This window comes from Amycolatopsis sp. NBRC 101858 (assembly GCF_030269325.1).
GTDB classification, from domain to species: domain Bacteria; phylum Actinomycetota; class Actinomycetes; order Mycobacteriales; family Pseudonocardiaceae; genus Amycolatopsis; species Amycolatopsis ponsaeliensis.
In genome coordinates this window covers 2,207,154-2,262,633 of sequence record NZ_BSTD01000001.1, presented here as the reverse complement: position 1 = coordinate 2,262,633, position 55,480 = coordinate 2,207,154, and the positions used below count along the sequence as shown (strand labels likewise).

Sequence of the window (55,480 nt, the reverse complement as noted above, 5' to 3'; positions counted from 1 at the left end):
TTCCGGGTGGCGGTCGGGCGCACGTTGAGCGTGCCCATCGCCGGTCCGAGCCGCCACGTGTCCCCCTGCTTGGTGTGGTTGACGATGGCGCCGCTGACCCAGCCGCCGGGCACCGCGCGCACGTGGAACGTCATCTGGCCATCGCCGCGCGGCGCGGTCGCCGGCGAGAGGTAGCGCCACATCCGCGGCCGCTGCGGCACCTCCACGCTCACGTAGCTGCCGGCCCGGAACGGCAGCAGTCCCTCGGTCTGCACCCGGACCATCGCGACGTCGCGGGACAGCTTGCGGTGGTCGAGCACCCGCGCCGTCCACGACGCCGGCCCGGTCTCGGCCTGCGCGGCCTCGCGCATGGTCTTCGCGATGAGCCCGTACGCCGTCGTCCACGCGGCCTCCACCTCGTGCGTCCACTTCTGCTTGAGGAACCGTTTCAGCGCGGCCAGCAGGGCGATGCCGACGGCGTCGTAGTGGCGGGAGACGACGGCGAACTTGCGGTGGTCGCGGCCCAGCTGCCCGAGGAACGTGGTCAGCTCGTCGGGCCGGTCGACCATCTGCACCACGTAGACGAGCGCGCGCAGCAACCGGCTCCGCTGGTTCGCCATCGTGATCGGGAACATGTCGCGGCATTCCGGCGCGACCACGAACAACACGCCGTAGAAGTACTGCGCCACTTCGTCGGCTTTCGGTTCGATCTCCGCAAAACTTTCACGAATCAGCCGGGCTAGTTCGCGACCTTCCACGGTCGAAACGGGAACGGTCTTGGGCGGTGCGGAGATCTTCACGGATTCAGCAGTCATCGGGAACGGTAATCTCCAGTCCTGCAAAGGCTTTTTGAGTGCCGTGCGTGCGGCGTCGCCGTGCGGTGCCGCCCCCGAGGGTTTCCGACTGTAGGCGAATTCCCGTGCAGATGCGCGTGATTCCGCGCGGTCCGCTCGAACGGAGCAATTTCGCCACACCGGGTAAACCCCGGCTGGCGCTGGGTAAAAACGATCACCCGGATGGTTTACGCGGAGTGCGTAACAATTCCCGTCGTTCGTTCGATTTGTGCATCGGACCGGTGCGCCCGCAATTGACGGGGTGCTAGTCGATCGTGAACGGGTCGTACTGGATCTGGTCCAGCGCGCTGCCCGCGACCAGCATGCGCGACACCGTCGCGCGGATCATCGCCGGCGAGCCGGACACGAGGACGTCGTGGTCCGGCCAGGCGCCGTACCGCGTGATCGCCTCGGCCAGCGTCCCCTGCTCGAACCCGGGGACGTCGCCGCCGCGCTCCACCACCGGCGTCACGTTCAGCCAGGGGTTGGTCGACGCGAGCGCGCGCAGTTCCTCGAGGTCGTAGAGGTCTTCCCGGGCCGGCCCGCCGTAGAACAGCCAGGTCTTCGGGTTCTCGCCCCACAACGCGAGGTGGTCGAGGATCGACCGCAGCGGCGCGATGCCTGTCCCGCCCGCGATCATCAGCACGCCCCGTGACGTCTCGCGGTCGACCGCCAGCCTGCCGAGCGGCGGGCCGAGCCGCCAGACGTCGCCGGGCTGGGTGTGGCTGACTATCGCCCTGGACACCCAGCCGCCGTCGATCGCGCGGACGTGGAACTCGATGCCGCCGTCCTCGCGCGGTGCGTTCGCCGGCGAGAGGTAGCGCCACAGCCGCGGCCGCTGCGGGACTTCGACGCTCACGTACTGGCCGGGGTGGTAGGGCACGGGCTGGTGGGGCATCAGCCGCACCAGCGCGAGGTCCCAGGTCAGCCGCCGGTGCTCGACCACGGTGGCCTGCCACGACGGCGGGTTCGTGTCGGACGCGGCGGCGTCCTGCATGGCCCGCGCGGCGATGGTGAACGCCTCCGCCCAGGCCCGCTCGACCTCGGGTGTCCACTCCCGGCCGAGGTGGTTCTTGAGCGACGCCAGCAGCGCGGTGCCGACGGCTTCGTAGTGCCGGGGCACCACGCCGAACTTGCGGTGGTCGCGGCCCAGCTGGCGCAGGAACGGCGCGAGGTCGTCGGGCCGGTCCACCATCTGCACGATGTGCACCAGCGCGCGCACCAGCCGGCCGCGCTGGATCTCCATGTTGATCGGGAAGAAGTCGCGCGTGGTCGGTGCGAGGGTGAACAGCATCCCGTAGAAGAACTGGGAGATGTCCGCGATGTACGGCTCCGACTTCGCCCAGCTGTCGCGGATGAGCTGGACCATCGCGACGACGGCGGCGGGCGCCTCACGCGGCGAAGAAGACCTGGGGAGCGGGCTGACCGAGTCGGCTGTCATGGGGTGGAGTTCGCTCGCTGGGGACGGATGGACGACGGCACCCGATCATTCCCCGCCGGCCCGCGCGCGGTGACGGCAGTTTCGCTCACAGCCGCCTCCTCGCTCCTTCGTCACCACGTCCACCTCGTCACTCTTCGGGGCCTCGCGCGGGCCCGTCCGCAGGGTAGCTGTCGACCGCCCTTTTGCCTGCATTGTTGCTCCGACCGGGTGTACTGCGTCCGGTCACGGCGTGGGCGACCTCACCAGGGTGATCCTTGCTCGCGCAAGCGATGGGCAATAAACTTGTATTGCACAAGTAATAGCTGTGGCAGGAGGGTCCGATGGGCTTCGACGACACCGGCGACGACGTCCGGGTCGAGCTCATGCGCGAGCTGAAGACCGCGTCGCAGCTCCAGCACGCCTGGATCATGCAGGCCTGGCAGGACCAGCCGGGGTTGCACCCGGCGGCCGCGATGCTGCTGTCCGACCTCGCGAAGAACGGCGAAGCCAGGCCGTCCGAGCTGGCCAAACGCCGGTTCGTCGACCTGTCGGTGGTCAGCAGGCAGATCACGCAGCTGTCCGCGGCCGGGCTGGTCGACCGCCGTCCCGCGCCGGAAGACGGCCGCGCGTCCCTGGTGAGCGTGTCCGAGAAGGGCCGGGAAGAGCTCGCCCGCTGGCGCGCCAACTACCTGGAGTTCATGGAGCAGGCGCTCGGCGGCTGGGACGACGAGCGCGTCACCGACCTCATCGGCCGGCTCGCCGAGATGAACGCCGACCTCCGCCGCGCGCTCGGCAGCGCCGCCTGCTTGGCCGACACGACCAAGTGACGCACTGACGCCGCGAGAACACCGCCAGTGGCATCGGGCCCGCAGGAATGTCTCCGTTCGGTCCTGACTTGGCGGTGTGCCAGGGAGTTAACGTCGAAGGGTGACGCGTAGCCGGGTGGCGCTGCTGTGCGCGCTGGGAACCGACAACTTCGGCTCGGGTCTTTTCCTCCCCTTGGCACTGGTCTACGTGACGCAGGTGGTCGGCGTGCCGCTCGCGGTGGCCGGGACGGCCGTCACGCTCGGTACCGTCGGCGGGCTCGTCGTGCCGCCGCTGGCCGGCCGGCTCGTGGACCGCGTCGGGCCGCGGGTCGTGGTCATCGGCGCCCAGCTGCTGCAGGCCGCCGGCGCGGTCGCGTACCTGCTCGCCGACGGCGTGGGCCCGGTGGTGGCCGCCGCGGTCCTGCTCGCCGCCGGCCAGCAGCTGTTCTACAGCTCCCTGTTCGTGCTCATCGCCGACGTCGCGGGGGACGTCCCGAAGGATCGGCCGTTCGCCGAGGTGGGGATGGTGCGGGCCGGCTGCTTCGGCCTCGGCGGGCTCGTCGCGGGGGCGTTGCTGACCTGGCTCGGCGCGGGCGGCTACCGGATCGCGCTCCTCCTCGACGTCGCGACGTTCTTCGTGGCCGCGTCGATCCTCGCCGTGTTCGTCCGGCTCGCGCGGCCGCACCGGCGGCACTGCGAACGGTCGGTCAAGGTGCTGCGCGACCGGCCGTACCTCGCCCTGATCCTCTTCAGCGGCCTGTTCGGCCTCTCGCTCGAGTTCTTCCTGATCGGCACGCCGGTGTTCGTGCTCGACCGGATGCACGGCCCGGCCTGGCTGCCCGGCGCGATCCTGGCCCTGCTGACCGTGCTGACCAGCGTCGGCGGCACGCTCGCGCTCCGGCTCACCGCCCACCTGAGCCGGATCACGGCGATGCGCGCGGGCTCGGCGCTGTTCGCCGCGTGGTGCCTGGTCAGCCTCGGCGTGCTGCTCGTGCCCGACGGCTGGCGGGTGGCCTACCTGCTGGCGTCGACGCTGATCTTCGCCGCCGGTGACCTGGTCTTCGGCCCGCGTTCGGGTGCTCTCGCCGAGGCCGCGGCACCTCCGATGGCCCGCGGCCGTTATCTCGCTGCGTACCAGTACGCGTTCACCATGGCGCAGGTCCTCGCGCCCGCCGTGGTGGCGTTGTTCTCGGTGGCCGACTGGTTACCCTGGGTGCTGGTCGGGGCGTGTGCGGGCCTCGCCGTGGCCGGGCTCGGGATGCTCGGATCGCGGTTGCCCGCCGACGCCGTCGCACCCGGTCAGAGTTGAGCGGAACAGACTCAAGTTTTCGTGCGTTAAGGATAGTGTCAGGTCACGGTCAGGCCTGTCACCAGGACTTTTGAAGTATCGAGCATGAGGTGAGGGATGGACGCTTTCAACCCGACCACGAAGACCCAGCAGGCGATCTCGTCCGCGGCGCAGGCGGCCACCATGGCCGGCAACCCGCACGTGTCGGCCGCCCACCTGCTGGGTGCCCTGCTGGCGCAGGGTGAGGGGCTGACCGCACCGCTGCTGACCGCGGTCGGGGCCGACCCGGGGGTGGTGCACAAGGAGCTCGAGCCGCTCATCGCGGCACTGCCGTCCGCGACCGGCGCGACGGTGTCGAGCCCGCAGTTCGACACCTTCGCGGTCAAGTCGCTGACGCACGCGCAGAAGCTCGCGACCGAGCTGGGCGACGAGTACGTCTCGACCGAGCACCTGCTCGTCGGGCTCGCGACCGAAGGCGGCCAGGTGGCCGACCTGCTCAAGCGCCACGGCGCGACGCCGGACGCGCTGCGCGAGGCGTTCGTCAAGGTCCGCGGCTCCGCCCGGATCACCAGCGAGGACCCGGAGAGCACGTTCAAGGCGCTCGAGAAGTACGGCGTCGACCTCACCGCGCGTGCCCGCGCCGGCGAGCTCGACCCGGTCATCGGGCGCGACACCGAGATCCGCCGCGTCGTGCAGGTGCTGTCGCGGCGCACGAAGAACAACCCGGTCCTGATCGGCGAGCCGGGCGTCGGCAAGACGGCCATCGTCGAAGGGCTGGCCCAGCGCATCGTCGCCGGGGACGTGCCGGAGTCGCTGCGCGGCAAGCGCGTCGTCGCCCTCGACCTCGGGTCGATGGTGGCCGGCGCGAAGTTCCGCGGCGAGTTCGAGGAGCGGCTGAAGGCCGTGCTCAAGGAGATCACCGACTCCGCGGGTGAGGTCGTCACGTTCATCGACGAGCTGCACACGATCGTCGGCGCCGGCGCGACCGGTGAAGGCGCGATGGACGCCGGCAACATGATCAAGCCGATGCTCGCCCGCGGTGAGTTGCGGATGGTCGGCGCGACCACGCTCGACGAGTACCGCCAGCACATCGAGAAGGACGCCGCCCTGGAGCGGCGCTTCCAGCAGGTGCTGGTCGGCGAGCCGTCGCCGGAGGACACCATCGCGATCCTGCGCGGGCTGAAGGAGCGCTACGAGGTGCACCACGGTGTCCGGATCACGGACGCCGCCTTGGTCGCCGCCGCGACGCTGTCCGACCGCTACATCACCGCGCGCTTCCTGCCGGACAAGGCCATCGACCTGGTCGACGAGGCCGCGTCCAAGCTGCGCATGGAGATCGACTCGCGGCCGGTGGAGATCGACGAGGTCGAACGCGCTGTCCGGCGCCTCGAGATCGAGGAGATGGCGCTCGCCAAGGAGAGCGACGCGGCTTCGAAGGACCGGCTCAACGCGTTGCGCGCCGAGCTGGCCGAGAAGCGCGAGACGCTGACGGCGCTGACCGCGCGGTGGCAGAACGAGAAGGGCTCCATCGAGAAGGTCCGCGAGCTCAAGGAGCAGCTGGAGCAGCTGCGCGGTGAGTCCGAGCGTGCCGAGCGCGACGGCGACCTCGGCAAGGCCGCCGAGCTGCGCTACGGCCGGATCCCGGCGCTGGAGAAGGAGTTCGAAGCGGCCACCGCGGCGAGCGAGGCCAGCCAGCAGAACGTGATGCTCAAGGAAGAGGTCGGCAGTGACGACATTGCCGACGTCGTCGCTTCCTGGACCGGCATCCCGGCGGGCCGGCTGCTCGAGGGCGAGACCGGCAAGCTGCTCCGGATGGAAGAGGAGCTGGGCCGGCGCGTCATCGGGCAGACCGAAGCCGTGCAGGTCGTGGCGGACGCGGTGCGCCGCGCCCGGGCCGGCGTCGCCGACCCCGACCGCCCGACCGGCTCGTTCCTGTTCCTCGGCCCGACCGGCGTCGGCAAGACCGAGCTGGCGAAGGCGCTGGCCGAGTTCCTGTTCGACGACGAGCGCGCGATCCAGCGGATCGACATGAGCGAGTACGCCGAGAAGCACTCGGTGGCGCGCCTGGTCGGTGCCCCGCCGGGGTACGTCGGGTACGACCAGGGCGGGCAGCTGACCGAGGCCGTCCGGCGCCGGCCGTACTCGGTGGTGCTGCTCGACGAGGTCGAGAAGGCCCACCCGGACGTCTTCGACGTGCTGCTGCAGGTCCTCGACGACGGGCGGCTGACCGACGGCCAGGGCCGGACGGTGGACTTCCGCAACACCATCCTGATCCTGACCTCGAACCTCGGGTCGCAGGCCATCGCCGACCCTTCGCTGGACGAACGCCAGCGGCGGGACGCGGTGCTGAACGTGGTGCAGCGGCAGTTCAAGCCGGAGTTCCTCAACCGGCTCGACGACATCGTCGTGTTCCACTCGCTCGGCACCGAGCAGCTGACGTCCATTGTGGACATCCAGGTGGCGCGGCTGGCGGCGCGGCTGGCCCAGCGCCGGCTGAACCTGGAGGTCACCGACGGCGCCCGCGAGTGGCTCGCCCTCAACGGCTTCGACCCGATCTACGGCGCCCGCCCGCTGCGGCGGCTGGTCCAGTCGGCGATCGGCGACAAGCTGGCGAAGGAGCTGCTGTCGGGTGAAGTCCGCGACGGCGACACGGTCCGGGTGGACATCCCGGACATCGAGGCCGGGGACGCGCTGACGGTCACCCGCGTCTGAAGTTCACCGAGCGGAGGGGCACCTTCCTGGACACGACGTCCACGGGGTGCCCCTCCTGGCGTTCACCGGCCGTCCAAAGTGGCCGGAGATAGCGATTTGTCGACCCGGGAACGGGGAATTGGTCCGAACGGGCCCGGCGACACGGGTACCGGCCATCATCTCTTCGGCGTAGCAGGCGATACCCTGCACGTCGTGGGTATTCCGGCGTGGATCTGGTTCGTCATCGCCGCCGTCGCGCTGGTGGCGGGGCTGGGGCTGCTCGCGGCCGACCGGGCGAAGGAGGGCTCGCGCAACCGCGAGCGAATGCGCTGGGCGCAGTTGCGCGGCTGGCAGTTCGTCGAGGAGGACGAACGGCTGCCGCAGCAGTGGTCCAACGGCGCGATCGGCTACTTCGGCGCGGACGCCGCCGTGAACGTCGTCGCGGGTTCGACCTTCACCTCCGACGGCCGCCGTCCCGTGTTCATCTTCGACATCGAGTCCGAGGGGCAGATCCCGGCGGTCGTGGTCGCCGTGCGCTGCAACAAGAAGCACCGGATCCCGATCGAGATGTGGCTGTCCAGCGTGCCGTTCCAGCGCGCGGACATGCCCGAGATGCTCGGCCCGATCGGCTCGCGCTACGCCTTCGCCGACGACGCCGACGGGGCCCGCGCGGTGATCACCCAGGAGCTCGTCGACGCCGCGGACCAGCTCGGCGGCGACGTCGGCGTGGCCTGGCTCGAGGCCGAGTGGGTGCTCGCCAGCGTCGTCCCGACCGCCGGCCCGTCGCGGCTCGAGCGGCTGCTGCGCGACCTCGGCGAGATCGCGGACATCGTCGACCCGTTCGACGAGGACTACGACGCGGGCCGCCACCAGGCGAGCGCGCCCATCCCGTCCGCCGGCAGCACCCCGCCGACCCCGGCCGCCGGGACGCCGGTCCAGCACCAGCCCGTGGACCCGCCGGCGCAGGACTAGAGGTCGAGCACCGGCTGGTCGAGCACGCTGACCGCCAGGGTGCCGCGCAGCGACGTCGTGCCGCCCTGGACGTGGACGACGTGGTCGACCTCGAGGTCGCCGCTGAACGAGCCCGACGAGTCGCTCAGGGACGTTCTGACCAGGCCGGACGCCGGTCCCAGCTGACCGCCCAGCTCGTGCGTCTGCCGCAGGTCGAGGTCGCCGGAAAGGCTGCCGACCGCGTGGAGCTCGGACGCCGTCCCGACCGCGCCCAGCTGCCCGAGGTCGACGGCCTGGCCGGACGAGTGGCGGGCGGCGACCCCGCCGGTGAGGTCTCCCGCGAACAGCCCCGCGTCGAGCTGCTCGGCGTTCTCGCTCAGGACGTCGACGCCCTTGGCGAGCCAGACGCCCTGGTGGGACCGTTCGAGGACACCCGCGCGGTCGCCGCGCGTGGCGACGGCCTCGGTGAGGTCGGACGCGAGCCGGGCGTCGCCGAGCTGCTTGACGACGACGTCGCGGCGGCTCGCGGAGAGCGTGTCGCCGTCGCTGTCGAGCGTGGTGGTGTGCCGGTGGTCGAGGGGCAGGGTGAGTTCGGCCGGGGCCGCGAGCGCCGCCGCGGGGGCCGCGAACAGGAGGGCCACGGGCGCCGCGCCGGCGGCGATCTTGGGCAGGTAGCCGCTCTTGCGCCTGCTGTGCTTACCCATGATCGGGACGATAACCCGAGGGCGAAACAGCTGCACGCGGAGGCCCTGACCTGTGGGTATCGTTCACCCACATGACCACCACCAACTTCTCTGTCGGGGGTCCGGGTGGCGGAGCCCCCGGCCCGGGGCGAAGCCCCGGAAGTCACACTGCCGTGATCACCGGGGCCACCGCGGGCATCGGCGCGCAGTTCGCGCGCACGCTCGCCGCCGAGAAGTACGACCTCGTCCTCGTCGCCCGCGACACCACGCGGCTGGAGGCCTACGCCGCCGAGCTGCGGGAAAAGCACGGCGTCGGCGTCGAGGTGCTCCCCGCTGACCTGTCCGAAGTGGACGGACGGACGGCGGTCGAGGAGCGGCTCGCCGCCGGCCCGGTCGACCTGCTCGTGAACAACGCCGGGTTCGGGCTGAACGGTGACTTCTGGACGATCCCGCCGGACGCGCTGCAGCGCCAGCTCGACGTCAACGTCACCGCCGTGCTGCGGCTGACGCGGGCCGTGCTGCCCGGCATGATCGAACGCGGCCGCGGCGAGATCATCCAGGTCAGCAGCGTCGCGGGGTTCTTCAGCGGCCGCGGTTCGACGTACACGGCCAGCAAGAACTGGGTCACGTCGTTCACCGAAGGCATCGCCGCGTCGCTGCCCAAGGGCGTCCGGATGATGGCCCTCTGCCCGGGTTTCACGGCGACCGAGTTCCACCAGCGGGCCGGGATCGGCAAACCGGGCCCGAAAATCGCCTGGCTGGGTGTCGAACAGGTGGTCGGCGAGGCGCTGGCGGACCTGCGCCGCGGCAAGGTGATCTCGGTGCCGAGCCTGCAGTACAAGGCCGTCGTCGCGATCGGCGGGCTGCTGCCGCGCGCGGTGCTGCGCCGGATCAGCGGCGGTTTCGGCGGCAAGGGCCGCACCTGAGTAGGGCTGTCCCTACCTCGAAGACGCGCGTGCGCACCAGGGTGGCCGGCGGGCTTCCTCCCTAGCGTTTTCCCCATGACAACTGGGTGGCACGAGGCAGCCGACGCGGTCCGGCTGGAGGCCGTGCGCAAGGAGTACGGCGAAGGCGTGGTCGCGCTGGACGGGGTCTCGATCTCGTTCCCGCGGGGCGGGTTCACGGCGGTGATGGGCCCGTCCGGGTCGGGCAAGAGCACGTTCCTGCACTGCGCGGCCGGGCTCGACCGGCCGACGTCGGGCCGCGTCGTGCTCGACGGCCAGGACCTCGACGGCAAGAGCGAGACGTACCTGACGAAGCTGCGGCGCGACCGCGTCGGCTTCGTCTTCCAGGCGTTCAACCTGCTCTCGGCGCTGACGGTCGAGCAGAACGTCGTGCTGCCGCTGCAGCTGGCCGGCAAGCGCCCCGACAAGCGGCTGGTGGCGCGGATCCTCAAGCACGTCGGGCTCGACGGGCGCCGCAAGCACCTGCCCGGGCAGCTCTCCGGCGGGCAGCAGCAGCGCGTCGCGATCGCGCGGGCCCTGGTCACCGACCCGGCCGTGCTCTTCGCCGACGAACCGACCGGCGCGCTCGACACCCGCACCGCCGCCGACGTGCTCGGCCTGCTGCGTGAGTCCGTCCGGGCGTCGGGCCAGACGGTGATCATGGTGACGCACGACCCGGTCGCCGCGTCCTATGCCGACGAGGTCGTGTTCCTGGCCGACGGCCGCATCGCCGGCCGGCTCGCCCGGCCGACCGCGGCCGCCGTCGCCGAGCGGATGACCCACCTGGGTGCCTGGGACCGGATGGCGGTGCAGGCCTGATGTTCTCCCTCGCCCTCCGGACCCTCCGCCTGCGCAAGGGGGCCTTCCTGGCGACGTTCGTCGCCGTGTTCTTCGGCGCGCTGATCGTCTCGGCGTGCGGTGGCCTGATGGAGACGGGCATCCGGTCCGAGACGCCGGTGCAGCGGCTGGCCGCCGCGCCGATCGTCGTCGGCGGGCAGCAAACGTTTGCGGTGCCCAAGGAGGACCCGGCGACCCTCGACCCCGACGACAAGCACAAGTTCAAGAACGCGACGCTGCCCGAGCGTGTCCGCGTCGACGCCTCGCTGGCCGACCGCCTGCGCGCGGTCCCCGGCGTCACGAACGTCGTCGGCGAGGTCAGCTTCCCGGCGCAGGCCGGCGCCGCGAGCGCTCTCGGGCACGCGTGGGACTCCGCCGCCCTGACGCCGTACACGCTGAAGGGCGAAGCGCCGAAGCCGGGCGAAGTCGTCGTCGACGCCGGGCTCGGGCTCGCGATCGGGGACAAGCTGCCGGTCGCCGCCCACGGCAGCGTTGGCGAATACCGGATCTCCGGCATCGCCGAGGCGCCGCAGGCCATGCGGGACTCCGCGCTGTTCTTCTCCGCTTCGGACGCTTCGAAGCTCTCCGGGCACCCGGGCCAGTACGACGCGATCGGGGTCTTCGGCGGTGACGTCGCCGCGGTGACGGCGGCCGTCGGGGACGCCGGGATCGTGACGACCGGGTCAGACCGCGGTCTCCTCGAGTTCCCCGAGGTGAGCAAGAGCGGCGAGAACCTCATCGTCCTGGCCGCCGTCTCCGGCGGGCTGTCGGCGATGGTCATGGTGTTCGTCGTCGCGGGCACGCTCACCCTGTCGACCCAGCAGCGCCAGCGCGAACTCGCGCTGCTGCGCGCGATCGGCACGACGCCGCGCCAGCTGCGGCGGATGGTCCTCGGCGAGGCGCTGGTCGTCGGCGTGCTCGCGGTGGCCGTCGCGGTCGTGCTCGGCCCGGTGCTCGGGAAGTGGCTGTTCGGCGAGCTCGCGGCCAACCACGTCGTGCCGGACGTGCTGGAGTTCGAGCAAGGCTGGCTCCCGGCGACGGTCGCCGCGGGCGCGTCGCTGCTCGCCGTCATCGCCGCTTCTTTCGTCGCCGGACGGCGGGCCTCGAAGGTCCGCCCGACCGAGGCGCTGGCGGAAGCCGCCGTCGAGCGCCGCTGGCTGACGCCGATCCGGGTGATCACCGCGATCCTGTGCTTCGCCGGTGGGACGGCGCTGGCGATCGTCACGGTCGCCGTGATGACCGGCCCGGTCGCGGCCAGCACGGCCGGCCCCGCGGTGATGCTGTGGGCGTTCGGGCTCGCGGCGATCAGCCCGGGCGTCACGAAGGTGACGGCGATGCTGCTGCGCTGGCCGGTCCAGGCCGTCAGCGGCGTCACCGGCCGGGTCGCGCTGCTCAACACCCGCGTCGGTGCGGTCCGGACGGCGGGCGCGGTCACCCCGATCATGCTCGCGGTCGGCATCGCGACCGCCAACATCTACCTGCAAACCACCCAGGAAGCCGTCTCCAACCAGGCTTACACCGAGGACCTGCGGGCGGACGCCGTCGTCGCCGGGCCGGGCGGGCTGGACCCGTCGGTGCTCGGCCGGGTCGCCGCGGTGCCGGGGGTCGCCGGCGCGTCGGAGTACGTCACGAGCACGGTGTTCGTCGTCAAGCCGTACGACTCGAACTCCGACGACGACGGCTGGCCCGCGCTCGGCGTCAGCGAGCTGACCGGGAACGCCATCGAGGTGCCGGAGAAGCTCGGCCGCCACGTCGGCGACACGCTGTCGCTGCGGCTCGGCGACGGCACGCCGGTGGACGTGCGGGTGAGCGCGGTCGTGAACCAGCGACCCGGGTTCGAACGGCTCGTGCTGCCCGCGTCGCTGCTGGCTCCGCACACGACGCTCGGGCTCGCCCCGCAGCTGCTGGTGCGGGCGGCCGAAGGCGTCGACACGGCGACGCTGACTTCGCGCCTTCGCGAGGCGACGGCCGGGATGCCGGTGGTGGTCGGTGATCGCGACGCCCTCATCGCGGCGCACGCGAAGGGCAACGAGATCGGCGCGTGGGTCAACTACCTGCTCGTCGGGATGATCATCGCGTACACGGTGATTTCGGTCGTCAACACGCTGGTGATGGCCACGTCCAAGCGGCGCCGCGAGTTCGGGCTGCAGCGGCTGAGCGGGTTCACCCGCGGCCAGGTGCTGCGGATGGCCGGCGTCGAAGGCGGGCTGATCGCGACCATCGCGGTGCTGCTCGGGACGCTGGTCGCGGCGGGCTCGATCGTGCCGTTCTGCCTGGTGGTGAGCGGATCTTTGCTGCCGTCCGGGCCGATCACGATCTACCTGACGGTGCTCGCGATCGCCGCGGTGCTCTCGCTCGTCGCGATCCTCGTCCCGGCCTGGGCGGCGACGCGCGGGCGTGCGGTCGACGCCACATCCATCGGAGAGTGAGCACGGCCGTGTGTAAGACTCTCGGCCGTGGCGAACCCCGGGTTGGATCAAGCGGCGAAACTCGAACTGGCCAGGCTGGTCACCGATCTTTCCGTGGTGCACGGAAAAGTGACCCTGGCGTCCGGCAAGGAAGCCGACTACTACATCGATCTCCGGCGCGCGACGCTGCACCACGCGGCCGCACCGCTGATCGGCAAGCTGCTGCGCCAGCTCACCGCGGACTGGGACTACGTCGCCGCGGGCGGGCTGACGCTCGGCGCCGACCCGGTCGCGCTGGCGATGCTGCACTCCGCGGCGACCGACGGGGTCGTGCTCGACGCGTTCGTCGTCCGGAAGTCCGTCAAGGAACACGGCATGCAGCGGCGCATCGAGGGCATGGAGGTCCGGGGGCAGCGCGTGCTGGCGGTCGAGGACACCTCGACGACGGGCGGCAGCGTGCTCGAAGCGGTCGCGGCCCTGCGTGAAGCGGGCGCGAACGTGATCGGCGTGGTGACGGTGGTCGACCGCGACACCGGCGCGCGCGAGGCCATCGAGAAGGAAGGCCTGGAGTACCGCTACGTCCTCGGCAAGGACGACCTCGGCCTGGACTGATCGGCCGGACCCGGGGACCCCCTCGGTCCCCGGGCCGCCCGGCTCACTTCTTGAAGAGGTCCTTCGCGGCGTCCTTCACGTTCTCGACGGCGCCTTTCAGCCCGGCCTTCGCCTGGTCGGCCTGGCCCTCCGCCTGCAGCTGCTCGTCGCCGGTGGCCGACCCGGCCGCCTCCTTGGCCTTGCCACCCAGCTCTTCGGCCTTGTTGCCGATCTTGTCGCCCAGCGACATCGCGCACCTCCCGTTCCGCCGGGGCCCCGGCGGGGCACCCTCGTGCACCAAGGACCACCGGGGCGCGTGATCGTCACGGACTCGCCCCGGTGACCCACGTCACCGACAATCACCCCGTGACGTTTTCCGCGCTTCCGTGTCTTCCCGTCGAGGAGGTGCCGTGACGACCAGCGCGGAGCCCGGTACGCCGCTCGACGACGCGACCCTCGTCGGGCGCGCGAAGGACGGCGATGTCCAGGCGTACGAGCAGCTCGTGCTGCGCTACCAGGGGCCGATGTTCCGGCTCGCCGTGAAGATGCTCGCGCACCGCGGTGACGCCGAGGACGTCGTGCAGGAGGTCTTCCTCAACGCCTGGCGCAAGCTCGAGCAGCTCGGCGAGGACGCGGCGTTCGTCGGGTGGCTCTACCGGGCCACCACGAACCGCTGCCTCAACGTGATCCGTGCGCGCAAGCCGCAGGCGGACGTCGACCTGGACACCGCCGAGTCGCCGCGGGTGGACCTCCAGCCGGAGCGGGCCGCCCAGGTCAGCGGCCAGCTCGCGGCGTTGAACGCGGCGCTGGCGCAGCTGACGCCGGAGCAGAGAGCGTGCTGGCTGCTGCGCGAAGTGCACGGCCGGTCCTACGAGGAGATCGGCGAAGTCGTCGGCGCGAACGCGACCGCGGTCCGCGGCCGGATCGCGCGCGCCCGGGCTCAGCTGGCGGAGGTGATGAAGCCATGGCGATGACGGACTACGAGCTGCCCTGCGAACGCGATGTCGAGCAGGTGTGGGAGCGGCTGGACGCGGTCGGCGCCGGGCTGGCCGACGAACACGAGCTGACCTGCCCGCACTGCCGGGCCGCGCGCGAAAGCCTGCTGGCCCTGCGCGAGGCCACCGCGGAGCTGGCGGCCGAGGACGACGTGCCGCCGGCCCTGTTCGGCCGGATCATGTCGGCGGTGCGGGCCGAGGTGCGGCGCGGCTCGATGGTGGCGCTGCCGACCCCGGAACCGGGGTTCGTGGAGATCAGCGAGCAGGCCGTGGCCGCGGTGCTGCGGTACGCGGCGGACACGGTCGACGGCGTCCGGGCGCGCCGCTGCCGGGTGCGGACGGGTGTCGGCGGTGTTGTTGACGTCGAACTCACCCTCGCGGTGAGTGTGCGGAACGTCGCCGGCGGTGCGGCGTTGGCGCTGGTGCGGGAGCGGGTGACCGCGGCGGCCGCGGCCCGGGTGGGGCTGACGCTGGCGAAGCTCGACCTGCTGGTGGACGACATCTATGCGGAAGACACGGCCGGGGAGCCAGGGGAATGAGCGTGGACTACGTCATCGCCGATCCGGTGATCGCTTCGGTGGCGGCGCGGGCGGCGATCGGGACGCCGGGCGTGGTGCGGCTCGAACCGGGCCTGCGCGGCCTGGTGACGGCGTGGACGCGAGCCGCGCGCCAGCGGTGGAAGGGCCTCGATCCAGCGCCGGCGGACGGCGTCCGGGTTCGCACGGCGGACGGCCGGGTGACCGTCGAGATCGACCTGGTCACGGCGGCGGCCGACCAGGCCGCGGCGGTCGGCCGGGCCGTGCAGCGCGCGGTCCGGCGGTTCGTGACCGAGCAGACCGGCCTGGTCGTCGACGAGGTTTCGGTGTCCATCATGGACATCGAGGCCCGGTGACCGCGGCCGAAGCCGTCGAGCGGATCGTCGGCGCCCTCGCGGCGGTGGACGGCCTCCGCCCGGCCACCCCGGTTTCCCCCGAGACGACGTGGCTGCCGGTGGACTGGGCCGGCCTGGCGGTCGACCTGGCGGCCGACGTCGTCCGGATCCGCCTGATCGCGACGCGCTTGCCGATCCCGCCGTTGCTGGACCAGGCCGCGGCGCTGGTGCGGCCGATCCTGGCCGGGACCGAGTGGGAGAACGCGCGGCTGCAGCTGGTCGTCACGGACCTCGACGGCGCGGCGTTCGCGAGACCCACGTCACAGTGATCTCTTCCCGCCCTGGGGGTCCTTACCTACGAAAAGCCTTGGGGCTTGAGGACATTCAGGGAGGATCACCATGACCGCGACCGCCGAGAAGACCGAAACCGCCGCCCTCGTCACGAAGCAGGGCACGACCACGATCGCCGACACGGTGGTGCAGAAGATCGCCGGGCTCGCCGCGCGCGAGGTCAGCGGCGTGCACGACCTCGGCGGCGGCGCCGCGCGGGCGTTCGGTGCCCTGCGCGACCGCATCCCGGGCGCGTCGGCCAGCGCCGGCCAGGGCGTCTCGGTCGAGGTCGGCGAGAAGCAGGCGGCCGTCGACCTGCAGCTCCTCGTCGAGTACGGCGTCGCCATCGCCGACCTCGCGCGGTCGGTGCGCCGCAACGTCATCACGTCGATCGAGCAGATGACCGGGCTGCAGGTCGTCGAGGTGAACATCAACGTCAGCGACGTCCACCTGCCCGGCGACGAGGAGCCGGCGCCGAGCGACCGGGTGCGCTGACCCGGCCCGGCGTACCGTCGAGGGCGTGGACGAGCCGTCGAAGCCCGGCGAGCCGCCGGAGCGGCCCGGGCACCAGCCGCCGTGGAAGAAGCCGCCTGAGCAGTACCCGCACGAGGAGCCGACGAAGTACCCGGCAAAACGCCCACCGGAATTCCCACCGGGTGTGACGCCTCCGTCACCGCCGGGGTGAACGGGTTGCTCCGGTGGGTTGAACATCACACAGCTGGGCATTCTCAGGGGCGGCCGAACTCGATCAGCGGAGTAACGTCGCTGGTAGGGGGTTCGGTGAAGGGGGCGTGTGGTGGCGAAGTTCTTGGCGGAAGTAACTGTCGCGGTGCACATCCTGGCCCTGCTGCTCATCGGTTTGGGCGGTTTTCTCGCCTGGCGCTGGCCGAAGCTGATCTTCGTCCACATGCTCGCCGTCGCCTGGGGCATCCTGGTGAACGTCGCGCCGGTGCCGTGCCCGTTCACCGCGCTGGAGAACTTCTTCCGCCACCAGCAGGGCCTCGGTGACCTGCCCGGCGGGTTCAACGCCTACTACCTGTACGGCACGGTGTTCCCCCAGTCGTGGCTGCCGGCGATCGGCATCGTCGCGATCGCGGTGGTCGTGTACTCGTACGTCGGCGTCTACCACCGCTGGCGCCACCGCGACCACAGCGAGGACGCCCGGACGCACCGGGTGCGCCTGGGCTAGGCGACAATCGGGGGGTGAGCACTTCCCCCGACGCCGGACCCACCGAGTGGGTGAGCCGCGAAGAGGTCGGCGTCGGCCCGTGGCCGGGTGACTGGCCGTCGGACGAGCGGTACGACCCGGACCTGCTGCGCGACGGCGACCGCCGCAACGTCGTCGACGCCTACCGCTACTGGCGCCGCGAAGCGATCGTGTCCGATGTGGACCGCCGGCGGCACCCGTTCCACGTCGCGATCGAGAACTTCCAGCACGACCACAACATCGGCACGGTGGTCCGCACGGCGAACGCGTTCGCGGCAGCGGAGGTCCACATCGTCGGCCGCCGCCGCTGGAACCGCCGCGGCGCGATGGTGACGGATCGCTACCAGCACCTCCGCCACCACGACGACGTCTCGGGGTTGGTCTCGTTCGCTTCCGAGCAGGGGCTGGCGGTCGTCGCGGTCGACAACACACCGGGGTCCGAGCCGGTCGAGACGGCTTCGCTGCCGCGTGAGTGCGTGCTGGTGTTCGGCCAGGAAGGCCCCGGGCTGTCCGAGGGCACGCAGCAAGCGGCGTCCCTGGTGGTGTCGATCGCCCAGTTCGGCACGACCCGCTCGATCAACGCGGGCGTGGCGGCGGGGATCGTCATGCACGCGTGGGTCCGCCAGCACGCCGACTTGTCGACAGCCTGGTAGCTACGCGGGCGCGACCTCCACCGGGATCCCGTTCAGCACCGAAGTCCCCGACGGCACGTCCAGCAGGGTCTCGTCCGCGACGAGGTTCGAGTTGACCCCCGGGTTCGCACTCGCCACGCGCGTCCGCGAGCCGTCGGCGTCGTGGCCCCAGCCGTGCGGGATGCTCACCACGCCCTGGCGGACCTCGTCGGTCACCTCCACCGGGACCTCGAGCTTGCCGGCGCGCGAGGTCACCGACGCCAGCGAGCCGTCGGTGAGGCCGAGGCGCGTCGCGTCGGCCGGGTGGACCAGGACCGTGCAGCGGTTTCCGCCGCGGATCAGGGGTGCGAGGTTGTGCATCCACGAGTTGTTCGAGCTCAGGTGGCGCCGGCCGATCAGCACCAGGCCCTCGTCGAGCGGGCGGTCCAGCTCGGCGCGCAGCCGCGGGACGTCGGCGACGATCGTCTCCGGCGTCAGCTCGATCCGGCCGGACGCGGTGCACAGCACCTCGGGGATCCGCGGCTTCAGCGGCCCGAAGTCCAGCCCGTGCGGCGCGGCTTCGAGGTCGGCCAGCGTGACGTCGTAGGGGCCGGCACGCAGCAGCAGGTCGACCAGCCGCGCGGGGCCGGTGCGGTCGCGGGTGACCTCGAGTTTGGCGCGGCGCGCGACGTCGGCGGCGACGAAGTCGTCGAGCGCCTCGACGTCCGCCTCGGGGCCCTGACCGGTGACGATGCCGGTGAGCCGCAGCATCGTCTCCCACTCCTGCGGCAGCTTCGACGGCAGTGTCGCCGGGGTCCAGTTGGCGACGTTGCGCACCGAGAGCTGGTAGAAGGCCAGGTCGAAGTGCGGCCGTTCGAGCGGTGACGGGCCGGGCAGGATGACGTCGGCCTGGCGCGACGTCTCGTTCAGGTAGACGTCGACGGAGATCATGAAGTCGAGCTTCTTCAGGGCTTCGGCGAGGCGTCCCGCGTTCGGCGTGCTCAGGCAGGGGTTGCCGCTGACCGTGATCAGCGCGCGGACCTGGCCGTCGCCCGGGGTTTCGATCTCGTCGGCGAGCGTCGCGACCGGCAGCTCGCCGACGACCTCCGGGTAGCCGCGCACGCGGCTGTGCCAGCGCCCGACGGCGAACGGCCGCCGGTTCCCGGTCGGCTGGCACGCGGCCAGCGGGAACATCGCGCCGCCCGGCTCGTCGAGGTTGCCGGTGAGCACGTTGAGGACGTCGACCAGCCAGCTCGCGACCGTGCCGAACGTCTGCGTCGTCGTGCCGATCCGGCCGTAGACCACGGCGTTTTCGGTGGCCAGCTCGAGGGCCATCCGGCGGATGTCGGCGGCGTCGATCCCGGTGCGCGCGGCGACGGCCTCGGGCGTGAACGGCCGGGCCAGCTCGCGGACGTCGTCGAGGCCGTTGAGGTGCTCCGCCAAGCGGCCAGGGGCGACGCGGTTCTCCGCGAACAGGACGTTGACCAGGGCGAACAGCAGCAGTGCGTCGGTGCCGGGCCGGATGGCGTGGTGTTCGTCGGCGAACTGCGCGGTGCGCGTGCGGCGCGGGTCGACGACGACGATCTTGCCGCCGCGCTCGCGGATCCCGCGCAGCCGCCCGCGGATGTCCGGCGCGGTCATCAGGCTGCCGTTCGAGACGAGCGGGTTGGCGCCGAGGATCAGCAGGTGCCGCGTGCGGTCGAGGTCGGGCACGGGGATGGCGAGCGGGTCGCCGAACATCGTGCCGGACGAGTAGTGCTTCGGCATCTGGTCGACCGACGTCGCGCTGTAGAAGTTCTTGGTGCCCAAGGCTTTGTAGAGCACGCGCCCGTAGAGCGTGAGCGCGATGTTGTGCACGCCGGGGTTGCCCGCGTAGACCGCGACGGCGTCCCGGCCGTGCTCCTCGAGGATCGGCGGCAGGCGGCGGTCGATCTCGTCGTAGGCCTCCTGCCAGCTGACCTCGACGAACTCGCCGCCGCGCTTGAGCAGCGGCGCGGTCAGCCGGTCGGGATCGTGGTGCAGCGCGCCGAGCGACGCGCCCTTCGGGCAGATGTACCCCTTCGAGAAGACGTCGTTCTCGTCGCCCTTCACGCGCGTGACCTGCTGGTTTTCGTTGAGCGTGACCTCCAGCCCGCAGGTCGCCTCGCACAGCGGACAGGTGACGTGTGCCGTGGTCATGGGTACCTCGCAGGCCGTCGGGGTCCTTCAACATACCGAGCGGTATGTCGATGGGCAAGGCAGGATTGCGCCATGGACGTCTCGGCTGCCGAACGCGCGGTGACCTCTCGGCACCTGCGCCGGGTGTGGGGCCTGCCCGGCACAGTCCTCGGCCGCAGCGGCTGGCCGCCGTCACCCGGCCAGCGGCTGCACTGGCATTGGAACTACTGGTGGCAGGCCCACCTGCTGGACACGCTCGTCGACGCACAGCTGCGTGCTCCCAGCGCTTCGCGCTTGGCGGTGATCCGTTCTTTCGTGCGTTCGGTGCGGCTACGCAACTTCGGGCGCTGGACGAACGAGTACTACGACGACATCGCGTGGCTCGGCCTTGCGCTGCAACGGGTTTCGTCGCTGGGCATCGAGGTCGGCCCGGCGGTCGCGGCGATCGACACGCAGCTGCTCTCGGGCTGGACGGCCGCGGCGGGCGGCGGAATCTGGTGGCGTCGCGGAGACGACTTCAAGAACGCCCCGGCCAACGGCCCGGCGGCGATCTTCCACGCCCGGTCGGGAAACCTGGTCAGGGCGCGCGCGATGACGGACTGGATGACGTCCACTTTGGTCGATCCCGGCACCGGCCTGGTCTGGGACGGGATCCGGGCGGACACGGGCGAGCTGGTCAAGCACATTTACACGTACTGCCAAGGTGTTTACCTCGGCGCGTGCCTCGAACTGTCTGAAATGGACAATGCGGCACGGACGGTCCGGGCGGCGGCCGAGCACTGCGCCCCGGGCGGGGTGATCCGCGGCCAGAGCGGCGGCGACGGCGGGCTGTTCGGCGCGATCCTTGCGCGCTACCTGGCGTTGGCGGCCCATGCCCTGCCCGAACCGGAGGCTTCCCTGGCGCGTTCTTTGGTGCTGAGGTCGGCAGAAGCGTGCTGGTCCGGCGCGGCGGAAGGACCGGTGTTCAGCGCGTTCTGGGACCGCCCGGCGCCGTGGCCTCTTCCGGACGACGCACCGGAGCGCGACCTGTCGGTCCAGGTGGGTGGCTGGATGCTCCTGGAGGCCGCGGCGACGCTGTCACCAGACGTCGCCGGCCCGCCAGTCGGCGGTTAGCTCCCCGTCCAGGTCGAGGGGCGCCCGCCCGGGGAACACGTAGACGCCGCCGTCGTCGTCCTCGGTTCGCCGGACCCCGGACGGTGTCAACGCGGAAGTCGGCCCGCGCCACCGCTGCCAGCCGCGGCCCGCGTACAGCGGCGCCCCGGCTCTGGTCGCGCTCAGCGCGCCCACCTCGTACCCCGGCAGCAGCTCCTCCATCGCCGCCATCAGCGCACTCGCGACTCCGCGCCGCCGGTGGTCCGGGTGCACCGCGACGCCCTCGACGTACCCCGTGTTCAGCACGCGGTCGCCGTGCAGCAGCCGGCGTTGCACGAGCGAGGCGTGGCCGATCAGCTCGCCGCCGTCGAAGGTCAGGGCGTGCATGCCGCCGAGCGTGTTTTCCCAGCCCGGCGGATCGAAGTCCGTGAACGCGCCTTCGAGCAGAGCCCGGACGGCGAGCAGGTCGGCGGCCGGCAGCTGGGCGGTGTGCGCGAGTCTGACCACCCCGCCATTCTCCGCTACGGGCGGGTCAGTTCTGGAAGCCTTCCTTGCGCGGGTCGAGGTCGATCTGGTCGCGCTTGCGGTCTTCTCCGGCCTCGTGCCAATCGGCGATCGCGGCCTTGAGGCGGGCTTTCTGCTCCGCGTCGCTCTCCGCGTACTTTTCCGCGGCTTTCTTGATGCGATCGGCCGCCATGAGGTACCGCGCGGTCGTCTTCTGGAAGAACGACTCGACGTCGCTCCGCAAGGCGATCAACGCGGTGTCCGCCGCGGTGGGCACGACGCCGCGGCCCACCAGCTGCCCGTCGGAGTAGGAGGCTGTCGCGACGTCGCTCAGCAAGCCGGAATAGACCTCGGCAACGTCGTAGCAGTGCTGGGCTATCTCCATGACCACCACGACGTCCACGGCGAACCGGCCGGACGCGGACGGGTCGCTGCTGTCGCCGTCGGGACTGCTTTTCGTGAAGTCGTAGAGCTCCAGCACCGTGCGGTCGACGCCGGCGATCCGCTGCTCGATGGCCGTGACGGCTTTCCGGTAGTCCGCTTCGGCTTCGTCCAGATCGGTGTGGAGGGCGCGGACGGCGGGATCCAGGTGCGCGAAGAAGCCGCTCAGCTGCGGGAACCGAAGCCCTTCGTTCGTTTTCGCCTCGCCGACGTTCGCCACGACGTCGACCACGAAGCCGATCAGGCTCAGCGCATCGCCGATGCTGCCCGGAGCCTCCTTGCCCAGCGCCTTGGCGACCGTTGTCGCGATGCCCCACGCCTGGCCGGCGGCGTTCACCGCCACCTTGGCCTTCGGAACTTCTTTCGCCGGCACCGGCGCGGTTTCGAAGAGTTCGCCGGTGGCCCGGCCGATCAGCTCGAGGATGTTGTTCCGGGTGGCGTGGATCGTCGTGGCCCGCAAGGAATAGCAGTTCGCCAGCCACCGCACGAGCACGCTCTGGTTCTTCAGCGTGGGGCCGACCGTCGAAAGGAAACCGCCTTTGAGGCTGGTGGCCGCGAGTCCCGTCCACCCGGCCATCCACGCCCGGTTGTTGTTGCCGTCGTCCCGGACCGAGAGCTTCTCGACCATGCCGGGCAGGGTGTAGGCGTCGACCGATCCCTCCGGCCGCATCGTCCCGTCGGCTTTCAGGAGGCTTTCCCGGGCATCCTCCAGGGACGACAGTTCCGGCCCGCCCGCCAGATCCGGGATCCCGGCCGCCAGCTGGTCCCGCTTCGCCCACGCCCAGTCCCCGACCTGGGAGAAGACGTCGGCCGCCCGGCATTCGACGTACTTGGCGTCCGGGACGCTCCAGCCGTCGCAGGGCGCGGACGGCCGGTTGGCCTGCGTGCTGTCGCTGACGGCCCAGGCGACGATCGGGCAGGTCGTCAGGTGGCCGCGCGACTCGGGCGGGACCTGCCACCGGGCGGGCTCGGGCGCGCCGTCGATCTGGCTCGTCCCGCCGCGCAGGGTCTGGCCGGCGTCGTGGGTCCAGCGGCGTTCGAGCGTCTGCCAGAAATCATTGAGTGCCGCCGAAAGGGAAGCCGAATAAACGCTTCCGCTCATGTATTGACCGCTCATTCGCCACTTCCCCCGATTCGTGCGCCGTCAAACGGGCCGAGGGTAGCAACAAAGTGACGCATTGAGACTAATTGTCACTCCCGGACGTCCGGAAGTGGCCAGTGTCCGCTCAGCAGCCGCAGGAGGCGCCGTGCAGGAAACGCGGCGTCAGCGAAACCGATTCCGGCGGCCGGTCCGGGTCGGCCATGCGGGACAGCAGCAGCTGGACCGCCCGCTGCCCGATGTCCGCCACCGGCTGGGCCAACGTTGTCATCGCCGGGCTCACCCGCCGGGCCCACTCCATGTCGCCGTAGCCGACCACCGCCAGCTCCGAGCCGATGCGGATGCCGCGGCGGTGGGCCTCGTACTGGACCCCCACCAGCATCGACTCGTCCGCCACCACCAGGGCCGTCGGGGAGGGCCAGCCGTCCAGGAGCTTGGCCGTCGCGCGGGCCGCTCCGCCCGAGGTCGACAACCCGGACTCCACCAGCTCGCGGTTGAACCGCAGCCCCGCCTGCTCCAGTCCCAGCCGGTAGCCGCGGACGCGCTCACGGCTGATGTCCAGGCCCTCGTCGCCCGAAATCAGGCCGATCTTGCGGTGCCGGCCCGACGTCAGGTGGCGGACCAGCGACGCCACCGCGTGCACGTTCTCCGTGCCGACCTGGTCGACGTCGTTGCGGGCGGCGACGCGGTCGGCCAGCACCGTCGGCACGCCCATCCGGACCAGGCCGTTGACCACCGCTTCGTCGCCGATCGAGGGGACCAGCAGCACGCCGTCCACGAGGTCCGCCCGCAGCGCGCGCACCAGCGAGGCTTCCTCGCTCACCGTGTCGCCCGTGTCGGCCAGCGTGACGTCGCACCCCGCCTGCGCCGCGGCCGCCCTGATCGAGCGCAGCAGCTCACCCGAGTAGGGGTTCGCGTGCGTACCCATCGCGACGCCGATCCGGTAGGTGACCGGGGGGTCCCACAACCGGAGCTCTGGCGAAAGTGCGGTCATTAGCCCTCGCAGACGCTCAGCGGAAAGGTATCCGCTGAGCGGCCACGCCGAGGCGTCAGGACCTCAGAATCACTGATGTGAGTGAACCGGCGGGCAGCCGCAGGACTCACGGTGACGCAGGGTGGGTGCCAGCCGGACCGTCTCGGCCTTGCGCGCGGGGTCGTTGATCCGGGCCAGCAGCAGCCGCACCGCCTGCCGCCCGATCTCCTCGATCGGCTGCGCCATCGTCGTCAGCGGCGGGTCGACCAGGTCGGCCCACTCGACGTCGTCGTAGACCACCACCGGCAGGTCCTGCCCGATCTTCAGGCCGCGACGCCGTGCTTCGTGCAGCACCCCGACCATCATGCTGTCGTTCCCGACGACCAGCGCGGTCGGCGGTTCGGGCAGCGCCAGCAGCGTGCTCAACGCCAGCGAGCCGCCCTCGTGCGACGAGTTCCCGCAGGCCACGAGGTCGGCCGACCACGTCAGCCCGGACCGGCCGAGTCCCAGCCGGTAGCCCAGCACGCGCTCCTCGCTCGTCGACAGCCCGGGCGTGCCGCTGATCATCCCGATCCGCCGGTGCCCGAGCGTCGCGAGGTGCGCGGTCAGCGCCGACGTCGCCTGGATGTTCTCCGTGCCGACCTGGTCGACGTCGGCGCGGGTGGTCAGCCGGTCGATCAGCACCGTCGGCACGTCCAGCGACACCAGCTCGCCGATCACCGGGCCGTCGCCCGGGGCCGGGGTGATGAGCAGGCCGTCGACGCGCCGCGAGCGCAGCGCCCGCACGGTGTCCCGCTCCGTGCCCGCGGTGTCGTGCGTGTCGGCCAGCAGCACGGTGTACCCGTGCGCCGACGCCTCCCGCTCGATCGCCTGCATCAGCGTCGCGAAGTACGGGTTGGCCACCAGCGAGATGGCCATCCCGATCGACCGCGTCCCGCCGGTGACCAGCGAGCGGGCGATCGCGTCGCCGGTGTAGCCGGTCGTCTCGATCGCCCGGAGGACGGCCGCCTTGGTGTCCTCGGCGACCGCCCGCGTCCCGTTGACGACGTGCGAGACGGTCGTGATCGAGACGCCGGCGAGCTCGGCGATGTCCCGCTGGGTCGGCCGCGATGATCTCGGCTGGGGCATGCCAATCCTTTCCGGCAAGCGTTTGCGCAAACGCTTGCGTCCACGGTGCAGTCTGTCTACCTTCCCGACCATCGGCAAGCACTCGATCACACCGTGTCTTCCATAAGGGGTGAGAACCCATGAGACAGCGAAGTCTCATCGCACTCACGCTGGCCGCCGTCCTCGCCGCGACGACCGGATGCACCGTCGAACGCCATTGGGGCGGCAACACCAACACCGGCGGGAGTGGCAAAGCGAAGGTCGGCCTGGTCACCAAGACCGACACCAACCCCTACTTCGTCGAACTGCGCAACTCCGCCCGGGCGGCCGCGCAGGCCAACGGCGCCGACTTCAACGCCCTCGCCGGCCAGTTCGACGGGGACAACGACGGCCAGGTCCGTGCCATCGAAAACCTCATGCAGCAGGGCGTGAACACGATCCTCATCACGCCCAGCTCCTCGACCGGCGTGCTCAAGGCGATCAAGGACGCCCGCGACGCCGGGGTCCTGGTCATCGCCCTCGACACCGCCACCGAACCGCCCGACGCCGTCGACGCCACCTTCGCCACCGACAACTTCGCCGCCGGCGAGCAACAGGGCGCGTACGTCAAGGCCGCACTCAACGGCACCCCGCCCAAGCTGCTGATGGTCGACGGCACGGCCGGCAGCTCGGTCGACACCCAGCGCCACGGCGGGTTCCTCAAGGGCATCGGGCTGACCGACGGTTCGCCGGAGATCAAGGGCCACACCGCGGCCAACGGCGACCAGAGCCTCGCCCAGCAGGGCATGGAGAACCTGCTGCAGCGCAGCACCGACATCAACGCCGTCTACTCGATGAACGAGCCGATGGGCCGCGGCGCGTACGCGGCTTTGAAGGCCCGTGGGCTCACCGGCCAGATCGTGATGGGCTCGATCGACGGCGGCTGCGAAGGCGTCCAGAACGTCAAGGACGGCCAGTACGCCGCGACCGTCATGCAGTTCCCCAAGAAGATGGCCGAACAGGGTGTGCTCGCCGCCGTCGAGTACGCGAAGACCGGCAAGAAGCCGACCGGCTTCGTCAACACCGGGTCCGCCGTGATCACCGACAAGCCGCTGCCCGGCGTCGAAAGCCACGACACCGCGTGGGGCCTGCAGAACTGCTGGGGAGGCACACGGTGACATCTACAAACGCGACGACGGCAACCGCAGTGTCCACAAAGGAACGTGAGTCCCTCGGCGAGTTCCTCCTCCGCGCCCCCGCGGTCGGCCCGGCGCTCGCGCTGGTCGTCGCGATCGTGGTGTTCTCGCTGGCCACGGACACGTTCTTCGACCTCGACAACCTGTCCACGGTGGTCCAGCAGTCGCTGGTCGTCGGGACGCTCGCGCTGGGCCAGACGCTCGTCATCCTCATCGCGGGCATCGACCTGTCCAACGCGTCGTCGATGGTCGTCGCGACGCTGATCATGGCGAAGCTCGCCGCGGCCGGCACGAACGGTTTCGTCGCCCTGCTGGCCGGCGTCGTGCTGACGGTCATCGTCGGCATCTTCATCGGCTCGCTCGCGACGCGGATCAAGCTCCCGGCGTTCATCATCACGCTCGGCACGTTCACCATGCTGACCGCGGTGTCGAAGCTGATCGCCGGCGGCCAGGCCGTGCCGGTGACCGACGGGCTGCTCCAGTGGCTCGGCACCAAGCGCTACCTCTTCGGCGGCATCCCCATCACCTACGGCATGACGCTGGCGTTGCTGATGTACCTCGGGATCTGGTACGCGCTCACGAAAACCGCGTGGGGCAAGCACGTCTACGCGGTCGGCAACGCGCCGGAGTCCGCGCGGCTGTCCGGCATCAAGGTCAACCGCACGGTGCTGTCGGTGTACATCGTGGCCGGGCTGGCCTTCGGGCTCGCCGCGTGGCAGGCGCTCGGCCGGACGCCGAACGCCGACCCGAACCAGTTCCAGCTCGGCAACCTCGACTCGATCACCGCCGTCGTCCTCGGCGGGACGAGCCTCTTCGGCGGCCGCGGCTCGGTGCTCGGGACGCTGATGGGCGCGCTGGTCGTGGCGGTGCTGCGGTCCGGGCTGACGCAGATGAACGTGGACGGTAACTACCAGGACCTCGCCACCGGGGCCCTGCTGATCGCCGCCGTCGTGGTGGACCGGATCGCGAGGAGGCAGCAGCAGTCATGACCGATCCCATCCTCCAGGCCCGCGGGCTGGTGAAACGCTACGGCCGGGTCACCGCGATCGACGGTGCCGACTTCGACCTGCTCCCCGGCGAGGTGCTCGCCGTGGTCGGCGACAACGGTGCCGGGAAGTCGTCACTCATCAAAACCCTGTCCGGAGCCGTGATCCCGGACGAAGGGGAGATCAAAGTGGACGGTCAGACCGTCCACTTCAAATCCCCTTTGGACGCCCGGCACTACGGGATCGAGACGGTGTACCAGGATCTCGCCGTCGCGCCCGCGCTCGACATCGCGTCGAACATGTTCCTGGGCCGCGAAAAGCGGCTCAAGGGCCCGTTCGGGCTGTTCCGGAAGCTCGACACCGCGACCATGCGGTCCGAGGCGCAGCGGATCCTCGACGAGCTGGGCATCAACATCAAGTCGATCTCCCAGCCCGTCGAGACGCTTTCCGGTGGTCAGCGCCAAGGCGTCGCCGTGGCCCGCGCGGCCGCGTTCGGCACCAAGGCCGTGATCATGGACGAGCCCACCGCCGCGCTCGGCGTCGCCGAGTCCGGCAAGGTGCTCGACCTCATCGGCCGGATCCGCGACCGCGGCCTGCCGGTGGTGCTGATCAGCCACAACATGCCGCACGTGTTCGACATCGCCGACCGCATCCACGTGCACCGCCTCGGCAAGCGCGTCGCGGTCGTCTCGCCGAAGACGCACTCGATGAACCAGGTCGTCGGCCTGCTCACGGGTGCGTTGCGGCTCAACGAAAACGGTGAGATCGAAGAAGCCGCCGCTGCGACACACGTGGCCGGCTTGAAGTGAGGGTGCTGCTGGCGGGCTTGTGCACCGTGGACGTGATCCAGCGGGTCGACGAGCTTCCGGCACCGGGCGAGAAGGTGCAGTCGCTGCGGGTGGACGTCGCGGCCGGGGGGCCCGCGACGAACGCCGCGGTGACGGCCGCCGCGCTCGGGGCCGAGGCGACCTTGCTGACCGTCCTCGGTGCACACCCGCTGGCGGCGCTCGTCCGCGCCGACCTCGAAGCGCACGGGGTCCGGCTGATCGACCTGGCTCCCGATCTGCCCGATCCGCCGCCGGTCAGCGCGGTCGCCGTCCGCGACCGCGACGGCGAGCGCACAGTCGTCTCCCGCAACGCCGCCGAGCGCCGCTTTCCGGGGAAAGCCGCGCTTCCGGAGGCCGACGTCGTGCTGCTCGACGGGCACTACCCGGAACTCGCGCTGGACGTCGCGCGGCGCGCGAAGGCGCCGGTCGTGCTCGACGCCGGAAGCTGGAAGCCCGTGCTCGACGAGCTCCTCCCGCTGGTCGACATCGCCGCCTGCTCCGCCCACTTCCGGGCGCCGGAACCGGGGCTGCACCAGCGCGGCGTCCCCACGGTCATCACTACCGCCGGGCCAGGTCCGGTGCGGTGGTCCACTGCGGACGGCGGCTCGGGTGAGGTGCCTGTCGCTGGCGTCGAAGCGCGGGACACACTAGGTGCGGGCGACGTCTGGCACGGCGCGCTCGCCGTGGCCGTGACGCGCGAACGGACGGTGACGGACCGGATCCGCTTCGCCAACGAGGTGGCCGCCGAACGGGTGCGGCAGGTGGGACCGCGGTCGTGGACGACCGCGATCGCAGGAAGGAACAGGACATGACGGGGTTCGACGACCTGCTGGCCCGGGCCGAGGGCCTGACCGTGCGCGGGCAGCGCAACGTGCTGGGCATCATCGGCGCGCCCGCGTCCGGCAAGACCACGCTGGCGTGGGCGCTGGCCAACGCGCTCGGTTCGCGTGCCGCGGTGGTCGGCATGGACGGCTTCCACCTCGCGCAGGTCGAGCTGCGCCGGCTGGAGCGCACCGAGCGCAAGGGCGCCCCGGACACGTTCGACGCGGCCGGTTACTTCCACATGATCAAGCGGCTCGCCGAAGGCCGCGAGACGGTGTACGCGCCGGAGTTCCGCCGGGAGATCGAAGAGCCGATCGCCGGGGCCGTCGCGGTGCCGCCGGAGGTCCAGCTGGTGATCACGGAGGGCAACTACCTGCTGTTGCCGGACGACCCGTGGAGCGGCATCCGGCCGCTGCTGACCGAGGCCTGGTTCCTGGCGCCGGACGAGCCCGAGCGGATCGAACGGCTGGTGTCGCGCCACCGCCGTTACGGCCGGTCGCTCGTCGAGGCCCGCCAGCGCGCGCTCGGCTCGGACCAGCGCAACGCCGACCTCATCTCGCAGACGCGAGACCGCGCGGACCTGGTGCTGGAAAACCTCCCGCTGGCCAACTTCGCGATTTGAGTCTCATCGTCACGGGCGGCAGCCGGGGTATCGGCGCGGCCATCTGCACCCTGGCGGCTCGGCGCGGCCACGACGTCGTCGTCAACTACTCGGGCGATCCCGCGCCGGCCGAGGAGGTCGCTTCGCGGGTTCGTTCGCACGGCCGGCAGGCGCTGGCAGTCCGCGCGGACGTCTCGGACGAGGACGACGTCCGCTCGCTTTTCGACGCCGCGGAGGCGCTCGGGCCGGTGAAAGCGCTGGTCAACAATGCCGCGATCGTCGGCAACACGCCCGGGCGGCTCGACTCCTACGCCGTCGAGGTCGTCCGGCGCACGCTTGACGTCAACGTCACCGGCGTGTTCCTGTGCTGCCGCGAGGCGGTCCGCCGGATGTCGACGAGGTACGGCGGTGCCGGCGGCGCGATCGTCAACATCTCCTCGACGGCCGCGCGCACGGGCTCGGCCGGGGAGTGGGTGCACTACGCGGCGTCGAAGGCCGCCGTCGACACGCTGACGTTCGGGCTCGCCCAGGAGGTCGCGGGTGAGGGCGTGCGGGTCAACGCGGTCGCGCCCGGGATGATCCACACCGGCCTGCACGAGGCGGCCGGCCTGCCGGACCGGATGGCGAAGTACGCACCGCAGATCCCGATGGGCCGCGCCGGCCAGCCGGCCGAAATCGCCGAGGCCGTGCTGTTCCTGCTGTCGCCCGCGTCGTCGTTCACCACGGGGGCGGTGCTCGACGTCGGTGGCGGCCGGTGACCGTTCGGGTACTTTCCGATACACTTGAATGACCTTCAGTCACCGGCGTCCGCCTGCTGGGACGCCCGGAGACGGCGAGATCACGATCGGACGGGAACTTGGTCACCCTGGTTTCGGTGGGCGAACGCTGTGCAACTCTGGGGAGCCGCCACGCGAAAGGACGGCTTCGAAAGCCATGGCAAAACTCATGTCCGTGCACCACCTCGCGCTCACCGTGACCGACGTGGACCGCAGCGTGCCCTGGTACGTCCGCGTCCTCGACCTCGAGGAGGTCACCCGGCGCGAAGAGCCGGACACGGGGCTGCGCAAGGTCGTGCTCCGGTCCGCCGGGGACGAGTTCTCCGTGGTGCTGGTCCAGCACGCGGACACCGGAAGACGCGGGTTCGACGAACGCAGAACCGGGCTCGACCACGTCGCGTTCCGCGTGCGGTCGACCGCCGAGCTGGCCGAATGGGAGTGCCGGCTCGCCGAGTTCGGCGTCTCGTACCTGCCCGCCGCGCCGTCGCGCACGTTCGAAGGCTCGAAGGTCGTGGTGTTCCGCGACCCGGACGGCATCCAGCTCGAGATCTGGGCCGACCCGGAGCTCTGACGCTCAGGCCCGCGCGTCGTCCGTCTCTTCGACGGGGCGGCGCATCTCCTGGCGGTAGCGCAGCACGCCGTACCCGGTCCCGACCACGAAGAACGCGATGCTGATCCACAGCGCGGCCGTCTTCAGCCACGGCAGCGCGTCCAGCAGGCCGGCGCCGTAGTAGCCGAGCAGCACCAGGGTCGGCACCCACAGCAGGCCGCCGAGAGCCGTCGCCGCCATGAAGCGGCGCGGGTCCATCCGGGCGGCGCCCGCGATCAGCGGGGCCAGCGTGCGGATCCACGGGATCCACCGGGCCGCCACGATCGCGAAGAAGCCCCGCCGATCCAGGAACCGTTGCGCGCGTTCGAGAGCCTGCCGGTTCAGGACCTTGCCGTCGCGGCGGGCGATCAGCTTGGTGCCGCTGGTGCGCCCGATGTAGTAGCCGATCTGGTTGCCGAACACGGCGACGATCAGTGCGGCGCCCGAAAGCAGCCACGCGTTGAGGTCCGACCCGTGCTGGGCCAGCACCACGCCGGCCCCGAACAGCAGCGAGTCACCGGGCAGGAACAGCCCGATGATCAGCGCGCATTCGACCAGCACGAAGCTCAGCACGATCACCCAGACGAGCAGCGGACCGGCGGTGTCCAGCCAGCTCACGCCGACGCCCGCGGCCTCGATGCTCACGAAGTTCACACAAGGAGCCTACGTGCCCCAGGTGAACGGCCCACGGCGAACGGTCGAATCGAGCGCTTCCGGATATTCAGGCTCTACGAACGGTGAAGGCCCCCTCACCAGCGGTGAGAGGGCCTTCCCAAACCGGAAACCTCAGAACTGCGGCAGCGACTCGCCCTGGACGGCTTCGACGTCCAGCTCGATCTTCACGACCGTGCCGACCGCCGCCACACCGGCCCGGACCATCGCGCTGTAGTTGATCGCGAAGTCGTTGCGGTGCAGCGTCGTCTCGGCGTGGAACGCCACGCGCACGCCACCCCACGGGTCCGGGCCCCAGCCGCCGTACGTCAGGTCCAGCTCGATCTCGCGGCGCTCGCCGTGCAGCGTCAGGTCGCCCAGCAACGTCCACGAGTCCACCCCGCGCTGGCGCATCCCCGTGCTCGCGAACGTGATCACCGGGTGGACGTCGACGTCGAGGAAGTCCGGCGAGCGCAGGTGGTCGTCGCGCATCCGGATGTTCGTGTCGATGCTCGCCGCCTTGATCTCGGCGTGCACCGACGACCGCTCGGCCGGGCGGCCGATCTCGATCCGGCCGGACACGTCCGGGAACCGCGCCTTGATGCTCGCGATGCCCAGGTGCCGGGCGGTCGCGACCACCGACGAGTGCATCGGGTCGATCACCCACGGCCCGGCGGGCGGCAGGTCGATCGCCTCGGCGACCGGGGCCAGCACGACGTCGCCGAGCGAGCCCGAACCGTCCGAAGCGACCTGCGCCATCCGGGCGACCGGGGTGTACCCGGCCGCCGTGACGACCGCGGTGTACGTCCCCGGCGCGAGCGCGTCGGTGACGACGTCGCCGCGGACGTCGGCCGCCTGCCGGGCGACCTGCCGCCCGGCCGGGTCGGTCACGGTGAGCACCGCGTGCTCCACCGCCCAGCCCTCGGCCGTGCGGAAGGTCGCGCGCAGACCGGTCATGACCGGTCGACCAGCTCGTCGAGGGCCTGGTCGTAGCTCAGCCGGACGTCGTGACCGGCTTCGCCGCCGGTCAGCTCCACCTGGCTGGTCGCCGGCGGGTAGCCGCTCGCGACCACGGTGTAGGCGCCCGCGGGCAGGTCGCTCACCAGGTACCGGCCTTCGCCGTCGGTCCGGGCCACGGCCGCGACGTTGCCTTCGGCGTCGAGCACGGTGATCCGCGCGTCCGGGACGACCCGGTCGCCCTCGGTCCGCGCCACCCCGCTGAGCTGCACCGAGCTGGACAGCTCGACGTCGTGGCGCAGCACGCCGCTGTCCGGCACGGTCAGCGTCACCGCGACGGGCCGGTGGCCCGCGCCGCTGGCGACCAGGGTGTAGGCCCCGGCGCCGACCCCGACGAAGGCGTACGTGCCGTCCGTGGTCGTGATGAACGCGCCGTTCACCTCGCCGCGGCTGTCGGTCAGCGTCACCGTGACGTTCGGCAGCGGCGAGCCGGTCGCCGCGGCCTTCACGGTGCCGGTCAGCTCGCCGGACCCGGTGAGCGTGACGTCGACCGTCGCCGGCCCGGTGCCGATCACGACGCTGGAGGCCTGCGGCTGGTGGCCGTGGGCCGACACGATGAGGACGTACGCGCCCGGGCCCTGGCTGGGGACCGAGTAGCTGCCGTCCGGAGCGCCGGTGGCCCGCGCGACCTGGCGGCCGCGCTGGTCGATCAGGGTGAGCGCCGCGCCCGCGACGTGGCTGCCGTCCTGACGGCGCACGTGCCCGACGACCGGCACGCCACCCGCGCCGACCGGGACGTCCACCTCGGAGTCGGCGACGGAGTTCGTGATCGGCATCGGCAGCGCGCCCGACACGGCCTGGTAGTCACCGTGCCCGTTGGTGCTCAAGGCGTGCTTCCCGCCGCCGACCAGGGCCGGCTCGCGATCGAGCGGCTTGACCGGCTCGACGATCTCGGTGGGCTCGTCGGTGAAGTCGTGTTCGTCCGCCTCGAGCAGTGCCTCGCCGCCCTCCATGGCCGCCGCGGCCGGGGCCGCGTTGGTCAGCGGGATCTCCTTCATGAACAGCAGCACCACCGTGGCCAGCAGCGCCACCGCGCCCGCGATGTAGAACACCGTGGTGATCGACTCGGTGAAGCCGATCAGGATCGGCGTCTTGATCGCCTCCGGCAGGGTCTGGATCACGCTGGTGTTCTCGGACAGGTTGCCGATGCCCGCGCCGGCGCCGGCCGGCAGCTGACCGCCGAACGCCTTCGTGATGTTGGGCATCAGGGTGTTGAACAGGACCGTCAGGAAGATCGCGACACCCGCGGTACCACCGATCTGGCGGAAGAACGTCGCCGACGCGGTCGAGACGCCCATGTCGCTGCGCGGGCCCGCGTTCTGCACCGCGATGATCAGCGTCTGCATGCACTGGCCGAGGCCGAGACCGATGATGGCGGCCGCGACCAGCGGGTGCCACAGCGGCGAGTCGTACTTGACCTGCGCGAAGAAGAACGCGCCACCGGCGATCAGGATGGTGCCGACGATCGGGAAGATCTTGTAGCGCCCGGTCTTTCCGGTGAGCCGGCCCGACACGATCGAGCTGAGCATGATGCCGGCCATCAGCGGCAGCATCAGCAGACCGGACTCGGTCGGCGTGTAGCCCTGTACGACCTGCATGAACTGCGGGATCATCGTGATCGCGCCGAACATCGCGACACCGACGATGACACCGCCGATGATCGCCACGGTGAACGTCGAGTTCTTGAACAGTCGCAGCGGGATCAGCGCGGCTTCCTTCATCAGCCGCTCGACCAGGATGAACGCGATGACGCCGACACCGCCGATGACGTAGCAGAGGATCGCCTTCCCGTCACCCCAGCCCCACTTCTGGCCCTGCTCGGCGACGATCAGGAACGGCACGACCGCGACGACCAGCGTCAGCGCACCCCACCAGTCGATCTTGTGCTCGTGGCGCTCGTGCGGCACGTTCAGGACCCTCGCGACGACGAACAGGGCGAGGATGCCGATCGGGACGTTGATCAGGAAGACCCAGCGCCAGCCGTGGATGTCGTAGCCGAAGATGCTGCCGGCGTGCTCGATGCCCGCGAAGAACCCGCCCAGCACCGGGCCGAGCACGGTCGACAGGCCGAACACCGCGAGGATGTAACCCTGGTACTTCGCCCGTTCACGCGGCGGCACGATGTCGCCGAGGATGGTCATGGCCAGCGACATCAGACCGCCGGCGCCGAGGCCCTGGACCGCGCGGAACGCGGCCAGCTCGTACATCGAGGTCGAGAAGGCCGAAGCCAGCGAGCCGGCGACGAAGATCGTGATCGCGGCCAGGTAGAACGGCTTGCGGCCGTAGATGTCGGAGAGCTTGCCGTAGATCGGCGTGACGATCGTCGAGGTGATCAGGTACGCCGTGGTCGCCCACGCCTGCAGGTCGAAGCCGTGCAGGTCGTTGGCGATCTTGACGATCGACGTGCCGACGATGGTCTGGTCGAGGGCGGCGAGGAACATGCCGCACATCAAGCCGCTCAGGATCGTGACGATCTGGCGGTGGCTCAGCCGGGGTGGTTGACCCACCTCGGGCAGTGCCGGCGTTTCGGTGGTGGAACTCATGCGTTGGCCCCCTTGGCCGGTGCACCGGCGGACGCCTGGGCGTCGGCCAGCTGTGGAGAATGGTTCTCGATACCTGTGTTGAGTCGGCCGAAGAGCTTGTTCAGGGTCTGGATTTCCCCGTCGGTCCAGTCCCCGAGCACGTCGGCCAGCCATTGGTTGCGCTGCTTGCGGTTCTCTTCGAACACCCGCATGCCCTCGGACGTCGGCGCGAGCAGGCAGGCGCGGCCGTCTTCGGGGTCGGCCTGGCGCTCGACCAGGCCGTGCTGGACGAGCGAGCTCGACTGCCTGCTGATCGTGGAGATCTCGGAGTGGAGCGACTCGGCGAGCCGGCTGGTGCGCTGCGGGCCCTCGTGGATGAGGGTGAAGAGGATCGCGTAGGCCGCCCGCTCGATGCCGTCCGGTCCCTGCTTGGACACCTGGGACTTCGCCTTGTTGATCAGGCGGACCAGGCGGACGAGCTCGTGCCCGAGCTGGTCGGCGAGGTCCAGTTCGGCTTTGGGCCGAGTGGCGGAGCTGTTCGGTGCCATGAGGGATCCTTCAACGGCGTTGGTTGGCGGCTGCAACTAGTTGCCTCAGGCAAGGATGTGCCTTCACTAGCGGTTATGCAAGCGCAGGTGTGCTCGATGTGTCGGAACACACTTTAGTTGCCGTATGCAAGCAGATTTCCTCCGGGCTGCTCGGAACAAGGGACGCCGTCACGGGTTGGTAGGGGTATGACCGACGACACAGCGCTGAAGGACTTCCTCGCCGGCCACCGCCACGGTGTCCTGGCCACCATCCGCCGCGACGGGCGGCCCCAGCTGTCCACGATCACGCACCTGTACGACGCGGCGGCGGGCACGATCACCGCGTCGATCACCGAGACGCGGGCGAAGACGAAGAACATGCGCCGCGACCCGCGGGTGACCTACCACGTGGGCAGCGAGGACGGCTGGAGCTACGTCGTCGCGGAGGGCCGCGCTTCGCTCACGGCGCCGGCCGCTTCGCGGGACGACGAGACCGTCGAGGCGCTCGTCGACTACTACCGCCGCGCGGCCGGCGAGCACCCCGACTGGGACGAGTACCGCGACGCGATGGTCAGCGACCAGCGCGTGCTGCTCACCATCCACGTCGACAAGGTTCTCGGCTTGGTCCGGTAGGGGCGGTTTTGAAATAGAAGTTCCGCAGTGCGGACTGACCGGGCTTACCATGACGACATGAGCGACGAAGCTTTGGTCACCCGGCTCCGCGACCTGCTCGGCAAGAACGCCGTGCTCACCGACTCCGACGTCACCGCGTCGTACGCGCGCGACATGATGCCGCTGGCACCCTCCGGCCGGCCGCTCGCCGTCGTGCTGCCCGCGAACGTCGAGGAGGTGCAGGCCGTCGTCAAGGCGTGTGCCGAAGCCGGGGTGCCGATCGTGCCGCGCGGGGCGGGCAGCGGCCTGTCCGGCGCCGCGAACGCCATCGACGGCTGCGTGACGCTGTCGCTGACCAAGCTGGACGAGATCGTCGAGATCGACCCGGGCAACCGGCTCGCCGTCGTGCAGCCGGGCGTCGTCAACCTGGACTTCCGCAACGCCGTCGAGAAGCACGGGCTGTTCTACCCGCCGGACCCGTCGAGCTACGACTGGTGCACGATCGGCGGCAACCTCTCGACCAACGCGGGCGGCCTCTGCTGCGTGAAGTACGGCGTCACGACGGACTCGGTGCTGGGCCTGGAGGTCGTGCTGGCCGACGGGTCCCTGCTCAAGACCGGACGGCGGACGGTGAAGGGCGTGGCGGGGTACGACCTGGCCCGGCTGTTCGTCGGCAGCGAGGGCACGCTCGGCGTCATCACGCAGGCGACGGTCCAGCTCAAGCCGCTGCCCCAGGCCCCGGCGACGCTCGTCGCGGGCTTCACGACGACCGAGGCGGCGGGCGAGGCGGTGGCCCGGATCGTGCGCGAAGGGCTCGTGCCGTCCCTACTGGAGATCATGGACGCGTCGTCGATCAAGGCGTCCGAGACGTACTTGAAGACCGACCTGGGCGCGGGTTCGGACTGCCAGGCACTGCTGCTGGGCCAGTCCGACTCGGGCGGCGAGGTGGCCCGCCGTGAGCTGGCGGCGATCGAGCAGATCTGCACCGACTGCGGCGCGGACCTGGCCTACACGACCGAGGACCTCGAAGAGGGCCGGATGCTGCTGCAGGCCCGCCGGGTGGTGCTGACGGCGCTGGAGACGTACGGGCAGTGGCTGACGGACGACGTGTGCGTGTCGCGCACGCGCATCGCGGAGCTCATTCGCGGGTGCGAGAAGATCAGTTCAGAGGTGGGGCTGCGGATCGCGGTGGTGGGCCACGCGGGCGACGGCAACATGCACCCGACGATCGTCTACCAGCCGGATGACGCGGACGAGTTCGCGCGGGCGCAGAAGGCGTTCGACGCGATCCTCGAGGTCGGGTTGTCCCTCGGTGGGACGGTGACCGGGGAGCACGGGGTCGGCAAGATCAAGCGCGAGTGGCTGGCCCGGGAGATCGGGCCGATCGGGCTGCGGGTGCACCGCCAGATCAAGGCGGCGCTGGACCCGGAGAACCTGTTCAACCCGGGCTCGATGTTCTCGATGACCTGACGAAGAAGGGCCCCGCCGCCGACCGGTGGGGCCCTTCTCGCCGAGCAAAATCTCAGTCCCGCACCCGCGGGATCCGCTGCGTGACCTCGGGATCGGTCTCCGCCGAAGCGCCCGCCTTCTTCTCGCGCCGGGCCTTCAGGTACTCGATCACGATCGGGACCACCGAGATCAGGACGATCAGGACGAAGATCGCGTCGACGTTGTTCGCGATGAACGACACGCCGCCGAGAAGCGAGCCCAGCACCGTGATGCCCGCGGCCCACAGGATGCCGCCGATCACCGTGTACGTGAAGTAGCGCTTCGGGTCCATGCGGCCGATGCCCGCGATCCACGTGATGAACGTCCGGACGAACGGCACGAACCGGGCCAGCACGACCGCCTTCGGGCCGTGCTTGTCCAGGAACTCGTGCGTCTTGTGGACGTACTCCTGCTTGAAGATCTTCGAATCCGGCCGGTTGAACAGCTTGGGCCCGACGAAGTAGCCGATGTAGTACCCGACCACGTTGCCGAGCAGCGCCGCGACCGTCACCAGCACGCAGACCAGCCACAACGGCGCGTCGAGGGTGCCGTTCGCGATGAACAGGCCGGCCGTGAACAGCAGGGAGTCACCGGGCAGCACCGGGAAGACGCTGCTCTCGATGAAGATGATGAGGCAGAGCACCGCGATGACCGGCGTGGTCAGGCCGCTCAGCAGGTGCTGCGGGTCGAGCCATGACGGCAGCAGGGACATCGTGTTGACCGTGCTCTGGGCGAGAATCACCCCAAAAACGGTACAGGGTCACCCTGAGTCGTTACTGAGACCCGGTCAGACCAGCGTGAGCAGGCCCACCACGGACCCCGCGGCGAGCCCCAGCAGCACTGCCAGCAACAAAATCCAGTACGCGGGCAGCTGCGCGGCCTGGCGAGGCGGCTCCGGGGGACGCGGGGTGTACGCCGTGGGTGCCTCGGACACCGGGTCCAGCGCCGCCCGCTCGCGCTCCAGCGAGTCCGCGCTCGCGCCGGACAGCAGCCCGTACGCCGACGGCAGCTCGTTGATCGCGCTGGTCGGGACCGCGTCCGTCCCCGGTTCCGGCGGTGGAGCCGGTGTGGTCGGCGTCGTCGGTGAAGTCGACGACGCCGGCGGAGAGACTTGCGGGGCGAAGACGGCTTGCGCGCGAAGGGCGTCCGCCAGCAGCTGCTCGGGGTCCTTCGGCTCGCTCATCTCCGCCCGTCTCGCTCGCAGGATCTCAGGTACTCAAGGTAGCCGTACCCACCTCGGCGACCCATTCACCCCGGCGCAGCACCTTCGCCGGCCGCAGGTCCTGGTCGAGGACGACGATGTCGGCCACGTAACCGGGGCACAGCATCCCGGTGCGGTCGGCGATGCCGAGCAGCTCGGCGGGCCGTTGCGACGTCGCGTGCACCGCGTCGAGGATGCCGAGTTTCGCACCCCGGACCAGATTGCGGAAGGCGGTGTCCATCGTCAGGGTGCTGCCGGCCAGCGACCCGTTGTCGGCCAGGGTGGCGACGCCGTCGTGGACGTCGACCTCCAGCCGGCCCAGCGTGTAGCGGCCGTCGGCGGCGTCGGTGGCCGACATCGCGTCCGTGATGAGCACCGTCCGGTTGCGGCCCGCGTGCTTCGCGGCCAGCCGCACGACCGTCGGGTGCAGGTGCACCAGGTCGCAGATGAGCTCGATCGTGATGCGCTCGTCATCGAGCAGTGCCCCGACCGGGCCCGGCTCGCGGTGGTGCAGCGGCCGCATGCCGTTGAACAGGTGGGTCGCGACGGTCGCGCCCGCGTCGATGGCCGGCAGCAGCTGCTCCTCGACGCCGTCGGTGTGCCCGATGGCGGCGATGACGCCCGATTCGGCCAGCTGCCGGACGGCCTTGACGCCGCCGTGGAGCTCGGGGGCGATGGTGACCATCCGGATCGCGCCCTGGCCGGCGCGCAGGAGCTTGTCGACCGTGCCGGTGTCCGGCTCGAGCAGCGTCTCCGGGTCGTGGGCCCCGCAGCGGGCCTTCGAGATGAACGGGCCCTCCAGGTGGATGCCCGCGACCTCGCCGTCCTGGACGATCTCACGCAGCGCGGCGACTTGCTCACGCAGGATGTCGACCGGATCGGACACCAGGCTGGCGAGCATGGTGGTGGTGCCGTGACGGCGGTGCGCTCGCACCGCCGTCAGGAGCTCCTCGGGATCGAGGGAGGTGAACGAAGCACCTCCCCCGCCGTGGCAGTGGGTGTCGACGAACCCGGGCACGACCAGTGCCCCGCCGACGTCGACGTATTCGCCCGACGGCGGGGTCCCGGAACCCACGCCGGCGATCCGCCCGTCGGAGACGGCTACCCAGCCGTCATCGAGTACACGGTCCGGGGCAGCGACCCGGCCGCCCATGATCACGAAATCTCCGGCGCCTCTCACGCACCCCAGCATATATTGGTCTGGACCAAGCATGGTGATACGACTCAGTGATCGGAATGGTCCACCCGGGTCACTGTGGGGCCTGCATGGCCTTCTGGAGTGCCTCGAGCGCCCGGCTGGCGGTCGACTTAACGGTACCCTTGGAAATGCCTGCGGCCTCAGAGATTTCGGCCTCGCTCAGCCCACCGTAGTAACGCAGCACCAGCACTTCGCGCTGGCGGGGCGGCAGCTTGGACAGCGCGCTGACCACGGCCTGGTGCTCGCTGGAGAGCATCGCGAGGCTCTCCGCGGACCGCGCGTTGACCGCGTGCGGCGGCACGTACTCCCGCGCGGTCTTGCGTCGGCGCAGCACGCTGCGTGACCCGTTGACCACGGCGGTGCGCAGGTAGCCGACGGCGGCCGCGGCGTCCCGGAGCCTGCCCCAGTTGCGATGCAGGCCGGTGAAGGCCTCCTGCACCACGTCTTCCGCCGTCGCGGGCTCGTCGACCAGCAGAATCGCCAGCCGGACCAGCCGCATGCGGTGCTGGCGGTAGAGGTCTTCGAGGGTCAGCGGTGTCGGCGCTTGCGCCGGGGCCGGACCGTCCATGACCCGCAGATGGCCGAGGGTTGCCTCGACACTGCGTTCCGCATTGCCCTCGAGCATGAACCCCTGCCTGTCCTCGACCCCGGTTTGCACGGTGTGTCGCGTCAGCAGGTTCACGGTATTCACAGCGCTCACACAGGTACTGACGCACGCCCAGCCTATCGGGTTGGCTTCCCGGTGCCACACAGCCACAGATCGGATGCCGGGACGCGGTGACGACCCGGGTAGCGTCGGTCCCGTCCCGCCCCTGCCCGACCCCGGAGATCCACATGGCCTGGTACCTCGTCGAAATCACCTACGTCCAGGAGAAGATGCCGGCGGTCCGGCCCCGGCACCGCGAATTCCTGGGCAAGCTGGCCGAAGAGGGCCGCGTCGCGGTCGCCGGGCCGCTCGGCGACGGCTCCGGCGGCATCACGCTGTACCAGGCCGACGACGAAGCGCACCTCAAGGCGACGATCGACCAGGACCCGTACGTGCTGGAGGGCGTCGTCGCCGAGCGGACGATCCGCGAGTTCAAGCCGGTCATCGGCGCCTGGGTGCCCCAGGAGTCATAGGTCGAGCACGGTGGTGCCGCGGTCGACGCAGATCCGCATCGACCCGCCGCCGGCCGCCGGCACCGCGCACGTCCCGCAGAAACCCTGGCGGCACGAATACGGCGTGCCCGGCCGTGCCTCGAGGAGGACGTCGAGGGCGGTCCGGCCCGCCGGCACGTCCAGAACCTGCCCTGACCTGCGAAGAGTCAGCTGGAACGGCTCGCCGTCGACGATCGGCGGCGGCGCGAACCGCTCGAAGTGGACGGCTTTCGCGCCGGTCAGCTCCAGGTCGACGCGGACTCCGGTGATCATCGCCACCGGGCCGCAGCAGTACACCGAAGCGCCGTCCGGCAGGCCGTCGAGGAGTTCGGCGCCCGACGCGGGAATGCCGTACTCCGTGTCCGGGCGGATCCAGACGCGGTCGTCGCCCTCCAGTTCGGCCAGGAACGGCATCGACTCGCGGCTGCGACCGGTGTAGACCAGCCGCCAGTCCGCGCCGAGGGCCTTCGCGCGGCGGACCATCGGCAGGATCGGCGTGATCCCGATCCCGCCCGCGACGAACCGGAACGGGCCCTCGCCGACGAAGGGGAACGCCGTCCGCGGGCCGCGCACGGTGACCCGAGTGCCCGGCGTGAGGGCGTGGACCTCGGCCGACGCGACGCCGATCTTCCGCACGGCGATGCGGTAATGGTCCTTTTCGGACGGGTCGCCGCACAGCGAGTACTGCCGCACGAGCCCGGACGGCAAGACCAGATCGAGGTGCGCGCCCGGCCGCCAGCCCGGCAGCGGGCCGCCGTTCGCCAGGCGCAGGCTGACGACGTCTTCGGCTTCGGATTCGACGGCTTCGACAGTCAGCGGCAGGTTCCGGTCCACTTCGCGCACCGGCGGCCGTCGTTTCCCGCTGAACCGCGACATCCGGCGGTAAACGCCCACGACACCGACCAAAGTGGACATCAGGAGGTCGGTCCGGTCGCTGCCGTCGAGCCGGGTGGGCCGGCCGAGCGTCACTCCGCGGCTCGCGCGGCGGGTGAGCTCGCCAGGTACGCCACCGCCTGCTCGGTACTTCCGGTCTCCGTCGGGTGGTAGTCCTTCCGGAAGTACGGCCGGATCTCGCGCACCAGCTGGCGCCCGGTCGGCAGCAGACCCCGCTTCGCCGCCCGCCGGTAGCCCCGCAGCGTCGCGCGGCCGGGCCTCGCCGGGTCGTTGCGCATCAGGTACCGCGTGCCGCGCGAGAACACCCACGCCAGCACCGGCGTCACCGCCGCCATGCTGCGCACCCGCCGCGTGTACCGCCCGTCCAGGTGCATGAACAGGTCGAACGCGACGGACCGGTGCTCGACCTCCTCGGCGCCGTGCCAGCGCAGCAGGTCGAGCATCACCGGGTCGGCGCCGGCGTCCTCCAGGGGCGCGTCGAGCACCCACTGGCCGAGGAACGCCGTGTAGTGCTCGATCGCGGCGACGATCCCGAGCCGTTCGACCAGCCACTCCTCGGCGGCCTGGCCGGTGAGGTCGCGGTCGCCGAGCAGCTTGCGGAACAGCCACTCCATCTGCGCGACGAACGGCCGCACGCGCAGGCCCGCGGCCTCCAGGTGCGCCGCCGCGCCGTCGTGGGCCTCGGCGTGCACCGCCTCCTGGCCGATGAACCCGAGGACGTCCGCCTTGAGCCGCTCGTCGCGGATCAGCGGCACGGCCTGCTTGAACACCTCGACGAACCAGCGCTCGCCTTCGGGCAGCGCCAGGTGCAGCACGTTGATGGTGTGCGTGGCCTGCGGCTCGCCCGGGATCCAGTGCATCGGCAGGCTCGCCCAGTCGAACTCGACGTCGCGGGCGTGCAGGACGAGCTGCTCGTCTTCGGCGGTCACGACGCGCGTCCGCTGAGCTCGAAGTCGGCCGGGTCCACCTTCCGCGTCTCCAGCCAGTAGCGCCAGGTGAAGCCGGGCCAGATCGTCCGGTTCACGCCCTTGGCGTCGAGGTACCAGCTCTTGCAGCCGCCCTGCGTCCAGACGCCCTTGACCAGCTTGTCCTGGATCTCCTGCTGGAACTTGTCCTGCACGCCCGGCCGGACGTCGAGCGCGGCGGCGTCGCGGGAGCCGGCGAGCTTGATGGCGTCGACGACGTACCGCGACTGCGACTCGATCATGAACACCACGGAGTTGTGGCCCAGCGCGGTGTTCGGGCCGAGCAGGAAGAAGAGGTTCGGGAAGCCGGAGACGGCGATGCCCTTGTGGGTCCGCATGCCCTCGGCGGCCCACTCCTTGGCGAGGTCACGGCCGTCGACGCCGGTGATGTCGAGGTACTCCAGGGCGTCGGTGACCTTGAACCCGGTGCCGTAGACGATCGCGTCGACCTCGTGCTCGACCCCGGCGGAGTCGACGATCGAGTGCGCCTTGACCTCCTTGATCCCGGCGGTGGTCACCTCGACGTTCGGCCGGCTCAGCGCCGGGTAGTAGTCGTTGGAGATCAGGACGCGCTTGCAGCCCATGGTGTAGTCCGGCGTGACCTTCTTGCGCAGCGCGGGGTCCTTGATGCCCTTCGCGATGTTGCGCTTGGCGATCAGCTCGCCGGCCTTCATGATCGCCGGGTGGCCGTTGAAGCCGATGGCCCGCGCTTCGAGCAGCCAGTACAGCGCGTTGCGGTAGAGGCGCTGGGTGCCGGGCACGCGCTTGAACAGCGTCTGCGCCCACGACGGCATCGCGTGGTCGGGCTTCGGCATGATCCACGGCGGCGTCCGCTGGAACAGCGTCAGCTCGGCGACGTCGGGGGCGATCTTCGGGACGAACTGGACCGCACTGGCCCCGGTGCCGACGACGGCGACCTTCTTGCCGCGCAGGTCGTACTCGTGGTTCCACTGCGCGGAGTGCCAGGTCTGGCCCTTGAACTTCGCGATCCCGGGCAGCTCGGGGACCTGCGGGATGTGCAGGCCGCCGACGCCGGAGACGAGGAACTGCGCGACGAACTCGCGGCCGTCCTTCGTGGTCGCCGTCCAGCGGCGCTCCTGCTCGTCCCAGTGCGCGCCGGTGAGCTCGACGCCGAACCGGATCTTCTCGCGCAGCCGGTACTTGTCCGCGACACCCTTGAGGTACTCGAAGATCTCCGGCTGCGGCGAGAACGACCGCGTCCAGTCCGGGTTCTGCTCGTACGAGAACGAGTACATGTGCGACTGCACGTCGCACGCGCACCCGGGGTAGGAGTTGTCGCGCCAGGTCCCGCCCACCTCGGTGGCCTTCTCCAGGATCACGTAGTCCCGGATGCCGGCCTTTTCGAGCTGGATCGCCTGGCCGAGCCCGGAGAACCCGGTGCCCACGATCACGACCTTGAACCGCTCGGTCATCTGTCGGCCTCCGCTGCTTCGAGGAAACTGCGGAGATGACGTTACCTCAAGTAACAGTTACTTGGAAGTACTATCTACCGACTAGTACGTCCCGCCGAGCTTCGTGTGGTCCCAGCTGACGATCTTCGTCGGGCGGAAGATCAGCCCGACGCGTTTCGGGGCCTGACCTGCGATGAAGCCTTTGAGCTCGTCGGGGACGGGGTCGCCGGGCTTGGCGCCCGCGTACCGCTGCATGAGCGTGATGCCCATCCGGGTGACTTCCTCGGTGTCTTCGACGATCTCGACGTCGGCCTCGAGCGAGATGCCGCGCAGCTTCTCGTAGCTGTCGCCGTCCTCGATGAGGACGGTCGCCTCCGGCAGCCGCCGCAGGTTCTTGGCCTTCTGCGAGGTGCCGTACGTCCAGGTCGCGACGCCGTCCTCGTGCGGGAAGTACCAGAGCGGCGCGAGGTGCGGGCGGCCGTTCGGGCCGACGCTGGCGACGTTGATGACCTTCTGCTCGGCGAAGTACGCGCGCACTTCGTCCTCGGTCATCCGGATCTGGTCCCGACGCGACATGGTCACCCCTTGGTGGCGGCCCGGCCGCCGTGACCGGTGACCGCCGACTCGAACGCGCCGCGTGCCTCGATGTCGGCCAGCGCGGCCTTGTCCGCCGAAGGTACCCGGCTGCGGGACCCGATTTCGATGATCGGCGGGAGGAACGCGCGGAGCAGCTTGAGCCCGCCGACCCAGCGCGGGACGTGGATGGTGCGGGCGCGCTTGAGGATGCCCGCTTCGAGGTCGTCCAGGGCGACGTCCAGCGGGTAGGTCTTGCCGATCAGGCCGGGCATCGACGCGCGGAGCTTGCCGAACACCGGGTGCGCGTCGGCGCTTTCGACCAGGTCGGTGCGGATCCACGTCGGGTGCGCGACGCCGACCTTGACGCCCAGGTGGGCGACCTCGGCGCGGAGGCTGTTCGAGAACGCTTCGACGCCGGCCTTGGCGGCCGCGTAGTTCGCCATGCCCGGCGCGTGCGTGATCGCGGCGAGGCTCGAGATGGCCAGCAGGTAGCCCTTGCGCTCGATGACGTGCGGGAGCGTGACGCGGAACGTGCGCCAGACGCCGAGCAGGTCGACCTCGATGACCTTCTCGAACGCGGCGCGGTCGACCGAGCGGACGAAGCCCGCGGTCGCGATGCCGGCGTTCGCGATGACGATGTCGATGCCGCCGAAGTGCTCGACGATGCCCTTGGTCGCGGCTTCGAGGGCGTCCCAGCTGGTGACGTCGGCTTCCCAGGACTTCGCGTTGGCGCCGATGCGGTCGGCGACCTTCCGCTGCTCCTCGGCCTCGAGCCCGACGAGAGCGACCTTCGCACCGCGCGCGGCGAGGCGTTCGGCCAGCCCGGCCCCGATGCCGCGGGCCGCGCCGGTGATGAGGACGACCTTGCCGTCGACCTTCTTGGTGCCGCTCAGCAGCGAAAACGGGTTGGCCACGGTGCCCTCCTGGACGTCGCACGTCGCTATCTGGAGGGCACCGTACCCCAACTTACTGCCAGTAAGCTACCCGATAGTAGGTTCAGGTTTCGCTCAATGCGGTGACTTCGGCACCGGTCAGTTCGAGCGTCACCGACGCGATGAGGTCGGTGAGTTGCTCGGGTGTCCGGGCGCTGGCGATCGGCGCGGCGACCGTCGGCTGCTGCCGCAGCCAGGCGAGCGAGACCGTGGCGACCGAGACGCCGTGCGCCTGGGCGACCTCGTCCAGCTTGGCCAGCACGCGCTCGCCGTTTCCGTCCAAATAGGACTCCGCGCGGGCGGCGCGCGGGCTGTCGCTTTCGGCACCCTTCGTGCGGTACTTGCCGGTCAGGAAGCCCTTGGCGAGGGCGAAGTACGGCAGCGTCGCGAGGCCTTCGCGCTCGACGAGCGGGGCGAGGTCGCGCTCGTAGTCCCGCTCGACGAGGTTGTAGTGCGGCTGGAGCACGGCGTACCGCGCGAGGCCGTTGGCGTCCGAAATGGACAGTGCTTCGGCGAGCCGTTCGGCGCTGTAGTTGGACGCGCCGAGGTGGCGGACCTTGCCCGCGCGGACGAGCGCGTCGAAGGCCGTCATGGTCTCTTCGAGCGGAGTGTCCGGGTCGTCCCGGTGTGCGTAGTAGAGGTCGATGTGGTCGGTCTTGAGGCGGCGCAGCGAGTCCTCGGCCGCGGCCTGGATGTTCTTCGCGGACAGGCCCGGCCGGCCGTCCCACATGCCGACCTTGGTCGCGATGACGACGTCGTCCCGGTTGCCGCGCGCGGCGAGCCAGTTGCCGAGGATCTCCTCGGAGCCGCCGCCCCCGCCGTAGAGGTCGGCGGAGTCCACGAAGTTGCCCCCGGCCGCGGTGTAGGCGTCGAGCACGGCGAAGGACTGCGGCTCGTCCGCCGTCCAGCCGAAGACGTTGCCGCCGAGGTTGAGGCCGTACACGTCGAGGTCGGTGTTGCCCAGCTTGGTCATGCCTTCGACGTTAGTTCGCCGATCCCGGGAGGAAAATCGCCGTCCCACGCGTTGGAGTGTTCCATGGCTATCGAACTGGGCAAGCTCGGAATCTGGCGGTACCACGGCAACGTCGACGCGAAGTTCGCGGCGGAGGCGGAGAAGCTCGGCTACGGGGCGATCTGGCTGGGCGGCTCGCCCGGCGGCGACCTCGCGCCCGTGGACGACCTGCTCGCGGCGACGGACTCGCTGGTCATCGCGACCGGCATCGTGAACATCTGGCAGGACGAACCGGCGTCGATCGCGAAGGCGTACGAGCGCATCGCGGCGAAGTACCCGGACCGCTTCCTCCTGGGCGTCGGCGCGGGCCACCGCGAAGCGACGAAGGAGTACAAGAAGCCGTACGCGGCGCTGGTCGAATACCTGGACGGCCTGGACGCGGCGGGGGTGCCGGTCGCCGGGCGCGCGCTGGCGGCGCTGGGGCCGAAGGTGGTGGAGCTGTCGGGTGCGCGGACGGCAGGTGCGCACCCGTACCTGACGACGCCGGAGCACACCCGTTCCACGCGCGAGATCTTGGGCGCGGGCAAGCTGCTGGCCCCGGAGCACAAGGTCGTCTTGTCGACCGACGCGGCCGAGGCCCGGGCGATCGGGCGGCAGACGGTGAAGTACTACCTGGGGCTGTCGAACTACGTCGCCAACCTGCGGAAACTCGGTTTCACGGACGCCGACCTGGAGGGCGAGGGCAGCGACCACCTGATCGACGAGCTGGCCCTGCACGGCGACGCACCGACGATCGCACGCGGCCTGTCGGCCCACCTGGAGGCGGGGGCGGACCAGGTGATCGTCCAGGTGCTCAACGAGGACCCGTGGCCGGCCTACCGCGCCCTGGCCGCCGAACTGGTGTGATCCCCGTCCGGCCGCCGGTTCGCCCGGCGGCCGGACGTACCTCCTTCTGAACCGATTCGACGTGCGGAGAAGTTTCTCCCCGGGGACCGGTGTGCGGCGGCGGTCCACCTCGTACGATGCGGTCGGGACCCATCCCTGCCAAGGAGGAATACCGATGCCCATCGCGACCCCCGAGGTCTACGCGGAGATGCTCGACCGGGCGAAGGCGAACGAGTTCGCCTACCCGGCCATCAACGTGACCTCGTCCGAGACCGTGAACGCCGCCATCCGCGGGTTCGCCGAGGCGGAGAGCGACGGGATCATCCAGTTCTCCACGGGCGGTGCGGAGTTCGCGTCGGGCCAGAAGGTCAAGGACATGGTGACCGGCGCGGCCGCGCTCGCGGAGTTCGCGCAGGTCGTGGCGGCGAAGTACGACGTCAACGTCGCGCTGCACACCGACCACTGCCCGAAGGACAAGCTGGACGGTTTCGTCCGCCCGCTGATCGAGATCTCGGCCGAGCGCGTCAAGAACGGCCAGAACCCGCTGTTCCAGTCCCACATGTGGGACGGCTCGGCGATCGACCTCGACGAGAACCTCGAGATCGCCGCGGAGCTGCTCGCCAAGACGGCGGCCGCGAAGATCATCCTCGAGGTCGAGATCGGCGTCGTCGGCGGCGAAGAGGACGGCGTCGAGGCGGAGATCAACGAGAAGCTGTACACGGCCGAGGGCGACTTCCTGAAGACGATCGACGCGCTGGGCGCGGGCGACCGTGGCCGCTACCTGCTGGCGGCGACGTTCGGCAACGTCCACGGCGTGTACAAGCCGGGCAACGTGAAGCTCCGCCCGGACGTCCTCAAGGGCGGCCAGGAGGCGGCGGCGAAGAAGCTCGGCCTGGACGCGGGCGCCAAGCCGTTCGAGCTGGTCTTCCACGGCGGCTCGGGCTCCCTCCCGGAGGAGATCCGCGAGGCGGTGTCGTACGGCGTGGTGAAGATGAACGTCGACACGGACACGCAGTACGCGTTCACCCGCCCGATTGTGGACCACTTCTTCAAGAACTACGACGGCGTGCTGAAGATCGACGGCGAGGTCGGCAACAAGAAGGTTTACGACCCGCGGTCGTACTTGAAGGCCGCTGAGGCCGGCATGGCTCAGCGCGTGGTCGAGGCCTGCCAGGCTCTGGGCTCGGCGGGGACGAAGGTCAAGTAAGTCCGGTTACGCGAAAGGGGCCGCCACGGCTGTGGCGGCCCCTTCGTCGTGTCACCTGACCGCTCGTGCCGGGTCCCGCGGCATCAGGAGCTCCACCTCGACACCCTTGGCTGTTTTGGTGGTGTAGGCCTCGCATCGGACAACCAGGTTCTGTTCGGCAAACCGCTCGACCATCGCTTGGTACCGCTCAGTCATCGCGTGGGTGAGCTGGCCGACGCGTCGATCGCCGAGGCGGACTTCGATGGCTCGCCGGCCCCGGTACTTGCCGCTCTCGATCGTGCAGAACGTCAAGGACGCCACGACCTCCCGGTACTCCTGCTTGCCCGCGGGAGCGAAGCTTCGGAGAACATCCTGGTGGTTCTCCTCCTTGGTCACCGTGCACGACCAGGCGCTCCGGAGAAGCACGTCCGAACCGGTCAGTTTCGCGACGACCGGGTCTTCGGGTTCTTTGCGGTCATGCAGTTCGTCGGGACGGGCCACGTGGAGGTAGATGCCGTAGAACTTCGCTCCGCCGCCGGTGATCCGCGCCGGGCACGTGCCCAGTGCGCCCTCGGCTCGAAGTTTCAACAGCTCAGGCTGGTAATCCTCCGCCCAAGTGCTGGACAGGTAGCCGACCTTGAGCGGGCGGTTGCCCATCAGGACATCGACCCGCACGGCGTTCCTGTCCCAGGAATTCTCCGGCTCCGGTACCAGTACTGCCGTCGCGGGCAGGTGTTCTTCGAAGGTCGTGCCGCAGGCTCTTCCACCGGCGACGAGGCGAAGTGCGTCCTGGTGGTGACTCTCGCCGACAACAGCGAGCCGTCCCTCATCCGAAAGAGGGACGAGCTTGAGGGGCGGCTTGCTGAGACTCGGTGCGACCGCGCGTTTCGGGGCGACCTGTTGTGTCGCGGGCTGCGAGGGCCGCCCGGGCCCTTGCAGGTGCGGCGCCTTGTTCCTTCGAGAGAAGGGCCACATGTCCTCATCCTCCGACGTCGGCGCGGTGGGATCACGCGTGTGTCGGAGTCGCCCTGAACCGGTTCTTCGTTACTGAAGCCGCCAGTGGCAGGCACTCTCATCCGGCGTGTCGTGCCTCCACCGCGACCCGTCGCGCGGACCACCGCCGGGTCGCCGGAGCAGCCGCCGCCCACAGCGCGAACACCCCGCCCAGCACCACCAACGCCGTCCAGTACGCCACCGGCGGCGCCGACTCCGTGTGCGCGTCACCCAGGACCCATGGCCTGAACTGCGACTGCACCCACAGCGCCCCGTACCCGAACGCCGTCACCAGCAACGCCCCCGCGCCGGCTGTCAAAAGGTCGTGACCGCGTCCGATGATGAACGCCAGGTCCACCGCCAACCCCACGAACAGCAGGTAGAACGGCACCGTCGACACCGGGAAACCGAGCCCCAGCAGCAGTGGCCACATCACCGACCGGTAGCCCACGTACACCAGGGCCACAAGAGAAGCCGACCAGCGGAAACCCAGCGTTCGCCGCGCCAGGACCAAGATCAGTGCCATCACCCCGATGCCCCACAGCGGGTACACCCACTCCGGGATCGGCATCGTGAAGTGCATGACCGCGGTCCGGTCGACCGGGTGCCCGATCTGGTTGGCCGCGAAGTCCAGCAGTGACGGCTCGGCCTCCGGTGTCCCGCGCTCCCATGCGCGCAACCCCAGGATTCCGTACTCCTGCTGGCCGTTCGGGAAGAACGTGTTCTCCAGGAAGAACGCCCACAGTGCGAGCAGTACGCCCGTCCGGAACCGCCCCGGCGGGGACAGCCGGAGCCACCCCAGGAGCACGCCCGCCTGCATGATGCCCGTGCCCAGGTACAACATCATGTGGGACGGGCTCCACGCGGTCAGGTCGAGGCCGTTGACGCGGTGGTTGATCACGTCCAGCGGTGCCGCCACCAGGAACGTCAGCAGGCCGATCTGCATCAAGCGCAGCGACGTCTTGTCGGCTCCGAGACCCGTGTAGCTGTGGATCGCCACCAGCACCACGATGATCACCGTGCCGACGGTGTTGATCAGGTGCGGCGGCGCCAGGTCGTCGCGCAGCCACATGAAGTGCCACGACATGTCCCACGACGAGCCGAGCAGCTTGAACGCGAACGCCGCCAGCCACATCCCGTAGCAGAACCGGAGCACCCAGTCCGGCGTCGGCTGCCCGGGGGCGCCGCGGTGCCAGTGCCGCGAGAAGAACAGCCGCGTCTTGCCGATCGGGCTGCGCGGGATCACGTCCACCGGGACGTCGACTGCCTTGGCCATGCCGGACATCATGGCCGGTCATGGTCACGAGCGGGCCAAGACCGTGGCAAAGACCTCCAAAACCAGGGTTCACCCCTACGGGTGGACGATTTGCCTCGGGCGTGCCTCGGTTGGCAGGGTGTGCCGCCATGATGCCGAAACGAGTTGTGGCCGCCGTCCTGATCGGCGCCCTGGTGCTGGCCGGCGGCGGGGTCCTGGGGGCCCTGTTCTTCTGACCCGCGGGGCAGAATGGGCGGCATGACGCACAACCTGCTCGGCCCCGAGCCGACGCTGCTGCCCGAGCACACCGCCGCCCAGGCCGCGCTCGACGCCGGGAACGACCCGGCGACCGTCGCCGCCGAACACCCCGACTACAGCGAGGCCTGGGCTTCGCTGGCCGAGAAGGCCTTCGACGCGGGCGAGACCGTCGCCGCCTACGCCTACGCGCGCACCGGGTACCACCGGGGGCTCGACCAGCTGCGCCGCGCGGGCTGGAAGGGCTTCGGCCCGGTGCCGTGGTCGCACCGCCCGAACCAGGGGTTCCTGCGGGCGCTGGCCGTCCTGGGCAAGGCCGCCGGGAAGATCGGCGAGACCGAGGAGTACGACCGCTGCCGGACGTTCCTCGCCGACTCCGACCCCGCCGCGGCGGAAGCCACCGGCCTGAAGTGACGCCGCGGGCCCGGGACCGCGTGGTCCCGGGCCCAGCGGGTCAGAACAAGCCGCAGTTGGAGAGCGCCGGGAGGCCGGCGAAGCGCGCCTCCAGCCACGCGAACGCCTCCGGGTACGCCCGCACCGCGCCGAGCACGTGGGTCGGCACCAGCGTCGTGCTGAACTGCAGCCGGACGCCCTTGCCGCACCACGTCCGGCCCAGGTCGCGGTCCTGCGCGTAGGGGACGATGTCGTCGAGTGCGCTGTGGACGATCAGCACCGGCGCCGTCGGCTTCAGCGTCCCGATCTTCTGCTCCGCCACCCTGGACGCGTACGGCTCTTCACCGAGGTACGCCGTGAGCGAGCGGCCGTCGTTCGTCAGCGTCGACGACCGCGTGAACGCGTGCGCGGCGATCGCCTCCACCGTGCACTCGGTCCGGACCTGCTCGAACAGCTGCTTGCCGCGGGCGTTGAGCAGCGCCGGGATGCCCAGCTCCGGGTACGCGTAGTTCATGCTCACCAGCGCGAAGCCGAGGAAGCCGACCGCGTAGTGGCCGTCGAGGTTCTTGGCCACCGAAGCCAGGTCGGCCGGCACCGCGCCCGCGTACGCGCCCTTCAGCTTCAGTTCCGGCGCGTAGCTGGGCTGCAGCTCCGCCGCCGCGGCCGACGCGCCGCCGCCCTGGGAGTAGCCCGCGATCGCGACCGGGCCGTCGTCCGGGAGCCCGGCCTCCGGCAGCCGCTGCGCCGCGCGGATCGCGTCGAGCACCGCGTGCCCTTCCGAAGCGCGGTTGACGTAGGTGTGGTCGCCCGGTGTCCCGAGTCCCTCGTAGTCGGTGACGACGACGCCGTAGCCGCGCGCCAGCAACCCGGCGATGAACGGTCCTTCGTACTCGAAGCCGGCGGCAAGCGCTTTCGACGGCGCGCAGTCGTCGCCCTCGCCCTGCGTGCCGACGGCGTAGGAGACGATCGGCCGCACCCCGGCGCCGTGCCAGGCCGGCCGCGGGGTCAGCACGGTCCCGGTGACCGCGATCGGCGAACCGTGGGTGTCGGTGCTGCGGTACATGATCCGCTGGACGCCCGCATCGGCCTTGATCAGCTTGACGGGGTCGATGTAGAACGTCGACGCCTCGTGCCGGATGACGTCGCCGTCGCTGCCGGCCGGCAGGGGCGAAGGGGGGTCGTAGAACGACGCGGCGGAGGCTTGCGGCGGGCCGAGCGCCACCAGGGCCAGAACCGAAACCGTGGCGACCGCCGCGGAGAGGGCGCGGCGAGAGAAGATACGCATGCTTGCTCCTCGTTGAGCAGGACTAGTGCGCGGGGAACACCTTTTTGGACAGAGGTGTCGGAAAAAGAATCACGTGAGGTGGACCACCATGTCAAGCCCGGCGCCGCGCGGACGGCCGCGCAAGCTCCCGGTCGGGGAGCAGCGCGCCCGCGTGCTGACCGCGACGGCGAAGGTCGTCGCGCAGCACGGGATGCAGGGCGCGACGATCGAGCAGATCGCGCGCGAGGCCGGCGTCTCGCGCCAGTCCGTCTACGAGCGGTTCGGCGACCGCGCGACGCTGTTCGCCGAGGTCGTGGCCGAAACCGAGGAACGCGCGTTCGCCGCCATCGCGGGCCCGTCGGTGACCGACCCGCAGCCCGGCCTGCGGGCCTGGGCACGCGCCAACTACGCCAACATGGTCACCTTCGTCGCCGACAGTCCCGAGGCCTACGGCGTGCTCCGCGCGGCCGAGCGCGCGGGCGACCCCGCTCTCACCCGGTTGAGGGAGAGGCTGGCGGTCGTCTACGCCGACGCGAGCCGCAAGCGGTGGGCCGCGCACGGCATCGACTCCGGCCGTGCGGACCGCGCGCTCGTCACGCTCTTCTTCGCGATGACCGAATCACTGGTCCAGGCGACCTGGGACGGCGAGCCGCCGGACCAGGAGGCCTTGATCGACCTGCTGACCGAATTCACGGTGGGCGGCGTCGCCCGCCTCCAGACGAAGGCGAGCGACGTCATCGACCGGCTGCGGTGAGCGCAATTACCCATTCGGCCAGAAGTAGGCCGACCTCACCGCGGCACGCAACTGTTGCTACGAAGCCATTCGGCCGTGACTGTGGTCGGATTGGTAATCATCGGCGCAGCTAAGCCGCGGTCAGTGCCACTTCGGGTGAGCCCACCACCCGGTTCCGCCCGCCGTGCTTGGCCGCGTACACGGCCGCGTCGGCGGACGCCATCACTTCCTCGATCGACGACCCGTCGAGCGGGTAGGCGGCGACGCCGATGGACGCCGTCTGCCGTTCGATGGCGACGGCGGCGCCTTCGTTGGTCTTCGTGCTGATGATCAGCTCGCTGACCCGTTGCCGGATCCGTTCCGCCGTGACGATCGCGTCCGCTTTGGACGTCGAAGGCAACAGCGCGACGAACTCCTCGCCGCCGAACCGGCCGACCAGGTCGTGCGCCCGGGTCTCCTGCTTGACCACGGCGGCCACCGCCTTGAGCACGTCGTCCCCCGCGAGGTGCCCGTAGGTGTCGTTGATCCGCTTGAAGTGGTCGAGGTCGATCATCATGGCGCCGAAGCTGCCGTTGTCGCGCTCGGCGCGCGAGATCTCCCGCTGCGCGCCGTCCTGCCACGTGGTGGCGTTGAGCAGCTGCGTCTTCTGGTCGGTCGTGGCCAGCTCCTCCAGCCGCTTGATCAGCACGGACCGCTGCAGCACGTACAGCGGCAGGATGACCAGCACCGACAGCAGCGGCTCGGTCGTCAGGACCATGACGAGCAGGCCGCCGACGCACAGGGTGGCCAGCTCCAGCAGGTTGTCGTCCATGTTCCCCAGGCAGCCCTCGACGGTCGCCTTCTCCGGTGCGGCCAGGTACAGGCCGAGCCCGGTCAGGGCCGTGTTGGTGGTGAAGAACGCGACGGCGGCGAGCGCGACGGCGGTCATGCCGTGCCCGTGCAGCGCTTCCGCGACGAGGCCGGCGGCGAAGCCGGAGAGGATCATCGTCGTCGCGTTGGCCGCGACGCGGTGGAACTCGCCCGGCCGGAAGCCCGACCAGCTGCGGAAGGCGAGGTAGACGTAGAGCACGGTGCCCAGGACGGCGACCAGCTGTGGCGGCACGAGCAGCCCGGCGGGGAGCAGCCAGACCGACGTCATGTTGACGTGCGGCCCGTTGCTCAGGATCCGGCGCTGGCGCTCGATGCGCCTGCTGACTTCGGTCTGGGTCACCGCGAGCCCGGTGAGCAGCGCGAACGTCCCCACGTTCGCGAGCGTGACCGGGATCGACAACGTGGCGGCCGTGGTCCAGGCAAGCATGACGGCGATCGCGGTCAGGGTGACCGCGACCCAGGCGCGTGGCCTCGACCACAGCGCCCAGGCCGCAACACCACGACCCGAGGCTTGTCCAGACCGTTCCCCCGATGTGACCATTTTTCCCCCAGCCCCTTGCGCAGGTGATCAGTGACAATCTACTCACGGACAGTTTCAGACCGTTTGCCAGCTGTCCACAAGGGCTTTCGGTGTGTACTTTTTCTTTGACACCGGAACGAGAGGTGGCCAGCGATGCGCGGCAAAGATCAGTGACCGCACAGCGCACCGCAAGGTCGCGCAGGTCAGGCCCACGCGCGGGGCATGTCAAGCATGTTCGGCGCGTGCGGCTTCTTTGTCGTGCCATCGTCCGGGCTCACCCGATAACGATCGCGCCCACAGCGCCGCCAGCGGCAGGGTGAGCACGATCCCGGCGATCCCGAAGATCCCGACGGTGCCGTGGGGGCTCAGTTGATCCGCGAGCACGCCCCCGATCAACGGGCTGATGCCCATCATCGTGGTCAGCCCGGTGTTGGACAGGCCCATCACC

58 protein-coding genes (2 of these 58 only partly in view) are annotated in these 55,480 nt (G+C 70.5%); 30 read left to right on the top strand and 28 right to left on the bottom strand.

Annotated features, from left to right (window positions below; translation table 11 throughout):
- Together QSK39_RS11020 and QSK39_RS11015 are read right to left on the bottom strand one after the other, a co-directional pair.
- A protein-coding gene (locus tag QSK39_RS11020; RefSeq protein WP_285477511.1) for a globin domain-containing protein crosses the window boundary here: on the bottom strand, nt 1-794 show its 5' portion. The gene continues 382 nt to the left of window position 1, outside the view; 794 of the gene's 1,176 nt are visible here — the first part of the coding sequence; the start codon lies at nt 792-794; its stop codon lies off the left edge, out of view.
- Nucleotides 795-1,077: 283 nt separating this feature from the next.
- The gene (locus tag QSK39_RS11015; RefSeq protein WP_285477510.1) at nt 1,078-2,253 is read right to left on the bottom strand and encodes a globin domain-containing protein; all 1,176 of its coding nucleotides are present in this window, start codon (nt 2,251-2,253) and stop codon (nt 1,078-1,080) included.
- Between the two features lie 320 nt (nt 2,254-2,573).
- Here QSK39_RS11015 and QSK39_RS11010 point away from each other — a divergent pair, with 320 nt between their 5' ends.
- From QSK39_RS11010 to QSK39_RS10995, 4 genes are all read left to right on the top strand, one after another.
- On the top strand, nt 2,574-3,059 hold the full coding sequence (locus QSK39_RS11010) for a MarR family winged helix-turn-helix transcriptional regulator (protein WP_285477509.1): 486 nt from the start codon (nt 2,574-2,576) through the stop codon (nt 3,057-3,059).
- 100 nt (nt 3,060-3,159) lie between these two features.
- On the top strand, nt 3,160-4,347 hold the full coding sequence (locus QSK39_RS11005; protein WP_285477508.1) for an MFS transporter: 1,188 nt from the start codon (nt 3,160-3,162) through the stop codon (nt 4,345-4,347).
- A 96-nt stretch (nt 4,348-4,443) separates the two neighbouring features.
- Nucleotides 4,444-7,038 carry an ATP-dependent chaperone ClpB gene (gene clpB, locus QSK39_RS11000; protein ID WP_285477507.1) on the top strand — a complete coding sequence of 865 codons (2,595 nt, stop codon included), beginning with the start codon at nt 4,444-4,446 and terminating at the stop codon, nt 7,036-7,038.
- A 192-nt stretch (nt 7,039-7,230) separates the two neighbouring features.
- Nucleotides 7,231-7,989, top strand: coding sequence for a TtfA family protein (locus tag QSK39_RS10995; protein WP_285477506.1), 759 nt, complete (start codon nt 7,231-7,233; stop codon nt 7,987-7,989).
- On the opposite strand, the gene QSK39_RS10990 is transcribed toward QSK39_RS10995, so the two are convergent.
- Complete coding sequence (locus QSK39_RS10990; RefSeq protein WP_285477505.1) at nt 7,986-8,672, bottom strand: hypothetical protein; 687 nt, start codon at nt 8,670-8,672, stop codon at nt 7,986-7,988. The two genes, QSK39_RS10995 and QSK39_RS10990, sit on opposite strands and share 4 nt — an antisense overlap.
- 71 nt (nt 8,673-8,743) lie before the next feature.
- Between QSK39_RS10990 and QSK39_RS10985 the strand changes: the two genes are divergently transcribed.
- The 4 genes from QSK39_RS10985 to pyrE all read left to right on the top strand — a co-directional run bounded on the left by QSK39_RS10985 (nt 8,744) and on the right by pyrE (nt 13,452).
- The gene (locus tag QSK39_RS10985; protein ID WP_502873256.1) at nt 8,744-9,577 is read left to right on the top strand and encodes an SDR family NAD(P)-dependent oxidoreductase; all 834 of its coding nucleotides are present in this window, start codon (nt 8,744-8,746) and stop codon (nt 9,575-9,577) included.
- Nucleotides 9,578-9,652: 75 nt separating this feature from the next.
- Entirely contained in the window at nt 9,653-10,414 is a 762-nt protein-coding gene (locus QSK39_RS10980) for an ABC transporter ATP-binding protein (protein WP_285477503.1), read from the top strand.
- Nucleotides 10,414-12,861, top strand: a complete 2,448-nt coding sequence (locus QSK39_RS10975) for an ABC transporter permease (RefSeq protein ID WP_285477502.1) — start codon at nt 10,414-10,416, stop codon at nt 12,859-12,861. Before QSK39_RS10980 ends, QSK39_RS10975 begins: the two co-directional genes overlap by 1 nt.
- 27 nt (nt 12,862-12,888) lie before the next feature.
- The gene (gene pyrE, locus QSK39_RS10970; protein ID WP_086671745.1) at nt 12,889-13,452 is read left to right on the top strand and encodes an orotate phosphoribosyltransferase; all 564 of its coding nucleotides are present in this window, start codon (nt 12,889-12,891) and stop codon (nt 13,450-13,452) included.
- A 43-nt stretch (nt 13,453-13,495) separates the two neighbouring features.
- On the opposite strand, the gene QSK39_RS10965 is transcribed toward pyrE, so the two are convergent.
- Nucleotides 13,496-13,681, bottom strand: coding sequence for a CsbD family protein (locus QSK39_RS10965; protein ID WP_285477501.1), 186 nt, complete (start codon nt 13,679-13,681; stop codon nt 13,496-13,498).
- A gap of 160 nt (nt 13,682-13,841) precedes the next feature.
- On the opposite strand from QSK39_RS10965, the gene QSK39_RS10960 reads away from it, so the two are divergent.
- From QSK39_RS10960 to QSK39_RS10930, 7 genes are all read left to right on the top strand, one after another.
- A complete protein-coding gene (locus tag QSK39_RS10960) occupies nt 13,842-14,405 on the top strand; it encodes an RNA polymerase sigma factor (protein WP_285477500.1) in 564 nt (187 codons plus the stop codon).
- Entirely contained in the window at nt 14,396-14,965 is a 570-nt protein-coding gene (locus QSK39_RS10955) for an Asp23/Gls24 family envelope stress response protein (protein WP_285477499.1), read from the top strand. The genes QSK39_RS10960 and QSK39_RS10955 overlap by 10 nt, the downstream gene beginning before the upstream one ends.
- Nucleotides 14,962-15,318, top strand: a complete 357-nt coding sequence (locus QSK39_RS10950) for an Asp23/Gls24 family envelope stress response protein (RefSeq protein WP_285477498.1) — start codon at nt 14,962-14,964, stop codon at nt 15,316-15,318. The genes QSK39_RS10955 and QSK39_RS10950 overlap by 4 nt, the downstream gene beginning before the upstream one ends.
- A complete protein-coding gene (locus QSK39_RS10945) occupies nt 15,315-15,626 on the top strand; it encodes a hypothetical protein (protein WP_285477497.1) in 312 nt (103 codons plus the stop codon). Before QSK39_RS10950 ends, QSK39_RS10945 begins: the two co-directional genes overlap by 4 nt.
- Nucleotides 15,627-15,696: 70 nt before the next feature.
- Complete coding sequence (locus QSK39_RS10940; RefSeq protein WP_285477496.1) at nt 15,697-16,122, top strand: Asp23/Gls24 family envelope stress response protein; 426 nt, start codon at nt 15,697-15,699, stop codon at nt 16,120-16,122.
- A 301-nt stretch (nt 16,123-16,423) separates the two neighbouring features.
- Nucleotides 16,424-16,816, top strand: coding sequence for a DUF2784 domain-containing protein (locus QSK39_RS10935; RefSeq protein WP_285477495.1), 393 nt, complete (start codon nt 16,424-16,426; stop codon nt 16,814-16,816).
- A 14-nt stretch (nt 16,817-16,830) separates the two neighbouring features.
- Nucleotides 16,831-17,487, top strand: coding sequence for a TrmH family RNA methyltransferase (locus QSK39_RS10930; protein ID WP_285477494.1), 657 nt, complete (start codon nt 16,831-16,833; stop codon nt 17,485-17,487).
- Here the strand turns inward: QSK39_RS10930 and QSK39_RS10925 are convergent, their stop codons facing one another.
- Nucleotides 17,488-19,623 (bottom strand): molybdopterin-dependent oxidoreductase, encoded by a 2,136-nt coding sequence (locus tag QSK39_RS10925; RefSeq protein ID WP_285477493.1) that lies wholly within the window; start codon nt 19,621-19,623, stop codon nt 17,488-17,490.
- Between the two features lie 72 nt (nt 19,624-19,695).
- Here QSK39_RS10925 and QSK39_RS10920 point away from each other — a divergent pair, with 72 nt between their 5' ends.
- Nucleotides 19,696-20,715, top strand: a complete 1,020-nt coding sequence (locus QSK39_RS10920) for a glycoside hydrolase family 76 protein (protein ID WP_285477492.1) — start codon at nt 19,696-19,698, stop codon at nt 20,713-20,715.
- Here the strand turns inward: QSK39_RS10920 and QSK39_RS10915 are convergent.
- The 4 genes from QSK39_RS10915 to QSK39_RS10900 form a co-directional block, all read right to left on the bottom strand.
- Entirely contained in the window at nt 20,680-21,201 is a 522-nt protein-coding gene (locus QSK39_RS10915) for a GNAT family N-acetyltransferase (RefSeq protein ID WP_285477491.1), read from the bottom strand. The genes QSK39_RS10920 and QSK39_RS10915 overlap by 36 nt on opposite strands.
- Before the next feature lie 25 nt (nt 21,202-21,226).
- The gene (locus QSK39_RS10910; protein WP_285477490.1) at nt 21,227-22,741 is read right to left on the bottom strand and encodes a hypothetical protein; all 1,515 of its coding nucleotides are present in this window, start codon (nt 22,739-22,741) and stop codon (nt 21,227-21,229) included.
- Nucleotides 22,742-22,865: 124 nt separating this feature from the next.
- Nucleotides 22,866-23,732, bottom strand: a complete 867-nt coding sequence (locus QSK39_RS10905) for a LacI family DNA-binding transcriptional regulator (RefSeq protein ID WP_285477489.1) — start codon at nt 23,730-23,732, stop codon at nt 22,866-22,868.
- Nucleotides 23,733-23,801: 69 nt separating this feature from the next.
- Nucleotides 23,802-24,839, bottom strand: coding sequence for a LacI family DNA-binding transcriptional regulator (locus QSK39_RS10900; protein ID WP_285477488.1), 1,038 nt, complete (start codon nt 24,837-24,839; stop codon nt 23,802-23,804).
- A gap of 119 nt (nt 24,840-24,958) precedes the next feature.
- Here QSK39_RS10900 and QSK39_RS10895 point away from each other — a divergent pair, with 119 nt between their 5' ends.
- From QSK39_RS10895 to QSK39_RS10865, 7 genes are all read left to right on the top strand, one after another.
- Nucleotides 24,959-25,975, top strand: coding sequence for a substrate-binding domain-containing protein (locus tag QSK39_RS10895; protein WP_285477487.1), 1,017 nt, complete (start codon nt 24,959-24,961; stop codon nt 25,973-25,975).
- 29 nt (nt 25,976-26,004) lie between these two features.
- Nucleotides 26,005-26,982, top strand: coding sequence for an ABC transporter permease (locus tag QSK39_RS10890; RefSeq protein ID WP_285477990.1), 978 nt, complete (start codon nt 26,005-26,007; stop codon nt 26,980-26,982).
- Nucleotides 26,979-27,788, top strand: coding sequence for an ATP-binding cassette domain-containing protein (locus tag QSK39_RS10885; protein WP_285477486.1), 810 nt, complete (start codon nt 26,979-26,981; stop codon nt 27,786-27,788). The genes QSK39_RS10890 and QSK39_RS10885 overlap by 4 nt, the downstream gene beginning before the upstream one ends.
- Nucleotides 27,785-28,618: a PfkB family carbohydrate kinase gene (locus tag QSK39_RS10880; RefSeq protein WP_502873255.1), complete on the top strand. Its 834-nt coding sequence runs from the start codon at nt 27,785-27,787 to the stop codon at nt 28,616-28,618. The genes QSK39_RS10885 and QSK39_RS10880 overlap by 4 nt, the downstream gene beginning before the upstream one ends.
- Nucleotides 28,615-29,250, top strand: coding sequence for a nucleoside/nucleotide kinase family protein (locus QSK39_RS10875; RefSeq protein WP_285477485.1), 636 nt, complete (start codon nt 28,615-28,617; stop codon nt 29,248-29,250). The genes QSK39_RS10880 and QSK39_RS10875 overlap by 4 nt, the downstream gene beginning before the upstream one ends.
- The gene (locus tag QSK39_RS10870) at nt 29,247-29,987 is read left to right on the top strand and encodes an SDR family oxidoreductase (protein WP_285477484.1); all 741 of its coding nucleotides are present in this window, start codon (nt 29,247-29,249) and stop codon (nt 29,985-29,987) included. Before QSK39_RS10875 ends, QSK39_RS10870 begins: the two co-directional genes overlap by 4 nt.
- A gap of 175 nt (nt 29,988-30,162) precedes the next feature.
- The gene (locus tag QSK39_RS10865) at nt 30,163-30,576 is read left to right on the top strand and encodes a VOC family protein (protein ID WP_284749866.1); all 414 of its coding nucleotides are present in this window, start codon (nt 30,163-30,165) and stop codon (nt 30,574-30,576) included.
- Between the two features lie 3 nt (nt 30,577-30,579).
- Here the strand turns inward: QSK39_RS10865 and QSK39_RS10860 are convergent, their stop codons facing one another.
- From QSK39_RS10860 to QSK39_RS10845, 4 genes are all read right to left on the bottom strand, one after another.
- Nucleotides 30,580-31,248, bottom strand: coding sequence for a DedA family protein (locus QSK39_RS10860; RefSeq protein WP_285477483.1), 669 nt, complete (start codon nt 31,246-31,248; stop codon nt 30,580-30,582).
- Nucleotides 31,249-31,380: 132 nt separating this feature from the next.
- Nucleotides 31,381-32,202 (bottom strand): YceI family protein, encoded by an 822-nt coding sequence (locus tag QSK39_RS10855; protein ID WP_285477482.1) that lies wholly within the window; start codon nt 32,200-32,202, stop codon nt 31,381-31,383.
- A complete protein-coding gene (locus QSK39_RS10850; protein WP_285477481.1) occupies nt 32,199-34,805 on the bottom strand; it encodes an MFS transporter in 2,607 nt (868 codons plus the stop codon). The genes QSK39_RS10855 and QSK39_RS10850 overlap by 4 nt, the downstream gene beginning before the upstream one ends.
- A complete protein-coding gene (locus QSK39_RS10845) occupies nt 34,802-35,332 on the bottom strand; it encodes a MarR family winged helix-turn-helix transcriptional regulator (RefSeq protein ID WP_285477480.1) in 531 nt (176 codons plus the stop codon). Before QSK39_RS10845 ends, QSK39_RS10850 begins: the two co-directional genes overlap by 4 nt.
- A 186-nt stretch (nt 35,333-35,518) precedes the next feature.
- On the opposite strand from QSK39_RS10845, the gene QSK39_RS10840 reads away from it, so the two are divergent.
- Together QSK39_RS10840 and QSK39_RS10835 are read left to right on the top strand one after the other, a co-directional pair.
- Nucleotides 35,519-35,944, top strand: coding sequence for a PPOX class F420-dependent oxidoreductase (locus QSK39_RS10840; protein WP_285477479.1), 426 nt, complete (start codon nt 35,519-35,521; stop codon nt 35,942-35,944).
- 57 nt (nt 35,945-36,001) lie between these two features.
- Nucleotides 36,002-37,393, top strand: coding sequence for an FAD-binding oxidoreductase (locus QSK39_RS10835; protein ID WP_285477478.1), 1,392 nt, complete (start codon nt 36,002-36,004; stop codon nt 37,391-37,393).
- Between the two features lie 52 nt (nt 37,394-37,445).
- Here the strand turns inward: QSK39_RS10835 and QSK39_RS10830 are convergent, their stop codons facing one another.
- The 4 genes from QSK39_RS10830 to QSK39_RS10815 form a co-directional block, all read right to left on the bottom strand.
- The gene (locus QSK39_RS10830; RefSeq protein WP_285477477.1) at nt 37,446-38,153 is read right to left on the bottom strand and encodes a DedA family protein; all 708 of its coding nucleotides are present in this window, start codon (nt 38,151-38,153) and stop codon (nt 37,446-37,448) included.
- 45 nt (nt 38,154-38,198) lie between these two features.
- Nucleotides 38,199-38,594 (bottom strand): hypothetical protein, encoded by a 396-nt coding sequence (locus QSK39_RS10825; protein ID WP_285477476.1) that lies wholly within the window; start codon nt 38,592-38,594, stop codon nt 38,199-38,201.
- Nucleotides 38,595-38,619: 25 nt separating this feature from the next.
- Nucleotides 38,620-39,771 (bottom strand): N-acetylglucosamine-6-phosphate deacetylase, encoded by a 1,152-nt coding sequence (gene nagA, locus QSK39_RS10820; RefSeq protein ID WP_285477988.1) that lies wholly within the window; start codon nt 39,769-39,771, stop codon nt 38,620-38,622.
- A 91-nt stretch (nt 39,772-39,862) separates the two neighbouring features.
- On the bottom strand, nt 39,863-40,435 hold the full coding sequence (locus QSK39_RS10815; protein WP_199191266.1) for an RNA polymerase sigma factor: 573 nt from the start codon (nt 40,433-40,435) through the stop codon (nt 39,863-39,865).
- Between the two features lie 209 nt (nt 40,436-40,644).
- On the opposite strand from QSK39_RS10815, the gene QSK39_RS10810 reads away from it, so the two are divergent.
- A complete protein-coding gene (locus QSK39_RS10810; RefSeq protein ID WP_285477475.1) occupies nt 40,645-40,929 on the top strand; it encodes a YciI family protein in 285 nt (94 codons plus the stop codon).
- Here QSK39_RS10810 and QSK39_RS10805 read toward each other — a convergent pair.
- The 6 genes from QSK39_RS10805 to QSK39_RS10780 form a co-directional block, all read right to left on the bottom strand.
- Entirely contained in the window at nt 40,924-41,862 is a 939-nt protein-coding gene (locus tag QSK39_RS10805) for a PDR/VanB family oxidoreductase (RefSeq protein ID WP_502873271.1), read from the bottom strand. The genes QSK39_RS10810 and QSK39_RS10805 overlap by 6 nt on opposite strands.
- A gap of 50 nt (nt 41,863-41,912) precedes the next feature.
- Nucleotides 41,913-42,770: a metal-dependent hydrolase gene (locus QSK39_RS10800; protein WP_285477473.1), complete on the bottom strand. Its 858-nt coding sequence runs from the start codon at nt 42,768-42,770 to the stop codon at nt 41,913-41,915.
- Nucleotides 42,767-44,239, bottom strand: coding sequence for a flavin-containing monooxygenase (locus QSK39_RS10795; protein WP_285477472.1), 1,473 nt, complete (start codon nt 44,237-44,239; stop codon nt 42,767-42,769). Before QSK39_RS10795 ends, QSK39_RS10800 begins: the two co-directional genes overlap by 4 nt.
- Before the next feature lie 81 nt (nt 44,240-44,320).
- The gene (locus tag QSK39_RS10790; RefSeq protein WP_285477471.1) at nt 44,321-44,794 is read right to left on the bottom strand and encodes a pyridoxamine 5'-phosphate oxidase family protein; all 474 of its coding nucleotides are present in this window, start codon (nt 44,792-44,794) and stop codon (nt 44,321-44,323) included.
- 2 nt (nt 44,795-44,796) lie between these two features.
- Complete coding sequence (locus tag QSK39_RS10785) at nt 44,797-45,708, bottom strand: SDR family oxidoreductase (RefSeq protein ID WP_285477470.1); 912 nt, start codon at nt 45,706-45,708, stop codon at nt 44,797-44,799.
- An 82-nt stretch (nt 45,709-45,790) separates the two neighbouring features.
- A complete protein-coding gene (locus QSK39_RS10780) occupies nt 45,791-46,699 on the bottom strand; it encodes an aldo/keto reductase (RefSeq protein ID WP_285477469.1) in 909 nt (302 codons plus the stop codon).
- Nucleotides 46,700-46,762: 63 nt separating this feature from the next.
- Between QSK39_RS10780 and QSK39_RS10775 the strand changes: the two genes are divergently transcribed.
- On the top strand, nt 46,763-47,584 hold the full coding sequence (locus QSK39_RS10775; protein ID WP_285477468.1) for an LLM class F420-dependent oxidoreductase: 822 nt from the start codon (nt 46,763-46,765) through the stop codon (nt 47,582-47,584).
- A 154-nt stretch (nt 47,585-47,738) separates the two neighbouring features.
- Entirely contained in the window at nt 47,739-48,770 is a 1,032-nt protein-coding gene (gene fbaA, locus QSK39_RS10770) for a class II fructose-bisphosphate aldolase (protein WP_285477467.1), read from the top strand.
- Nucleotides 48,771-48,821: 51 nt separating this feature from the next.
- On the opposite strand, the gene QSK39_RS10765 is transcribed toward fbaA, so the two are convergent.
- The gene (locus tag QSK39_RS10765) at nt 48,822-49,724 is read right to left on the bottom strand and encodes an HIRAN domain-containing protein (protein WP_285477466.1); all 903 of its coding nucleotides are present in this window, start codon (nt 49,722-49,724) and stop codon (nt 48,822-48,824) included.
- Nucleotides 49,725-49,821: 97 nt separating this feature from the next.
- Nucleotides 49,822-51,018: a hypothetical protein gene (locus QSK39_RS10760; RefSeq protein ID WP_285477465.1), complete on the bottom strand. Its 1,197-nt coding sequence runs from the start codon at nt 51,016-51,018 to the stop codon at nt 49,822-49,824.
- Between the two features lie 237 nt (nt 51,019-51,255).
- Between QSK39_RS10760 and QSK39_RS10755 the strand changes: the two genes are divergently transcribed.
- Complete coding sequence (locus QSK39_RS10755; protein ID WP_285477464.1) at nt 51,256-51,666, top strand: DUF3151 domain-containing protein; 411 nt, start codon at nt 51,256-51,258, stop codon at nt 51,664-51,666.
- A gap of 40 nt (nt 51,667-51,706) precedes the next feature.
- On the opposite strand, the gene QSK39_RS10750 is transcribed toward QSK39_RS10755, so the two are convergent.
- Entirely contained in the window at nt 51,707-52,930 is a 1,224-nt protein-coding gene (locus QSK39_RS10750) for a lipase family protein (RefSeq protein WP_285477463.1), read from the bottom strand.
- 88 nt (nt 52,931-53,018) lie between these two features.
- Between QSK39_RS10750 and QSK39_RS10745 the strand changes: the two genes are divergently transcribed.
- The gene (locus QSK39_RS10745; RefSeq protein WP_285477462.1) at nt 53,019-53,663 is read left to right on the top strand and encodes a TetR/AcrR family transcriptional regulator; all 645 of its coding nucleotides are present in this window, start codon (nt 53,019-53,021) and stop codon (nt 53,661-53,663) included.
- Between the two features lie 109 nt (nt 53,664-53,772).
- Here QSK39_RS10745 and QSK39_RS10740 read toward each other — a convergent pair whose 3' ends face one another.
- Nucleotides 53,773-54,939: a sensor domain-containing diguanylate cyclase gene (locus tag QSK39_RS10740; RefSeq protein ID WP_285477461.1), complete on the bottom strand. Its 1,167-nt coding sequence runs from the start codon at nt 54,937-54,939 to the stop codon at nt 53,773-53,775.
- A 318-nt stretch (nt 54,940-55,257) separates the two neighbouring features.
- On the bottom strand, nt 55,258-55,480 hold the end of the coding sequence (locus tag QSK39_RS10735; protein ID WP_285477460.1) for an MFS transporter. 1,037 nt of this gene lie beyond the right edge of the window; 223 of the gene's 1,260 nt are visible here — the last part of the coding sequence; its start codon lies off the right edge, out of view; its stop codon occupies nt 55,258-55,260.

Bases quoted from the DNA above. Each gene is read 5' to 3' on its own strand.
- QSK39_RS10845 (WP_285477480.1), bottom strand. From the start codon at position 35,332: ATGGCACCGAACAGCTCCGCCACTCGGCCCAAAGCCGAACTGGACCTC.
- QSK39_RS10875 (WP_285477485.1), top strand. From the start codon at position 28,615: ATGACGGGGTTCGACGACCTGCTGGCCCGGGCCGAGGGCCTGACCGTG.
- QSK39_RS10895 (WP_285477487.1), top strand. From the start codon at position 24,959: ATGAGACAGCGAAGTCTCATCGCACTCACGCTGGCCGCCGTCCTCGCC.
- QSK39_RS10965 (WP_285477501.1), bottom strand. From the start codon at position 13,681: ATGTCGCTGGGCGACAAGATCGGCAACAAGGCCGAAGAGCTGGGTGGC.
- fbaA (WP_285477467.1), top strand. From the start codon at position 47,739: ATGCCCATCGCGACCCCCGAGGTCTACGCGGAGATGCTCGACCGGGCG.
- QSK39_RS10910 (WP_285477490.1), bottom strand. From the start codon at position 22,741: ATGAGCGGAAGCGTTTATTCGGCTTCCCTTTCGGCGGCACTCAATGAT.
- QSK39_RS10985 (WP_502873256.1), top strand. From the start codon at position 8,744: ATGACCACCACCAACTTCTCTGTCGGGGGTCCGGGTGGCGGAGCCCCC.
- QSK39_RS10740 (WP_285477461.1), bottom strand. From the start codon at position 54,939: ATGCTTGCCTGGACCACGGCCGCCACGTTGTCGATCCCGGTCACGCTC.
- QSK39_RS10990 (WP_285477505.1), bottom strand. From the start codon at position 8,672: ATGGGTAAGCACAGCAGGCGCAAGAGCGGCTACCTGCCCAAGATCGCC.
- QSK39_RS10815 (WP_199191266.1), bottom strand. From the start codon at position 40,435: ATGCTCGAGGGCAATGCGGAACGCAGTGTCGAGGCAACCCTCGGCCAT.
- QSK39_RS10980 (WP_285477503.1), top strand. From the start codon at position 9,653: ATGACAACTGGGTGGCACGAGGCAGCCGACGCGGTCCGGCTGGAGGCC.
- QSK39_RS10745 (WP_285477462.1), top strand. From the start codon at position 53,019: ATGTCAAGCCCGGCGCCGCGCGGACGGCCGCGCAAGCTCCCGGTCGGG.
- QSK39_RS11010 (WP_285477509.1), top strand. From the start codon at position 2,574: ATGGGCTTCGACGACACCGGCGACGACGTCCGGGTCGAGCTCATGCGC.
- QSK39_RS10865 (WP_284749866.1), top strand. From the start codon at position 30,163: ATGGCAAAACTCATGTCCGTGCACCACCTCGCGCTCACCGTGACCGAC.
- clpB (WP_285477507.1), top strand. From the start codon at position 4,444: ATGGACGCTTTCAACCCGACCACGAAGACCCAGCAGGCGATCTCGTCC.
- QSK39_RS10790 (WP_285477471.1), bottom strand. From the start codon at position 44,794: ATGTCGCGTCGGGACCAGATCCGGATGACCGAGGACGAAGTGCGCGCG.
- QSK39_RS10955 (WP_285477499.1), top strand. From the start codon at position 14,396: ATGGCGATGACGGACTACGAGCTGCCCTGCGAACGCGATGTCGAGCAG.
- QSK39_RS10825 (WP_285477476.1), bottom strand. From the start codon at position 38,594: ATGAGCGAGCCGAAGGACCCCGAGCAGCTGCTGGCGGACGCCCTTCGC.
- QSK39_RS10900 (WP_285477488.1), bottom strand. From the start codon at position 24,839: ATGCCCCAGCCGAGATCATCGCGGCCGACCCAGCGGGACATCGCCGAG.
- QSK39_RS10850 (WP_285477481.1), bottom strand. From the start codon at position 34,805: ATGAGTTCCACCACCGAAACGCCGGCACTGCCCGAGGTGGGTCAACCA.
- QSK39_RS10975 (WP_285477502.1), top strand. From the start codon at position 10,414: ATGTTCTCCCTCGCCCTCCGGACCCTCCGCCTGCGCAAGGGGGCCTTC.
- QSK39_RS10760 (WP_285477465.1), bottom strand. From the start codon at position 51,018: ATGGCCAAGGCAGTCGACGTCCCGGTGGACGTGATCCCGCGCAGCCCG.
- QSK39_RS10750 (WP_285477463.1), bottom strand. From the start codon at position 52,930: ATGCGTATCTTCTCTCGCCGCGCCCTCTCCGCGGCGGTCGCCACGGTT.
- QSK39_RS10765 (WP_285477466.1), bottom strand. From the start codon at position 49,724: ATGTGGCCCTTCTCTCGAAGGAACAAGGCGCCGCACCTGCAAGGGCCC.
- QSK39_RS10920 (WP_285477492.1), top strand. From the start codon at position 19,696: ATGGACGTCTCGGCTGCCGAACGCGCGGTGACCTCTCGGCACCTGCGC.
- QSK39_RS10840 (WP_285477479.1), top strand. From the start codon at position 35,519: ATGACCGACGACACAGCGCTGAAGGACTTCCTCGCCGGCCACCGCCAC.
- QSK39_RS10835 (WP_285477478.1), top strand. From the start codon at position 36,002: ATGAGCGACGAAGCTTTGGTCACCCGGCTCCGCGACCTGCTCGGCAAG.
- QSK39_RS11015 (WP_285477510.1), bottom strand. From the start codon at position 2,253: ATGACAGCCGACTCGGTCAGCCCGCTCCCCAGGTCTTCTTCGCCGCGT.
- QSK39_RS10950 (WP_285477498.1), top strand. From the start codon at position 14,962: ATGAGCGTGGACTACGTCATCGCCGATCCGGTGATCGCTTCGGTGGCG.
- QSK39_RS10805 (WP_502873271.1), bottom strand. From the start codon at position 41,862: ATGTCCACTTTGGTCGGTGTCGTGGGCGTTTACCGCCGGATGTCGCGG.
- QSK39_RS10755 (WP_285477464.1), top strand. From the start codon at position 51,256: ATGACGCACAACCTGCTCGGCCCCGAGCCGACGCTGCTGCCCGAGCAC.
- QSK39_RS10855 (WP_285477482.1), bottom strand. From the start codon at position 32,202: ATGACCGGTCTGCGCGCGACCTTCCGCACGGCCGAGGGCTGGGCGGTG.
- QSK39_RS10925 (WP_285477493.1), bottom strand. From the start codon at position 19,623: ATGACCACGGCACACGTCACCTGTCCGCTGTGCGAGGCGACCTGCGGG.
- QSK39_RS10780 (WP_285477469.1), bottom strand. From the start codon at position 46,699: ATGACCAAGCTGGGCAACACCGACCTCGACGTGTACGGCCTCAACCTC.
- QSK39_RS10885 (WP_285477486.1), top strand. From the start codon at position 26,979: ATGACCGATCCCATCCTCCAGGCCCGCGGGCTGGTGAAACGCTACGGC.
- QSK39_RS10905 (WP_285477489.1), bottom strand. From the start codon at position 23,732: ATGACCGCACTTTCGCCAGAGCTCCGGTTGTGGGACCCCCCGGTCACC.
- QSK39_RS10795 (WP_285477472.1), bottom strand. From the start codon at position 44,239: ATGACCGAGCGGTTCAAGGTCGTGATCGTGGGCACCGGGTTCTCCGGG.
- QSK39_RS10775 (WP_285477468.1), top strand. From the start codon at position 46,763: ATGGCTATCGAACTGGGCAAGCTCGGAATCTGGCGGTACCACGGCAAC.
- QSK39_RS10810 (WP_285477475.1), top strand. From the start codon at position 40,645: ATGGCCTGGTACCTCGTCGAAATCACCTACGTCCAGGAGAAGATGCCG.
- QSK39_RS10940 (WP_285477496.1), top strand. From the start codon at position 15,697: ATGACCGCGACCGCCGAGAAGACCGAAACCGCCGCCCTCGTCACGAAG.